The organism is Streptomyces sp. NRRL S-495, from assembly GCF_000966955.1.
Lineage (GTDB): Bacteria > Actinomycetota > Actinomycetes > Streptomycetales > Streptomycetaceae > Kitasatospora > Kitasatospora purpeofusca.
Map to the genome: position 1 here is coordinate 1 of NZ_JZWY01000017.1, position 53228 is coordinate 53228.

General features: G+C 70.4%; 64 protein-coding genes and 1 pseudogene (1 of these 65 running past the window's edge). 7 read left to right on the forward strand and 58 right to left on the reverse strand.

Annotated elements, in window-relative coordinates; genetic code table 11:
• Positions 1–246 (forward strand): hypothetical protein (locus VR45_RS01185; protein WP_045937793.1); only part of this gene is annotated, 246 nt, incomplete at its 5' end.
• Between the two features lie 56 nt (positions 247–302).
• On the opposite strand, the gene VR45_RS01190 is transcribed toward VR45_RS01185, so the two are convergent.
• From VR45_RS01190 to tsaB, 4 genes are read right to left on the reverse strand one after another with little or no spacing between them, the layout of a single operon-like run.
• Positions 303–569, reverse strand: coding sequence for a hypothetical protein (locus tag VR45_RS01190; protein WP_045937794.1), 267 nt, complete (start codon positions 567–569; stop codon positions 303–305).
• Positions 566–1657, reverse strand: a complete 1092-nt coding sequence (gene tsaD / locus VR45_RS01195; protein WP_030393331.1) for a tRNA (adenosine(37)-N6)-threonylcarbamoyltransferase complex transferase subunit TsaD — start codon at positions 1655–1657, stop codon at positions 566–568. Before tsaD ends, VR45_RS01190 begins: the two co-directional genes overlap by 4 nt.
• Entirely contained in the window at positions 1650–2210 is a 561-nt protein-coding gene (gene rimI, locus VR45_RS01200; protein WP_078896133.1) for a ribosomal protein S18-alanine N-acetyltransferase, read from the reverse strand. Before rimI ends, tsaD begins: the two co-directional genes overlap by 8 nt.
• 59 nt (positions 2211–2269) lie before the next feature.
• Positions 2270–2926 (reverse strand): tRNA (adenosine(37)-N6)-threonylcarbamoyltransferase complex dimerization subunit type 1 TsaB, encoded by a 657-nt coding sequence (tsaB, locus tag VR45_RS01205; protein ID WP_045937795.1) that lies wholly within the window; start codon positions 2924–2926, stop codon positions 2270–2272.
• A gap of 186 nt (positions 2927–3112) precedes the next feature.
• On the opposite strand from tsaB, the gene VR45_RS01210 reads away from it, so the two are divergent.
• Positions 3113–3730 carry a hypothetical protein gene (locus tag VR45_RS01210; protein ID WP_045937830.1) on the forward strand — a complete coding sequence of 206 codons (618 nt, stop codon included), beginning with the start codon at positions 3113–3115 and terminating at the stop codon, positions 3728–3730.
• A gap of 13 nt (positions 3731–3743) precedes the next feature.
• On the opposite strand, the gene VR45_RS01215 is transcribed toward VR45_RS01210, so the two are convergent.
• The 5 genes from VR45_RS01215 to VR45_RS01235 all read right to left on the reverse strand — a co-directional run bounded on the left by VR45_RS01215 (position 3744) and on the right by VR45_RS01235 (position 8797).
• On the reverse strand, positions 3744–3980 hold the full coding sequence (locus VR45_RS01215; RefSeq protein ID WP_045937796.1) for a hypothetical protein: 237 nt from the start codon (positions 3978–3980) through the stop codon (positions 3744–3746).
• A gap of 169 nt (positions 3981–4149) precedes the next feature.
• Positions 4150–4647: a tRNA (adenosine(37)-N6)-threonylcarbamoyltransferase complex ATPase subunit type 1 TsaE gene (gene tsaE, locus VR45_RS01220; protein ID WP_045937797.1), complete on the reverse strand. Its 498-nt coding sequence runs from the start codon at positions 4645–4647 to the stop codon at positions 4150–4152.
• Between the two features lie 132 nt (positions 4648–4779).
• On the reverse strand, positions 4780–6009 hold the full coding sequence (locus VR45_RS01225) for an alpha/beta hydrolase (protein ID WP_045937798.1): 1230 nt from the start codon (positions 6007–6009) through the stop codon (positions 4780–4782).
• Positions 6006–7202: an alanine racemase gene (gene alr / locus VR45_RS01230; RefSeq protein WP_045937799.1), complete on the reverse strand. Its 1197-nt coding sequence runs from the start codon at positions 7200–7202 to the stop codon at positions 6006–6008. Before alr ends, VR45_RS01225 begins: the two co-directional genes overlap by 4 nt.
• A 119-nt stretch (positions 7203–7321) precedes the next feature.
• The gene (locus VR45_RS01235) at positions 7322–8797 is read right to left on the reverse strand and encodes an NAD(P)H-hydrate epimerase (protein ID WP_045937800.1); all 1476 of its coding nucleotides are present in this window, start codon (positions 8795–8797) and stop codon (positions 7322–7324) included.
• 177 nt (positions 8798–8974) lie between these two features.
• Here VR45_RS01235 and VR45_RS01240 point away from each other — a divergent pair, with 177 nt between their 5' ends.
• Complete coding sequence (locus VR45_RS01240; RefSeq protein ID WP_353612651.1) at positions 8975–9532, forward strand: Uma2 family endonuclease; 558 nt, start codon at positions 8975–8977, stop codon at positions 9530–9532.
• 42 nt (positions 9533–9574) lie between these two features.
• Here VR45_RS01240 and glmS read toward each other — a convergent pair whose 3' ends face one another.
• Positions 9575–11431, reverse strand: a complete 1857-nt coding sequence (gene glmS, locus VR45_RS01245) for a glutamine--fructose-6-phosphate transaminase (isomerizing) (protein WP_078896134.1) — start codon at positions 11429–11431, stop codon at positions 9575–9577.
• Between the two features lie 99 nt (positions 11432–11530).
• Between glmS and coaA the strand changes: the two genes are divergently transcribed.
• Positions 11531–12526 (forward strand): type I pantothenate kinase, encoded by a 996-nt coding sequence (gene coaA / locus VR45_RS01250; RefSeq protein WP_045937803.1) that lies wholly within the window; start codon positions 11531–11533, stop codon positions 12524–12526.
• A 68-nt stretch (positions 12527–12594) separates the two neighbouring features.
• Here coaA and glmM read toward each other — a convergent pair whose 3' ends face one another.
• The 37 genes from glmM to VR45_RS01435 form a co-directional block, all read right to left on the reverse strand.
• Positions 12595–13959, reverse strand: coding sequence for a phosphoglucosamine mutase (gene glmM, locus VR45_RS01255; protein WP_045937804.1), 1365 nt, complete (start codon positions 13957–13959; stop codon positions 12595–12597).
• A 171-nt stretch (positions 13960–14130) separates the two neighbouring features.
• A complete protein-coding gene (rpsI, locus tag VR45_RS01260; RefSeq protein ID WP_030393318.1) occupies positions 14131–14631 on the reverse strand; it encodes a 30S ribosomal protein S9 in 501 nt (166 codons plus the stop codon).
• 46 nt (positions 14632–14677) lie between these two features.
• Positions 14678–15121 (reverse strand): 50S ribosomal protein L13, encoded by a 444-nt coding sequence (gene rplM, locus VR45_RS01265; protein ID WP_030393317.1) that lies wholly within the window; start codon positions 15119–15121, stop codon positions 14678–14680.
• A gap of 240 nt (positions 15122–15361) precedes the next feature.
• Positions 15362–17038: an ATP-binding cassette domain-containing protein gene (locus VR45_RS01270; protein ID WP_045937805.1), complete on the reverse strand. Its 1677-nt coding sequence runs from the start codon at positions 17036–17038 to the stop codon at positions 15362–15364.
• 41 nt (positions 17039–17079) lie between these two features.
• On the reverse strand, positions 17080–18009 hold the full coding sequence (truA, locus tag VR45_RS01275) for a tRNA pseudouridine(38-40) synthase TruA (protein ID WP_045937806.1): 930 nt from the start codon (positions 18007–18009) through the stop codon (positions 17080–17082).
• 82 nt (positions 18010–18091) lie between these two features.
• Positions 18092–18571 (reverse strand): 50S ribosomal protein L17, encoded by a 480-nt coding sequence (gene rplQ / locus VR45_RS01280; protein ID WP_045937807.1) that lies wholly within the window; start codon positions 18569–18571, stop codon positions 18092–18094.
• 127 nt (positions 18572–18698) lie between these two features.
• Positions 18699–19721 carry a DNA-directed RNA polymerase subunit alpha gene (locus VR45_RS01285; RefSeq protein WP_030393313.1) on the reverse strand — a complete coding sequence of 341 codons (1023 nt, stop codon included), beginning with the start codon at positions 19719–19721 and terminating at the stop codon, positions 18699–18701.
• A gap of 130 nt (positions 19722–19851) precedes the next feature.
• Positions 19852–20259 carry a 30S ribosomal protein S11 gene (gene rpsK, locus VR45_RS01290; protein WP_014136257.1) on the reverse strand — a complete coding sequence of 136 codons (408 nt, stop codon included), beginning with the start codon at positions 20257–20259 and terminating at the stop codon, positions 19852–19854.
• A 72-nt stretch (positions 20260–20331) separates the two neighbouring features.
• Positions 20332–20712 (reverse strand): 30S ribosomal protein S13, encoded by a 381-nt coding sequence (gene rpsM / locus VR45_RS01295; protein ID WP_030393312.1) that lies wholly within the window; start codon positions 20710–20712, stop codon positions 20332–20334.
• Positions 20713–20884: 172 nt separating this feature from the next.
• A complete protein-coding gene (gene rpmJ, locus VR45_RS01300) occupies positions 20885–20998 on the reverse strand; it encodes a 50S ribosomal protein L36 (RefSeq protein ID WP_003956441.1) in 114 nt (37 codons plus the stop codon).
• 33 nt (positions 20999–21031) lie between these two features.
• Positions 21032–21253 carry a translation initiation factor IF-1 gene (infA, locus tag VR45_RS01305; protein WP_003956442.1) on the reverse strand — a complete coding sequence of 74 codons (222 nt, stop codon included), beginning with the start codon at positions 21251–21253 and terminating at the stop codon, positions 21032–21034.
• 169 nt (positions 21254–21422) lie between these two features.
• Positions 21423–21866, reverse strand: coding sequence for a large conductance mechanosensitive channel protein MscL (gene mscL / locus VR45_RS01310; protein ID WP_078896130.1), 444 nt, complete (start codon positions 21864–21866; stop codon positions 21423–21425).
• A 114-nt stretch (positions 21867–21980) separates the two neighbouring features.
• On the reverse strand, positions 21981–22823 hold the full coding sequence (gene map / locus VR45_RS01315) for a type I methionyl aminopeptidase (RefSeq protein ID WP_045937832.1): 843 nt from the start codon (positions 22821–22823) through the stop codon (positions 21981–21983).
• Between the two features lie 131 nt (positions 22824–22954).
• Positions 22955–23608 carry an adenylate kinase gene (locus tag VR45_RS01320; protein ID WP_045937808.1) on the reverse strand — a complete coding sequence of 218 codons (654 nt, stop codon included), beginning with the start codon at positions 23606–23608 and terminating at the stop codon, positions 22955–22957.
• Complete coding sequence (secY, locus tag VR45_RS01325; protein ID WP_045937809.1) at positions 23608–24918, reverse strand: preprotein translocase subunit SecY; 1311 nt, start codon at positions 24916–24918, stop codon at positions 23608–23610. Before secY ends, VR45_RS01320 begins: the two co-directional genes overlap by 1 nt.
• Before the next feature lie 331 nt (positions 24919–25249).
• Positions 25250–25702, reverse strand: coding sequence for a 50S ribosomal protein L15 (gene rplO, locus VR45_RS01330; protein ID WP_030393307.1), 453 nt, complete (start codon positions 25700–25702; stop codon positions 25250–25252).
• Positions 25703–25704: 2 nt separating this feature from the next.
• Entirely contained in the window at positions 25705–25887 is a 183-nt protein-coding gene (gene rpmD, locus VR45_RS01335) for a 50S ribosomal protein L30 (RefSeq protein ID WP_030251557.1), read from the reverse strand.
• Entirely contained in the window at positions 25887–26507 is a 621-nt protein-coding gene (rpsE, locus tag VR45_RS01340; RefSeq protein WP_030393306.1) for a 30S ribosomal protein S5, read from the reverse strand. The genes rpmD and rpsE overlap by 1 nt, the downstream gene beginning before the upstream one ends.
• Positions 26508–26555: 48 nt before the next feature.
• The gene (rplR, locus tag VR45_RS01345) at positions 26556–26939 is read right to left on the reverse strand and encodes a 50S ribosomal protein L18 (protein ID WP_030393305.1); all 384 of its coding nucleotides are present in this window, start codon (positions 26937–26939) and stop codon (positions 26556–26558) included.
• Between the two features lie 3 nt (positions 26940–26942).
• Complete coding sequence (rplF, locus tag VR45_RS01350; protein WP_030393304.1) at positions 26943–27482, reverse strand: 50S ribosomal protein L6; 540 nt, start codon at positions 27480–27482, stop codon at positions 26943–26945.
• 22 nt (positions 27483–27504) lie between these two features.
• Positions 27505–27912, reverse strand: coding sequence for a 30S ribosomal protein S8 (gene rpsH / locus VR45_RS01355; protein ID WP_030055831.1), 408 nt, complete (start codon positions 27910–27912; stop codon positions 27505–27507).
• A gap of 287 nt (positions 27913–28199) precedes the next feature.
• Positions 28200–28385, reverse strand: a complete 186-nt coding sequence (locus VR45_RS01360) for a type Z 30S ribosomal protein S14 (RefSeq protein WP_030393303.1) — start codon at positions 28383–28385, stop codon at positions 28200–28202.
• A 4-nt stretch (positions 28386–28389) separates the two neighbouring features.
• Complete coding sequence (gene rplE / locus VR45_RS01365; protein ID WP_030393302.1) at positions 28390–28959, reverse strand: 50S ribosomal protein L5; 570 nt, start codon at positions 28957–28959, stop codon at positions 28390–28392.
• Positions 28959–29270 (reverse strand): 50S ribosomal protein L24, encoded by a 312-nt coding sequence (gene rplX, locus VR45_RS01370; protein WP_030055828.1) that lies wholly within the window; start codon positions 29268–29270, stop codon positions 28959–28961. The genes rplE and rplX overlap by 1 nt, the downstream gene beginning before the upstream one ends.
• Positions 29271–29285: 15 nt before the next feature.
• Entirely contained in the window at positions 29286–29657 is a 372-nt protein-coding gene (gene rplN, locus VR45_RS01375) for a 50S ribosomal protein L14 (RefSeq protein ID WP_030393301.1), read from the reverse strand.
• 102 nt (positions 29658–29759) lie between these two features.
• Entirely contained in the window at positions 29760–30032 is a 273-nt protein-coding gene (gene rpsQ / locus VR45_RS01380) for a 30S ribosomal protein S17 (RefSeq protein WP_030055826.1), read from the reverse strand.
• The gene (gene rpmC / locus VR45_RS01385; protein WP_030393300.1) at positions 30032–30256 is read right to left on the reverse strand and encodes a 50S ribosomal protein L29; all 225 of its coding nucleotides are present in this window, start codon (positions 30254–30256) and stop codon (positions 30032–30034) included. Before rpmC ends, rpsQ begins: the two co-directional genes overlap by 1 nt.
• Entirely contained in the window at positions 30256–30675 is a 420-nt protein-coding gene (gene rplP, locus VR45_RS01390) for a 50S ribosomal protein L16 (protein ID WP_030393299.1), read from the reverse strand. The genes rpmC and rplP overlap by 1 nt, the downstream gene beginning before the upstream one ends.
• 5 nt (positions 30676–30680) lie before the next feature.
• Complete coding sequence (gene rpsC / locus VR45_RS01395; RefSeq protein WP_030393298.1) at positions 30681–31505, reverse strand: 30S ribosomal protein S3; 825 nt, start codon at positions 31503–31505, stop codon at positions 30681–30683.
• A complete protein-coding gene (gene rplV / locus VR45_RS01400) occupies positions 31505–31852 on the reverse strand; it encodes a 50S ribosomal protein L22 (protein ID WP_030055822.1) in 348 nt (115 codons plus the stop codon). The genes rpsC and rplV overlap by 1 nt, the downstream gene beginning before the upstream one ends.
• Positions 31853–31909: 57 nt before the next feature.
• Positions 31910–32191, reverse strand: coding sequence for a 30S ribosomal protein S19 (gene rpsS / locus VR45_RS01405; protein WP_030055821.1), 282 nt, complete (start codon positions 32189–32191; stop codon positions 31910–31912).
• A gap of 11 nt (positions 32192–32202) precedes the next feature.
• Positions 32203–33039, reverse strand: a complete 837-nt coding sequence (gene rplB / locus VR45_RS01410) for a 50S ribosomal protein L2 (protein WP_030393297.1) — start codon at positions 33037–33039, stop codon at positions 32203–32205.
• A 36-nt stretch (positions 33040–33075) separates the two neighbouring features.
• Positions 33076–33399: a 50S ribosomal protein L23 gene (gene rplW / locus VR45_RS01415; RefSeq protein ID WP_093861719.1), complete on the reverse strand. Its 324-nt coding sequence runs from the start codon at positions 33397–33399 to the stop codon at positions 33076–33078.
• Entirely contained in the window at positions 33396–34073 is a 678-nt protein-coding gene (gene rplD / locus VR45_RS01420) for a 50S ribosomal protein L4 (RefSeq protein ID WP_045937810.1), read from the reverse strand. Before rplD ends, rplW begins: the two co-directional genes overlap by 4 nt.
• Positions 34074–34078: 5 nt before the next feature.
• Positions 34079–34726 carry a 50S ribosomal protein L3 gene (gene rplC, locus VR45_RS01425; RefSeq protein WP_030393294.1) on the reverse strand — a complete coding sequence of 216 codons (648 nt, stop codon included), beginning with the start codon at positions 34724–34726 and terminating at the stop codon, positions 34079–34081.
• 14 nt (positions 34727–34740) lie between these two features.
• Positions 34741–35049 carry a 30S ribosomal protein S10 gene (gene rpsJ / locus VR45_RS01430; RefSeq protein ID WP_012785157.1) on the reverse strand — a complete coding sequence of 103 codons (309 nt, stop codon included), beginning with the start codon at positions 35047–35049 and terminating at the stop codon, positions 34741–34743.
• 402 nt (positions 35050–35451) lie between these two features.
• Complete coding sequence (locus VR45_RS01435; protein WP_045937811.1) at positions 35452–37266, reverse strand: hypothetical protein; 1815 nt, start codon at positions 37264–37266, stop codon at positions 35452–35454.
• 512 nt (positions 37267–37778) lie between these two features.
• On the opposite strand from VR45_RS01435, the gene VR45_RS01440 reads away from it, so the two are divergent.
• Positions 37779–39491: a hypothetical protein gene (locus tag VR45_RS01440; protein ID WP_045937812.1), complete on the forward strand. Its 1713-nt coding sequence runs from the start codon at positions 37779–37781 to the stop codon at positions 39489–39491.
• Between the two features lie 117 nt (positions 39492–39608).
• Here VR45_RS01440 and VR45_RS01445 read toward each other — a convergent pair whose 3' ends face one another.
• The 6 genes and pseudogenes from VR45_RS01445 to rfbB all read right to left on the reverse strand — a co-directional run bounded on the left by VR45_RS01445 (position 39609) and on the right by rfbB (position 44885).
• A complete protein-coding gene (locus VR45_RS01445; RefSeq protein WP_045937813.1) occupies positions 39609–40517 on the reverse strand; it encodes a glycosyltransferase family 2 protein in 909 nt (302 codons plus the stop codon).
• 5 nt (positions 40518–40522) lie between these two features.
• A complete protein-coding gene (locus tag VR45_RS01450; RefSeq protein WP_030393290.1) occupies positions 40523–40921 on the reverse strand; it encodes a DUF2304 domain-containing protein in 399 nt (132 codons plus the stop codon).
• The gene (locus VR45_RS01455; protein WP_030393289.1) at positions 40918–41607 is read right to left on the reverse strand and encodes a glycosyltransferase family 2 protein; all 690 of its coding nucleotides are present in this window, start codon (positions 41605–41607) and stop codon (positions 40918–40920) included. Before VR45_RS01455 ends, VR45_RS01450 begins: the two co-directional genes overlap by 4 nt.
• Before the next feature lie 71 nt (positions 41608–41678).
• Positions 41679–43016: a hypothetical protein gene (locus VR45_RS01460; protein WP_199925881.1), complete on the reverse strand. Its 1338-nt coding sequence runs from the start codon at positions 43014–43016 to the stop codon at positions 41679–41681.
• Positions 43013–43857 (reverse strand): annotated as a pseudogene (gene rfbD, locus VR45_RS01465) (dTDP-4-dehydrorhamnose reductase). Before rfbD ends, VR45_RS01460 begins: the two are co-directional and overlap by 4 nt.
• Positions 43858–43907: 50 nt before the next feature.
• On the reverse strand, positions 43908–44885 hold the full coding sequence (gene rfbB / locus VR45_RS01470; protein WP_030393286.1) for a dTDP-glucose 4,6-dehydratase: 978 nt from the start codon (positions 44883–44885) through the stop codon (positions 43908–43910).
• A gap of 81 nt (positions 44886–44966) precedes the next feature.
• On the opposite strand from rfbB, the gene rfbA reads away from it, so the two are divergent.
• Together rfbA and rfbC are read left to right on the forward strand one after the other, a co-directional pair.
• Positions 44967–45842, forward strand: a complete 876-nt coding sequence (rfbA, locus tag VR45_RS01475; RefSeq protein ID WP_045937814.1) for a glucose-1-phosphate thymidylyltransferase RfbA — start codon at positions 44967–44969, stop codon at positions 45840–45842.
• The gene (rfbC, locus tag VR45_RS01480) at positions 45839–46447 is read left to right on the forward strand and encodes a dTDP-4-dehydrorhamnose 3,5-epimerase (RefSeq protein WP_045937815.1); all 609 of its coding nucleotides are present in this window, start codon (positions 45839–45841) and stop codon (positions 46445–46447) included. The genes rfbA and rfbC overlap by 4 nt, the downstream gene beginning before the upstream one ends.
• An 82-nt stretch (positions 46448–46529) precedes the next feature.
• Here the strand turns inward: rfbC and VR45_RS01485 are convergent, their stop codons facing one another.
• The 5 genes from VR45_RS01485 to fusA all read right to left on the reverse strand — a co-directional run.
• Positions 46530–46988 carry a GtrA family protein gene (locus VR45_RS01485; protein ID WP_078896131.1) on the reverse strand — a complete coding sequence of 153 codons (459 nt, stop codon included), beginning with the start codon at positions 46986–46988 and terminating at the stop codon, positions 46530–46532.
• Complete coding sequence (locus tag VR45_RS01490) at positions 46985–47944, reverse strand: glycosyltransferase family 2 protein (RefSeq protein ID WP_045937816.1); 960 nt, start codon at positions 47942–47944, stop codon at positions 46985–46987. The genes VR45_RS01485 and VR45_RS01490 overlap by 4 nt, the downstream gene beginning before the upstream one ends.
• A 145-nt stretch (positions 47945–48089) precedes the next feature.
• Positions 48090–50165: a hypothetical protein gene (locus tag VR45_RS01495; RefSeq protein ID WP_159394088.1), complete on the reverse strand. Its 2076-nt coding sequence runs from the start codon at positions 50163–50165 to the stop codon at positions 48090–48092.
• A gap of 170 nt (positions 50166–50335) precedes the next feature.
• On the reverse strand, positions 50336–51529 hold the full coding sequence (tuf, locus tag VR45_RS01500; protein WP_045937818.1) for an elongation factor Tu: 1194 nt from the start codon (positions 51527–51529) through the stop codon (positions 50336–50338).
• A gap of 195 nt (positions 51530–51724) precedes the next feature.
• A protein-coding gene (gene fusA / locus VR45_RS01505) for an elongation factor G (protein WP_045937819.1) crosses the window boundary here: on the reverse strand, positions 51725–53228 show its 3' portion. The gene runs 602 nt beyond the window's last position; only the last 1504 of its 2106 coding nucleotides appear in the window; its start codon lies off the right edge, out of view — the gene reads right to left on this strand; it ends in the stop codon at positions 51725–51727.

Below are 53228 nucleotides of genomic sequence, written 5' to 3' on the forward strand. Positions count from 1 at the left end.
CCCCCGGTCGGGGACGCGGTCGGCGACGGAGCGGCGGACCGCGACGGCGACGGCGCGGCCGTCACCGGGGAGCCGCTCGCCGGGACCAGCGCGGCCGAGGCCGCGCCGCTGCCGCCGTCGCTCGTGCACCCGGTGGCGGCGGCCAGCAGGGCCAGCGCCCCCGCCGCGTACACCGTCGTCCTGCTCCGTGCGTGCCTGTTCACCGCGCCGTGCTCCCCGCTCCCGTTCAGCGACCTCGATCGCTAGCACGGTAACGGTCCGGCGTTCGGTTCCCGATCAGGCGTGCGAACGGCTGGCGGCGGCTACTCCACGTGCTCGCTGGTGAAGGACCAGCGGTGCACCGGACGGCCCAGCAGGGCGGCGGGCGGCTCCGGCACCGGGACCGGCTCGCCGGACCACCAGGTGATCAGCAGCACCCGGTCCCCGGGGGCGGCGAGCAGCTCGGTCCGGAGCAGCCCGGCCGAACCGCGCAGCGCGGGCAGCGCCGTCCCCCGGACCCAGCCGGAGAGCTCGGCGCCCCGGCCGTCGGCGGCCCTGGCCTCCCACATCGCGGCGGTGGTGGCGCTCACTGCTGCTGCCCGGTCAGGGCCTGGTAGGCCTGCCCGTGGAAGTCGGTGTGCGGCACATGGACCTCGGTGACCGGCAGCGAGGAGTCCGCCGACAGGTCGAGCGAGGACGGCGCGCGGTCCCGCCAGACCATCTCGCTGCCGAGTGCGGCGACCATCGCGCCGTTGTCGGTGCACAGGCCCGGACGCGGCACCCGCAGCCGGATCCCGGCGCGGTCGCAGCGCTGCTGGGCCATCTCGCGGAGCCGGGAGTTGGCCGCGACACCGCCGCCGATCATCAGATGGTCGACGCCGTTGTCCTTGCAGGCCTTGACCGCCTTGCGGGTGAGCACATCGGTGACCGCCTCCTGGAAGGACGCCGCGACGTCCGCGATCGGCACCTCCTCGCCGGCCCGGCGCTTCGCCTCCACCCAGCGGGCGACGGCGGTCTTCAGGCCGGAGAAGGAGAAGTCGTACTCCGGGTCCTTGGGGCCGGTCAGGCCGCGCGGGAAGGCGATCGCCTTCGGGTCGCCCTCACGGGCCCTGCGGTCCACCACGGGGCCGCCGGGGAAGCCCAGGCCGAGCACCCGGGCCACCTTGTCGAAGGCCTCGCCGGCCGCGTCGTCGATGGTCGCGCCGAGCGGGCGGACGTCGGTGGTGATGTCCTCGCTCAGCAGCAGCGAGGAGTGCCCGCCGGAGACCAGCAGGGCCATCGTCGGCGAGGGCAGCCGGCCGTGCTCCAGCTGGTCCACGCAGATGTGCGAGGCGAGGTGGTTGACCCCGTACAGCGGCTTGTCGAGGGCCCACGCGTAGGCCTTGGCGGCGCTCACGCCGACCAGCAGCGCGCCGGCCAGGCCCGGTCCGGCGGTGACGGCGATGCCGTCCAGGTCGCTGGCCTTGACGCCCGCGGTGTCCAGGGCGCGCTGGATGGTCGGGACCATCGCCTCCAGGTGCGCGCGGCTGGCGATCTCGGGGACGACGCCGCCGAAGCGGGCGTGGTCGTTGACGCTGGAGGCCACCGCGTCGGCCAGCAGGGTGGTGCCGCGCACGATGCCGACGCCGGTCTCGTCGCAGGAGGTCTCGATGCCGAGGACGAGCGGTTCGTCAGCCATGGGGGGTGTCCTTCTTCACATCCGGTCGCGGGTGGCCCGCGGGTTCGTCGAGGTCTTCGGGGGCCGCGGCGGGGGCGGCAGGAGCGGCAGGAGCGACGTGGTCGGCGGGGGCGGCCGCGAGGTCGAGCCGCATCACCAGCGCGTCGATGCCGGCCGGCTGGTAGTAGCCGCGCCGAATGCCGACCGGCTCGAAACCGAAGCGCTCGTAGAGCCGCTGCGCGCGGGTGTTGTCCACCCGCACCTCCAGCAGCAGGTCCGCGCAGCCGCGCCGGGCGGCCTCCCGGACCAGGTCGGTGAGCAGCGCCGCGCCGAGCCCGGTGCCCTGGTGGCGTCCGTCGACGGCGATGGTCTGCACATCGCCGTCGCCGCCCACCGCCATCAGCCCGGCGTAGCCGACGACCGCGCCGTCCGGGGTGACGGCGACGGTGTAGTGCCGGGTGCCGCCGGGGTGGGCCTCGGCCAGCTCGGACCAGAACATGCCGGCGGACCAGGCGTCCTCCGGGAACAGCTCCAGCTCCAGCGCCAGCACCGGGGCTATGTGCCACCAGCGCATCGGCCGCAGCCGGGCGGCACCGGGGTCCGTGGTGCTCGGGCCGGCGGTGCTCGGGCCGGTCACGCCGGGAGCACCGCCTTGTAGCCGGCCGGCACCTGGGCGTCGGGGCGGCGCAGGTACAGCGGGGCGTTGGGCAGCAGGGCCCGGCCGGCGGCCAGCTCGGCGACGGCGAACGCGGCGAGCGCTCCGGCCGAGACGTGCTCGGGGCCGTGCGCGCCCGGGAAGGCGTCCGGGTAGAGCAGCGCACCGGCGCCGACCGACCGCGCCGGCGGGGTCAGCTCGCCCGGACGGTCCACCGACGGCCCCTCGGTCCGCCGGCCCTCGGCGTCGTACGCGGCCCAGTAGACCTCCTTGCGGCGGGCGTCGGTGGCCACCGTGAACGCCTCGCCGGCCAGCCCCTCGGCGCGGGCCGCGTGGGCGATCGCGTCCAGGGTGCAGACGCCGTGCACCGGAAGGCCGAGCGCGTGGCCCAGCGCGGCGGCGGTCACCAGGCCGACCCGCAGACCGGTGTACGGGCCGGGGCCCACGCCCACCGCGATGTCGGTCAGCCGGTGCCGGTCGACACCGGCCTCCCGGAGCACCCGGTCGATCGCGGGAATCAGGAGTTCGCCGTGGCGCCTGGCGTCGACCTGGTCGGTCTCGGCGAGGACGGCCGTGCCGTCGTGGACGGCGGCGGTGACGGCGGGGGTAGCGGTGTCGAACGCGAGCAGCAGCACGGGTCAAGGTTAGACCGGTCGGCCAGCACCCCGTCCGGGCCGGTCCCGCCGGGGCACGTGCTCCGCCCGATCGAAAACCGGACCGGCTCCGGAACACACGTCCGACACGATGCGGACCGGACGGGCGAACCTGGCACGATGGGGCCGACGGTTTTGGGACGGCGGTGGGAGCGGCACGTGGCGAAGATGGGTCCTGGAGTGGTGGTCACCGGGCTGACCCTGGGGGCCCTGGCGGTGGTGAGCCTGCTGGCCTTCCAGGCCAACGGCGCGCAGGACCGCGCGGTCGCCGCGAACCCGGTCACGAGCACGGCCGCCACCTCCAGCGGACCGGCCGCCTCGGCCACCCCGACCGCCACGCCCACGCCGGCCGCCCCGACGCTGCCCGCCGTGGGCACCGGCACCGGGCTGCGGGTCGTCTACTCGGTCAGCACCCACTACGTCTGGCTGATCGACCCGAAGAAGACCCCCCAGGTGGTGGCCACCTTCCCGGTGACCCCGGGCACGGTCGAGCCGGCCCCCGGCAGCTACCCCGTCTACAGCCGGACCCCGTCCGGGACCGGCACCGACGGCAAGCAGATCGAGCACGTGGTGCGCTTCGCGCAGCAGAACGGCGTGGTGTTCGGCTTCGGCGCGGCCGTCGACGGCGGCACCGGCGCTCCGCCCGCCGCCCCGGCGCCCACCTCGGCCGCGTCCTCCCCGGCCGCCTCGACGGGCAAGACCGGCGGCATCCGCAGCAGCCGCGCGGACGGCCAGCTGCTCTGGGACTTCGCGCCGAAGGACACCAAGGTCGTCGTGATCCACTGACCGGGGACGCGCCCTAGGCGGCGCGCCGGGTCTCGTGCGCGCCGCCGCTCGACGGCGACGGTCCGGACGTCCCGGGGCCCTCGCCCAGCGCGTGGGCGGCCGGACGGCGTTCGGGCGGGGTGGAGACCGCCTCCGCCGCCGCACAGGCGGCCAGCAGGGCCCGCATCGGCTCCCCCGCGGCACGGCGGGCGGGCTCCTCGGCCCCGGTCCCGCGCGGTGCGCGCTCCGGGGCGGGCGTGGTGCTCGGCATGGCGCCTCCTAGTTAGGCAGACCTAACCTCAAGAACCATCCCACCACGCCCGGGACCTCGATCGCAACATCTTCCCGACACCCTGTCGGCAAACCGTGACACGGCGGGGCCGCCCCGGCAGCGCGGCCGGGGCGCTCCGGTGCGGCGCGGCCGGCGCGGTCGGGCGCGGTCAGGCCAGCGCGGTCAGGTCCGTGCCGTCCCAGCGGGTGCCGATGCCGGTCAGCTCCACCCGGCGCGGGTCCAGGTCGTCCCCGGCCGCCTCGGCGCCGATCGCGCGTCCGATCCGGACCTCCAGACGGTTCTCCGAGAGCCGCTCGACCTTGCCCTCGCCCCACTCGACCACCACCACCGACTCGGGCAGCGAGACATCGAGGTCGAGGTCCTCCATCTCGTCGAGGTCGCCGCCCAGCCGGTACGCGTCGACGTGCACCAACGCCGGGCCGCCCACCAGTGAGGGGTGCACCCGGGCGATCACGAAGGTCGGGGAGGTGACCGCCCCGCGCACCTGGAGCCCCTCGCCGAGGCCCCGGGTCAGCGTGGTCTTGCCCGCTCCCAGCTCGCCGGAGAGCAGCACGAGGTCCCCCGGCCGCAGGAGCGCAGCCAGCTCCCGGCCGAGCCGGCCCATCCGGTCGGGGGTGGCGACGGTGAGAGAGGCGTGGGAGCCCATGCGCGAATCAAGCCCTTCGGTCCGTACGGCGGCGCACCGGTCCTCGGGCGCCCCCGCTACCGTGCCACATCCCCGGCACCGCCCGCGCCGGGCCCGCCCCGGGGACAGGACGGCCGGGGCGCGGGCCCCGGCCTACGCCGGTTCGCCGACCTGGGGCGGCAGCGGGGCCGCGCCGCGGAAGCGGGCGGCCCGGTCGAACAGGTCGGCCAGGTGGTGGTCGACCAGGTCGGGGCGCTCCAGCATCACCAGGTGCCCGGCGTCCTGGACCAGGACCAGCTCGGCCCCCGGCAGCTGCTCGGCCATCACCTCGCCGTGGCCGGGCGGGGTGAGGAGGTCCTTGGTGCCGGTCAGCACCAGGGTGGGGATGCCGCGCAGGACGGCCAGCGCCTCGGTCTTCTCGTGCGCCGAGAACACCGGGTAGAACTCGGCCACCACGTCGATCGGGGTGGCGTCCAGCATCTGCTCGGCGAACCGGACCACGCCCGGGTCGACGTCCTTCGCCCCGAAGGAGTACCGCCGGTAGAAGACGGCGCTGACGTCCGCACCGAGCCGACGGGTCGCCTCCACCAGGTCCACCTGGCGTCCGAGCAGCTTCATCATGCCCGGCGCGACCTTGCGGAACAGCTTGGCGCCGGCGACCGGCAGGCCGAAGGTGACGGCGTCCCAGTTCCCGGCCAGGGTGCCGATCAGCGCGACCCCGGCGACCCGCTCCCGGAACAGCTCCGGGTGCTGGTCGGCCAGCGCCATCATCGTCATGCCGCCCATCGAGTGGCCGACCAGGACCAGCGGGCCGGTCGGCGCGACGGCGTCGATCACGGCCTTGAGATCGCCGCCCAGCTGGTCGATGCCGGCGGGTTCGCCGGCCAGGAAGGAGCGGGAGCGCTCCGAGCGGCCGTGGCTGCGCTGGTCCCACAGGACCAGCCGGGCACCGGACCGGAAGGCGGCGCGCTGGAAGTGCCAGCTGTCCTGGTTGAGGCAGTAGCCGTGGCAGAAGACCACGGTCAGCGGCTCGGCCGCGCCGTCCCGCTCCCCGTCCGGGTTGTCGCGGCCCTCCGGGATGCCGAGGCCGTCAAGCTCGACGTACAGCTCGGTGCCGTCGGCGGCGGCCACCGTGCGGGGGCGGCCGCGCAGCGAGCCGTACGGGGCGTTGGCGTCCAGCTCGGCGCGGGCCCGGCGGCGGGTGCTCCGGCCGACCGTCAGCCGGTCGATCGCGACCCCGGCGGCGGCGCCGGCGGCGAGCACGCCGACCGAGATGCCGATCAGACCGGCCCGGCTCACCCCGGTGGCCGCCTCGGCCGCCTTGACGGCCCGGGCCGCCCGGCCGAGGGTCGCGACCGGGTCGGTGTCGCTCGGCCCGCTCATCCGAGCAGGCCCTCGTCCAGGCCGCCGACGTAGCGGCGCGGCACCCGGGAGCCGATCCGGGTCACGATCTCGTAGGAGATGGTGCCGCAGGCGCGGCCCCAGTCCTCGGCGGTCGGCTCACCGCGGTCGCCGCTGCCGAAGACCAGTACCTCGTCGCCGATCGGCGGGGTGTCGCCGCCGAGGTCCACCACGAACTGGTCCATCGCCACCCGGCCGGCCACCGTGCGCCACTTGCCGTCGACCTGCACCGGGCCGATGCCGCTGGCGTGCCGCGGGATGCCGTCGCCGTAGCCGACCGGGACAAGGCCCAGCGTGGTCGGCCCCGGGGTGGTGTAGTGGTGGCCGTAGCTGACCCCGTGGCCGCCGGGCACGTGCTTGACCAGGGCCAGCCGGGCGGTCAGCGACATCACCGGGCGCAGGCCGAAGTCGGACGGCGAGCCCACGTCGGGGACCGGCGACAGCCCGTACATGGCGAGGCCGGTGCGGACCATGTCGAAGTGCGACTGCGGCAGCAGCAGGGCGGCCGGCGAGTTGGCCAGGTGCCGCACCTCGGGGCGCAGCCCGGCCGCCTCGGCGGAGGCCAGGGCCGAGCGGAAGGCGTCCAGCTGCGCCTGGATCGAGGGGTGGCCGGGCTCGTCGGCGGCGGCGAAGTGCGACCAGACGCCGACCACGGTCAGCAGGCCGTCCAGCTCGGCGCGGCGTGCGGCGGCGACCAGCTCGGGCCAGTCGTGCGGCTGGCAACCGTTGCGGCCGAGGCCGGTGTCGGCCTTGAGGTGGACCCGGGCCGGTATGCCGGTGGCGCGGACGGCGGCGAGCAGCTCGGTGAGCGCCCACTCGCCGCTGATCGAGATGTCGAGGTCCGCGAAGAGCGCCTCCCGCCAGGGCCCGCCGGGGGTCCACAGCCAGCAGAGGATCCGCGCCTGTCCGGGACCCACCCCGCCGGCGCGCAGGGCGAGCGCCTCCTCCGGCGTCGCGGTGCCCAACCAGCCGACTCCCGCGGCGACCGCCTCCCGGGCACAGCGCAGCGCGCCGTGGCCGTAGGCGTCCGCCTTGACCGCAGCCATCACCGTGGCCCCGCCGATGCGCTCGCGCAGCGCGTCGAGGTTGCCGCGCAGGGCGGCGAGATCGATGGTCGCCTCGGCCCGTACGCCTTCGGTGAGGCCGGCCATCACGGGCGTCTTCGCAGTTGTCATCAGGGTCAGTCTCCCAGACGTCCCGGGGTCCTTGCCGAACGGCCCTTCGGGTCGCCGCCCCGGGCCGCCCGCGCCCGGGACCCCCCGCGACCCGCCACCCCCTTCCGGACGCCCACGAATCAGCGGCCGGTTCCACCCGCCCGCCGGGAACGCGGTTCCGGGGCGGCCCCGGTGCGGACGTCGTTCCAGACCGCCGGGAGCGCGGCCGCCACCTCCGAGGCGGTGACGGGGGCGCCGGGGACGGCTGCGGTGTGCCGGGCGGCGAGCCCGTGCAGATAGGCCGCCACCGCGGCGGCGTCCGGCGCGGACAGGCCCGCGGCGAGCAGTGAGCCGGCCAGCCCGGCCAGGACGTCCCCGCTGCCGGCCGTGGCCAGCCACGCGGTCCCGGTCGGGTTCACCCGCACGGCGCCCTGGGCGTACCCCCGGCCGGAGGCTGGGGGAGGATCGGCGGCGGGCGGGCGGGCCTGCTCCGAACGGGTGCCGCCGTCGCCCCCGGCCCCGGCGAGCAGCCGGGCCGCCTCCCCGGTGTGCGGGGTGAGCAGCGTCGGTGCCGTCCGCCCGGCGAGCGCGCCGGGGCCGAGCCGGGCCAGCTCGGTCAGCCCGTCCGCGTCGACCAGTACCGGCACGTCGGCCGCCAGCGCCTCGGCGAGCGCCCGGCCGGCGCCCTCGCCGCCGCCCGGTCCGACCACCCAGGCCTGCACCCGGCCGGCCCCGGCCGGACCGCCCTCGGTGACCAGCGTCTCCGGGAAGCACCGCACCACCTCCTCGGCCGCCGTCCCCACGTACCGCACCGCGCCCGCGCCGCCGCGCAGCGCGCCGGCGACCGCGAGCAGCGCCGCCCCCGGGTACCGCGCCGAACCGGCGGCGACCCCGACCACACCGCGCCGGTACTTGTCGCTCTCCGCGCCCGGCACCGGCAGCAGGGCGGCCACGTCGGCGTGCTGCAGGGCCACCACCCCGGCCGGCGGAAGTTCGAGTCCGATCCCCACCAGTTGCACCGCTCCGGCGTACGAGGCGCCCGGGTCGATCAGCAGCCCGGGCTTGTAGGTGCCGAAGCAGACCGTGACGTCCGCCCGCAGCGCCGCCCCGGCGACCTCGCCGGTGTCGGCGTCCACCCCGCTGGGCACGTCGACGGCCACCACCACCCCGGTCCGCGCGGCCCGGGCGTACGGCTCGGCCTCCGGGCGCAGTCCGCCCCGGCCGCCGATGCCGACGATGCCGTCCAGCACCAGGTCCGCGCACGAGAAGTCGGCCAGGCCGATCTCCTGCTCCACCACCACCCGCCCGTGCGCCGCCCGCAGCGCCGTCAGCCCGCCGCCGTGCGCCCGCCCGGGGGCGAGCAGCACCGCCGTCACCCGCGCCCCGCGCCGGGCCAGCTCCGCACCGGCGTACAGGGCGTCACCGCCGTTGTCGCCGCTGCCGGCCAGCACCACCACCCGGCTGCCGTACACCCGGCCGCGCCGGCGGGTCAGCAGCCGGGCGCAGGTCACGGCGAGCCCGGCGGCGGCCCGCCGCATCAGCGTGCCCTCCGGGAGCCGGGCCATCAGCTCCGCCTCGGCGGCACGGACCTGGTCGACGCGGTGGGCACAACGCATGACGGGCTCTCCCCCGGACTCGGCGGCAACTCCCGCCGACGCTACGCGAAGGAGCTCCCGACGGCGCCCCCGACCGTGCGGCACACTTTCGAGTGACACCAACTTCGATTCCCCACCGGTGTCGGTCCGGGTGCCTACGGTGTGGCTCGGCACGGACCCACAGGAGGGAGAAGGGCCATGGTCGCCATGCCGGCAGTCGAGCACCCGCTGAGCGAGGGCAGCCTCCTCCAGGCGTTTCTGGAGCTGGACACCCCGCTGGGAAGCAAGGCCGAATTCATCGAAGGGGAGATCGTCGTGACGCCGCCACCGGACGGACAGCACGAGGGCGCAGTCTCGAAGATCACCAAGCAGTTCTTCCGGAGCGCCGCGATCGATCTTGACATCGCAGGCGTCAAGGGCCTGATCACTCCCGGCGGCCGGTTCATCCCCGACGGCACGGTCGTCCCGGCCGACCGGTTCGACCATCTGGATCCCTGGGCCTCGGCGGAGGGTGTCCTGCTCGTCTTCGAGGTCACCTCGCTCAACCCGCACAAGGACCGCGAGCCCAAGCGCATGGGCTACGCCGCCGCTGGGATCCCCTGCTACTTGCTGGTCGACCGCGACGCCGGCACCGTCACCCTGTTCACCAACCCCGAGGACGGCGACTACATCACCACGACCAAGGTCGAGTTCGGCAAGCCCCTGGACCTGCCCGCCCCGTTCTCGTTCACGCTCGACACGGGGCCCCTGCGGTAGGACGCAGCCACCGCAGGGGCCCCGGGACGGAGCGGGGTCGGACTACTCGACGGTGACCGACTTCGCCAGGTTGCGGGGCTGGTCGACCTCGTGGCCCTTGGCCGTGGCCAGCTCGCAGGCGAAGACCTGCAGCGGCACGGTGGCGACCAGCGGCTGCAGCAGCACCGGCGTGACCGGGATGCGGATCAGGTGGTCCGCGTACGGGACGACCGCCTCGTCGCCCTCCTCCGCGATCACGATGGTCCGCGCACCGCGGGCCCGGATCTCCTGGATGTTGGAGACGATCTTGTCGTGCAGGATCGACCGGCCGCGCGGCGACGGCACGACCACCACCACCGGCAGACCCTCCTCGATCAGCGCGATCGGGCCGTGCTTCAGCTCACCGGCGGCGAAGCCCTCGGCGTGCATGTAGGCGAGCTCCTTGAGCTTGAGCGCGCCCTCCAGGGCGACCGGGAAGCCCACGTGCCGGCCGAGGAACAGCACCGACTTGGCGTCGGCGAGGGAGCGGGCCAGCTCGCGCACCGGCTCCATGGTCTCCAGGACCTGCTCGACCTGCTTCGGCGCGTCGCCGAGCTCCTTGATGACGGCGAGGATCTCGTCGCCCCACTTGGTGCCGCGCACCTGGCCCAGGTACAGCGCGACCAGGTAGCAGGCGACCAGCTGGGTCAGGAACGCCTTGGTCGAGGCGACCGCCACCTCGGGGCCGGCGTGGGTGTACAGCACCGCGTCCGACTCGCGCGGGATGGTCGAGCCGTTGGTGTTGCAGATCGCCAGCACCTTGGCGCCCTGCTCGCGCGCGTGGCGCAGCGCCATCAGGGTGTCCATGGTCTCGCCGGACTGCGAGATGGCGATGACCAGCGTGCCCGGGCCCATGATCGGGTCGCGGTAGCGGAACTCCGAGGCGACCTCGACCTCGCACGGGATCCGGGTCCAGTGCTCGATCGCGTACTTGGCGATCATGCCCGCGTGGAAGGCGGTGCCGCAGGCGACGATGACGACCTTGTCGACCGCGCGCAGGTCGGCGTCCGACATCCGCAGCTCGTCGAGGGTGAGCCGGCCGTCGGTGCCGATCCGGCCGAGGAGGGTGTCGGCGACGGCCTTCGGCTGCTCGGCGATCTCCTTGAGCATGAAGTAGTCGTAGCCGCCCTTCTCGGCGGCCGAGGCGTCCCAGTCGACGTGGTACTCGGTCACGTCGGCCGGGGTGCCGTCGAAGTTGGTCACCGTGACGCCCTCGCGGCGCAGCTCGACGACCTGGTCCTGGCCCAGCTCGATCGCCTCGCGGGTGTGCGCGATGAACGCGGACACGTCGGAGGCGAGGAAGTTCTCGCCCTCGCCGCGCCCGACCACCAGCGGCGAGTTGCGACGGGCGCCGACCACCACGTCCGGGGCGTCGGCGTGCACGGCGACGAGGGTGAAGGCGCCCTCCAGCCGGCGGCAGACGGCGCGCATGGCCTCCGCGAGGTCGCCCTCGTACAGCTCGCCGAGCAGGTGCGCGACGACCTCGGTGTCCGTCTCCGAACGCAGGGTGTGGCCGCGCTCGGCCAGCTCGGCCCGGAGCTGGGCGAAGTTCTCGATGATGCCGTTGTGGACCACCGCGACCTTGGCCGCGTCGTCCAGGTGGGGGTGGGCATTGGCGTCCGTCGGCCCGCCGTGGGTGGCCCAACGGGTGTGGCCGATGCCGGTGGTGCCGCCGGGAAGAGGGGTCTCGGCGAGCGACTTCTCCAGGTTCGCGAGCTTGCCGGCCCGCTTGTCGGTGGCGAGGCTCCACTGCCCGTCGGAGCCCTGCACCTGCACTGCGACACCGGCGGAGTCGTAACCCCGGTACTCCAGTCGCTGCAGGCCTGCGATTACAACATCAAGGGCGGGCTGGGAGCCCACGTATCCAACAATTCCGCACATGCGTGCCAGCATAAGGGCGCTTCGGACGCCCCATTCGCACGGTTCGCCCACAGGCCGTGACCGACACCACAGCCGCCACGAACGGCGCTACGGCCCACAATGGAGCATGTGCTGACCGAACTCTGTACGCGGGGCGACATCACGCCCGGCCCCTCGCCGTCCCCCTACGTGGACCTCAGCCGGGCCGAGTGGAGCGCCCTGCGCGAGCGTACGCCGCTGCCACTGACCGCGGAGGAGGTGGAACGGCTGCGGGGTCTCGGCACCGCACTCGACCTCGACGAGGTCCGGGACGTCTATCTGCCGCTGTCCCGGCTGCTGAACCTCTACATCCACGCCACGCACGACCTGCGCGGCGCACTGGGCACCTTCCTGGACACCCCGGACACCGAACGCACCCGCACCCCGTTCATCATCGGGGTGGCCGGCTCGGTCGCGGTCGGCAAGTCCACCACCGCCCGACTGCTCCAGGCGCTGCTGGCCCGCTGGCCGGAGCACCCCCGGGTCGAGCTGGTCACCACCGACGGCTTCCTGCTGCCCAACGCCGAGCTGCGCCGGCGCGGCCTGATGGCCCGCAAGGGCTTCCCCGAGTCGTACGACCGCCGGGCGCTGACCCGCTTCGTCGCGGATGTGAAGGCCGGCAAGGAGCGGGTCACCGCCCCGGTCTACTCGCACCTCGTGTACGACATCGTGCCGGACGAGCGGCTCACCGTGGAGCGCCCGGACATCCTCATCGTCGAGGGCCTGAACGTGCTCCAGCCGGCCCTGCCCGGCAGCGACGGCCGCACCCGCCTCGCGGTGGCCGACTACTTCGACTTCTCGATCTACGTCGACGCCCGCACCGACGACATCGAGAGCTGGTACCTGGACCGGTTCCGCAAGCTGCGGCAGACCGCCTTCCAGGACCCGAGCTCCTACTTCCGCCGCTTCACCGAGGTGCCGGAGGAGGAGGCGATGGAGTACGGCCGCCAGGTCTGGCGCACCATCAACCGTCCGAACCTGCTGGAGAACGTGCGGCCCACCCGCGGCCGGGCCACCCTGGTCCTGCAGAAGGGCTCGGACCACAAGGTCCGCCGGGCGCTGCTGCGCAAGCTCTGAGGGAAACGCCGAAGGCCCCCGCCGCGATCGTCCGCGGCGGGGGCCTTCTGGCGTGTTCTCCGGGGCCGTCAGCTCAGCGAGCTGCGCACCGCCTCGGCGAGCGTCTCGGCGACGGACTGCGCCTGCGCCTCGTCGGCGGCCTCGACCATCACCCGGACCAGCGGCTCGGTGCCCGACGGACGCAGCAGCACCCGGCCGGTGGCACCCAGCTCGGCCTCGGCCGCGGCCACCGCGGCGGCCAGCTCCTCGCTGGTCCCGACCCGGCTCTTGTCGACACCCTTGACGTTGATCAGCACCTGCGGCAGGCGGGTCATCACGGCGGCCAGGTCCGCCAGCGGCTGCTTGGTGGCGGCCAGCCGGGCGCCGAGCATCAGACCGGTCAGGGTCCCGTCGCCGGTGGTCGCGTGGTCCAGCAGGATGACGTGGCCGGACTGCTCGCCGCCCAGCGCGAAGCCGTGCTCCTTCATCGCCTCCAGCACGTACCGGTCGCCGACCGAGGTCTCGACCAGGTCGATGCCCTCGCGCTCCATCGCCAGCTTGAAGCCCAGGTTGGACATCACGGTGGCGACCGCGGTGTTGCGGCGCAGCGTGCCGGCCTCCTTCATGGCGACGGCCAGGATCGCGATGATCTGGTCGCCGTCGACCTCGTCGCCGGCCGCGTCGGCGGCCAGGCAGCGGTCGGCGTCGCCGTCCAGGGCGATCCCGAGGTCCGCCGAGTGCTCGCGCATGACGGTGCGCAGCCGGTCCAGGTGGGTGGAGCCGACACCGTCGTTGATGTTGAGGCCGGTGGGCTCGGCGCCCAGAGTGTGCACGACCTCGGCGCCGGCCCGGGCGAAGGCCTCGGGGGCGACGTACGCGGCCGCGCCGTGCGCGCCGTCGATGACGACCCGGATGCCGTCCAGGCGGTTGGGCAGCACGCCGATGAGGTGGGCGACGTACTTGTCGAAGCCCTCGGTGTACTCGCGGACCCGGCCGACGGCGGCGCCGGTCGGACGGTTCCAGTCCTCACCGCCCGCCGCGTGCTTGTGGAAGTGGGCCTCGATGGCGTCCTCGATGCGGTCGTCCAGCTTGTGGCCGCCGCGGGCGAGGAACTTGATGCCGTTGTCCGGCATGGCGTTGTGGCTGGCGGACAGCATCACGCCGAAGTCGGCGCCGAGCGCGCCGGTGAGGTAGGCCACCGCCGGGGTGGGGAGCACTCCGACCCGCAGTACGTCGACGCCGGCGCTCGCGAGGCCCGCGATGACCGCGGCCTCCAGGAACTCGCCCGAGGCACGCGGGTCACGGCCGACGACCGCGACCGGCCGGTGGCCGTCGAAGGCTCCCGCCTCGCCGAGCACGTGCGCCGCCGCGACCGACAGGCCGAGCGCCAGCTCAGCCGTCAGCCCCTGGTTGGCCACACCGCGCACACCGTCCGTACCGAAGAGTCGTCCCATTGTCCCGTCCTCACATCGCCGCAATGCCTTGCAGTGAATCCGATCGAATCCCCGGCCTCCGCACAATGGCCGGGGAGCACGACGCCCCGGAGTACACGGGGTACTCCGGGGCGTATGGAGCGCATCCGGGGGCGTGCACCACCAGGGCGGTACGCACCCCCGGGGGCGCAATTAGCGCTTGCTGTACTGCGGCGCCTTGCGGGCCTTCTTGAGACCGGCCTTCTTGCGCTCGACGGCACGCGCGTCACGCATCAGGAAGCCGGCCTTCTTCAGCGCGGCGCGGTTGTTGTCCACGTCGGCCTCGTTCAGGGCACGGGCGACGCCGAGGCGCAGCGCGTAGGCCTGACCGGAGACGCCGCCGCCGGAGATGCGGGCGACAACGTCGTAACGGCCGTCCAGCTCGAGGAGCTTGAAGGGCTCGTTCACGGTCTGCTGGTGCACCTTGTTGGGGAAGTAGTTCTCCAGGGTGCGACCGTTGATCTTCCACTGCCCGGTGCCCGGGACGATGCGCACGCGGGCGATCGCCTCCTTGCGACGGCCGAGGCCGGCGCCGGGGACGGCCTCGCCGAAGCGGCCGGCCAGGGACTCGGAGGTGTACTCCTCGGAGGTGAACTCGCCCTCGACGACAGTCTCGTCGAACTCGACCTCAAGGGTTTCGGTGGTCTCGGCCACGGTGTTCCTCAGCTCTTTTCAGTGATGGGGGGCTTGGTGGCCGGAATTACTGCGCGACCTGGGTGATCTCGAACGGCACCGGCTGCTGCGCAGCGTGCGGGTGCTGGTCGCCCGAGTAGACCTTCAGCTTGGAGAGCATCTGACGGCCCAGGGTGTTCTTGGGGATCATGCCCTTGATGGCCTTCTCGACGGCCTTCTCCGGGTTGTTCGCCAGCAGGTCGTCGTAGCGCACCGAACGCAGACCGCCCGGGAAGCCCGAGTGGCGGTAGGCCAGCTTCTGGGTCTTCTTGTTACCGGACAGGTGCACCTTGTCGGCGTTGATGATGATGACGAAGTCACCAGTGTCAACGTGCGGCGCGTAGATCGCCTTGTGCTTACCCCGGAGGAGGTTGGCGGCCTGGGAGGCCAGACGGCCGAGCACGACGTCGGTCGCGTCGATGACGTGCCACTGACGCTGGACGTCGCCGGGCTTGGGGCTGTACGTACGCACGGTCGTATGCCTTCGCTTTTCAGTGAGTGAGTCCTGACAGGAGCACCCGGAGGAGGGATCAGCCTGGCCGCCTTGGACGCAATTCAAGGGGGAGCCGCTGGTCGTCGACCTGGTGTCTCCGGCGTACCGACCTCTCACGTGAGATAGAGCGAGCCAATACGCACATCAAGCGCCCAGGCTACCGGGCCGGACGGGGACGGTCAAAATCCTCCCCGCCGGAACGGTCTCCCGGGCCCCTGATCAGCGGTCCCGCTCGACCCGGCTGACGTCCCAGACCGGCTCCGGGGACTCGTAGACCCGGCCGTCGGCGCCGAAAACCAGGAAACGGTCGAAGGTCCGGGCGAACCACCGGTCGTGGGTGACGCACAGCACAGTGCCGTCGAAGGCCTCCAGCCCGGCCTGCAGCGCCTCGGCGCTCTCCAGGTCCAGGTTGTCGGTCGGCTCGTCGAGCAGCAGCGCGGTGACGCCGGACAGCTCCAGCTTGAGGATCATCAGCCGGGCCTGCTGGCCGCCGGAGAGCGACTCGAACTTCTGCTCCTCCTGCCGGTCCAGCTCGTACCGGCGCAGCACGCCCATCGCGGCGCCGCGGCCGAGCGCGTGCTCCTCCTCGACGATCGAGCGGACGGTGCGGCCGAGCAGCTCGGGGTGCGCGTGGGTCTGCCGGAAGTGGCCGGGCACCACCCGGGCGCCGAGCTTCCAGGCCCCGGTGTGGGCCACCGTGGCGTCGCCCGCCAGCAGCCGCAGGAAGTGCGACTTGCCGGAGCCGTTGGACCCCAGCACCCCGACCCGCTCGCCGTAGAAGACCTCCAGGTCGAAGGGCTTCATCAGACCGGTGAGCTCCAGCTGCTCCATGGTGAAGGCGCGCACTCCGGTGCGCCCGCCCTTGACCCGCATGGTGATGCTCTGCTCACGCGGCGGGGCCTCGGGCGGGCCGGCGTCCTCGAACTTCTTCAGCCTGGTCTGCGCGGCCGAGTAGCGGGAGGCCATGTCGTGGCTGATCGAGGCGGCCTGGCGCAGGTTGACGACGAGCTTCTTGAGCTTGGCGTGCTCCTCGTCCCAGCGGCGGCGCAGCTCCTCGAAGCGCTCGAAGCGGGCCTTGCGGGCCTCGTGGAAGGAGTCGAACCCGCCGCCGTGCACCCAGACGCTGGAGCCGGCCGCGCCGGACTCGACGCTGATGATCTTCTCGGCGGTGCGGGACAGCAGCTCGCGGTCGTGGGAGATGAACAGCACGGTCTTCGGGGTGGCCCTGATGGCCTCCTCCAGCCAGCGCTTGCCCGGGACGTCCAGGTAGTTGTCCGGCTCGTCGAGCAGCAGGACCTCCTCCGGGCCGCGCAGCAGCGCCTCCAGGACGAGCCGCTTCTGCTCGCCGCCGGAGAGCGTGTTCAGGCCGCGCCACTGGGCCTTGTCGAAGGACACCCCGAGGGCCGCCGTGGTGCAGACGTCCCAGTCGGTCTCGTAGTCGTAGCCGCCGACGTCGGCCCAGTCGGAGAGCGCCTGGGCATAGGCCATCTGCGTCTTCTCGTCGTCCTGGGCGATCATCGCCAGCTCGGCGGCGTCGACCGCGCGGGCGGCCTTGGCGATCCGCGCGGGGGCGACGGAGACCAGCAGGTCGCGGACCGAGGCGTCGGCGGGCAGCGCGCCCGGACCCTCCTGCTCGTCACCGGCCTTCTTCTGCTCCTCGCGGCCGGTGGTGCCGACGAACTGGCGCATCACGCCGAGCCCGCCGCTGATCGTCACCGAGCCGCCGTGCGGCTGGAGGTCGCCCGCGATCATGCGCAGCAGCGTGGTCTTGCCCGCGCCGTTGGCGCCGACCAGCGCGACGGCCGCGCCCTCCCCCACCCGGAAGGACGCGTCGTCGAACAGCACCCGCCCGTCCGGCAGGTAGTACTCCAGGTGCGAAATCTCGACGTGTCCCATGGGGGAGATTGTCCCAAGCCGCCGCCCCGGACCCAAATGGATTAGGTGGCGTCGGGGCCTGACGGGGCGGTGGGGGTGCCGGGGAGGGTGCGCATCCGGCGGGCGGCTCGGTTGCGCTCGGCGAGCTGCTCGTCGGCCGGGTAGCCGACCTCCTCCAGGGTCAGTCCGTACGGCCGGATCACGTTGACGGCGGAGTTGCGCACACCGCCGGCCAGCACCTCGCCGGGGAACTCCACCGGCCGGTGGCCGTCGCCGACCAGCAGCATGGCGCCGACCAGGGCGCGCACCATGTTGTGGCAGAAGGCGTCGGCCCGCACGGTGGCGACCGCGAGCGAGCCCTCCTGGGACGCGTAGCCGTCCACCGGGACCCGGTCCCAGCGCAGCTCCAGCAGGGTGCGGATGGTGGTCGCGCCCTCGCGCCTCTTGCAGTACGCCGCGAAGTCGTGCTCGCCGAGCAGCAGCCGGGCGGCGGCGTTCATCCGGTCCAGGTCGAGCGGCCGGTCGTGCCAGAGCACATGGCCGCGCAGCAGCGGATCGACCCCGCCGGGGTGGTCGGCGACCCGGTAGGCGTAGCGGCGCCAGATCGCCGAGAAGCGGGCGTCGAAGCCGGCCGGGGCCTCGCCCACCCGGTAGATCCGGACGTCACCGGGCAGTCGCCCCGCCAGCCGGCGCATCAGCTTCTCCCGGTGCGCCTCCCACAGCTCGGCCGGCAGGTCGACGTGGGCGACCTGGCCCCGGGCGTGCACACCGGCGTCGGTGCGGCCGGCCACGGTGAGCGGGTGGAGCTCCTGGCTGCGGGTGACGATCTGCAGCGCGGTCTCGATCTCCTCCTGGACCGTCCGCCGGCCGCCCTTCTGCCGGGCCCAGCCGGAGAACTCGGCGCCGTGGTAGGCGAGGTCCAGCCGGACCCGGACGTACCCGTCGGCCGGCCCGTCCTTCACCGGCGGCCGCTCGGCGCAATCGTTGACCACTGCTCTCCACTCCCTGGACAAAGAGGAACGGGCCCGCTCCCCCACGGATGGGGAAGCGGGCCCGCAACACACCTGGTGGGTGTCAGGCCTGCTCGGCGGCCTCGGCCTCGTCGGCCTTGGGGGCCTCGACCTTGGCCTCGTCGGCCTCCTTGACGGCGCGCTTGGTGGCGGCCTCGGCCTCGCCGACGGCGTTCTGCGCGACGGTCAGCGCCTCGACCAGCTCGATCACGGCCATCGGGGCGTTGTCGCCACGACGGGGACCGATCTTGGTGATACGGGTGTAGCCACCCGGGCGGTTCTCGTAGCGCGGCGCGATCTCGGTGAAGAGGGTGTGCAGCACCGAGATGTCGGTGATGGTCTTGCGCACCAGGCGACGGTTGTGGATGTCGCCCTTCTTCGCCTTGGTGATCAGCTTCTCCGCCAGCGGGCGCATCCGACGGGCCTTGGCCTCGGTCGTGGTGATGCGGCCGTACTGGAACAGCTCACGGCACAGACCGGCGAGCAGCAGCGGCTCGTGGTGCGGGCCGCCGCCGAGGCGGGCACCCTTGGTGGGACGCGGCATGGAATTACTCCTCGAATCTCCGACTGCGGCCGTACCAGGTACCGCAGCGGGCGTACGGACACTGTGCCCGCACGACTTTCACGACGACGGGGGCGGTTCCGGGGAACCGCCCCCGCGGTCAAGTCTCTCAGTACTGCTCGGTCTCCGCGTAACCCGCGTCGTCCAGGTCGTCGGCGCCGAAGGCGTCGGCGGCGGCGGTCGGGTCGAACCCGGGCGGGCTGTCCTTGAGCGCCAGGCCCATGCCGGCCAGCTTCGCCTTGACCTCGTCGATCGACTTCGCGCCGAAGTTGCGGATGTCGAGCAGGTCGGCCTCGGAGCGGGCGACGAGCTCACCCACGGTGTGGATGCCCTCGCGCTTGAGGCAGTTGTACGACCGAACGGTGAGCTCCAGCTCCTCGATCGGCAGCGCCAGGTCGGCGGCCAGGGCGGCGTCCGTCGGGGACGGGCCCATGTCGATGCCCTCGGCGTCGATGTTCAGCTCGCGGGCGAGACCGAACAGCTCCACCAGGGTCTTGCCGGCCGAGGCCATGGCGTCGCGCGGACGCATGGCGGGCTTGGTCTCGACGTCGACGATCAGCTTGTCGAAGTCGGTCCGCTGCTCGACACGGGTCGCCTCGACCTTGTAGGTGACCTTCAGCACGGGGCTGTAGATCGAGTCGACCGGGATGCGGCCGATCTCCTGGCCGGAGGCCTTGTTCTGGACGGCGGAGACGTAGCCGCGACCGCGCTCGACGGTCAGCTCCATCTCCAGCTTGCCCTTGCCGTTCAGGGTGGCGAGGATCAGCTCGGGGTTGTGCACCTCGACACCGGCCGGCGGGGCGATGTCGGCGGCGGTGACGACACCCGGGCCCTGCTTGCGCAGGTACATCACGACCGGCTCGTCGTGCTCCGAGGAGACGACCAGCTGCTTGATGTTGAGGATGAGGTCGGTGACGTCCTCCTTGACGCCCGGCACGGTGGTGAACTCGTGCAGGACACCGTCGACGCGGATGCTGGTGACAGCGGCACCCGGGATCGAGGAGAGGAGCGTGCGGCGCAGGGAGTTGCCGAGGGTGTAGCCGAAGCCCGGCTCGAGCGGCTCGATCACGAACCGCGAGCGGAACTCGTCGACGACCTCTTCGGTCAGCGAGGGGCGCTGAGCGATCAGCATGGTGTCAGATCCTCCATTGATCTTCGGCACCCACTATTTGATGCCGAACAGAACCAGCGTACGGGGTCCCGTCGGAAACGGGACCCCGTACGAGGTTTGAAACAGGTACTGCGAGCCCGAAGGCGCTGCGTCAGACGCGGCGGCGCTTCGGCGGGCGGCAGCCGTTGTGCGGGGTGGGGGTGACGTCCTGGATCGAGCCGACCTCCAGGCCGGTGGCCTGGAGCGAACGGATCGCGGTCTCGCGGCCGGAGCCCGGACCCTTCACGAAGACGTCAACCTTGCGCATGCCGTGCTCCTGCGCGCGACGGGCAGCGGCCTCGGCGGCCATCTGCGCGGCGAACGGGGTGGACTTGCGCGAGCCCTTGAAGCCGACGTGGCCGGCGGAGGCCCAGGAGATCACGTTGCCCGACGGGTCGGTGATCGAAACGATGGTGTTGTTGAACGTGCTCTTGATGTGCGCGTGGCCGTGAGCGACGTTCTTCTTTTCCTTGCGGCGGATCTTCTTCGCGCCGGCAGCCTGACGACCCTTGGGGGGCATAAGTCTGTTCTCCTACTGAGGTGGTCGGTCCGCTGACCCGCGGGCCGGAGGGATGTCCGGTTACGGGACGGACTACTTCTTGCCCGGCTTCTTCTTACCGGCGATCGCGCGACGCGGGCCCTTGCGGGTACGCGCGTTGGTGTGGGTGCGCTGACCGCGGACCGGCAGGCCGCGGCGGTGACGCAGACCCTCGTAGCAGCCGATCTCGACCTTGCGGCGGATGTCGGCGGCCACCTCGCGGCGGAGGTCACCCTCGACCGTGAAGTTGGCGTCGATGTACTGGCTCAGCTTGACCAGGTCGTCCTCGGCGATGTCGCGAACGCGGACATCGGGGCTGACACCGGTCTCGGCGAGGGTCTGCTGGGCGCGGGTACGGCCGATGCCGTACACGTACGTAAGGGCGATCTCGATCCGCTTCTCACGGGGGAGATCAACGCCGGCGAGGCGTGCCATTCAAGGCTCCTGTGTTTCTTCAGAGGTCTGGCGAGCCACCTACTCCGACACCTCACGGTGAGGGAGCCCCGGCCTCTGACCGGGGGCGGCAGTCCGTCCTGGACGGATCGGGTGGCCCGCTTATGACGTTTTTCGCGTCGCGCGAAGTACTACGAGAAATGCGGGAAAGAGATCAGCCCTGGCGCTGCTTGTGGCGCAGGTTGTCGCAGATCACCATGACCCGGCCGTGACGGCGGATCACCTTGCACTTGTCGCAGATCTTCTTGACGCTCGGCTTGACCTTCATGCTTCAGGTTCTCCGGGTCTAGATCTGGCGTTCTTACTTGTAGCGGTAGACGATCCGGCCACGCGTCAGGTCGTAGGGGCTGAGCTCCACCACGACCCGGTCGTCCGGCAGGATGCGGATGTAGTGCATGCGCATCTTGCCACTGATGTGCGCGAGGACCTTGTGACCGTTCTGCAGCTCGACCTTGAACATCGCGTTCGGAAGAGACTCGATCACGGTGCCCTCGATCTCAATGGCGCCTTGCTTCTTAGCCATGAACTGCGAGATCCACCTTCCGGGACCGGCTACCGTATGCGGCACGCTCGTGCGAACCTGGGTCCACCCCGACCCCGACGAGGGGGAAGAGGGCGTGCTGGAGCACGCTACGAGTGAGCCGACGGTCCATCCTACGCCAGCACGAGGGATGCACCAAAACGGGGCCCGGTCAGCGGCCGGTCGCGGCGACCGGAACGACCGGGACGGCCAGCGGCTTGACGTGGGCGGTGCAGGCGGAGCAGCGGCGGGCGGCCTCGGGGATCTCGGTCAGGCACTCCGGGCAGGGGCGCTTCGGGGTCTTCGGCTTCTTCGGCATGTACCGGGCGGTCGCCTTGGTCACCGGCAGGACCACGCAGAAGTAGAGCACCGCGGCGGTCATGAAGAACGCGATCAGCACATTGAGGAACTGCCCGTACGGGAAGGTCACCCCGGCGATGGTGGCCTTGTACGAGCCGAAGTCGCCGGCGGCGCCGACCACCACACCCACCAGCGGGGTGAGGAACGCGGACACGAAGCCGGTCACCACCCCGGTGAACGCGGCACCGATGACCACACCGACCGCCATGTCGACGACGTTGCCGCGCATCATGAAGTCGCGGAATCCCTTGAACACTGCACTCTCCTCGCTCGAACCCACTGCCAGCGCATAAAAATAGGACAAAAGCCCTGGAGGTCCAAACCTCCAGGGCTTCGCATCCTTCGCCGGGCCGGTGGCCGGCCCGGTCGGCTACGCGCCGAGCGGGTCCGGAGCGGCCGTGACACCCAGCCTGGCCAGCATCTCCTTGCCGCCGTCGAAGGCGGTGAGCACCAGCGGGCCCTCCTCGGTGACCGCCACCGAGTGCTCCCAGTGCGAGGCCCAGGTGCCGTCGTTGGTGACCACGGTCCAGTCGTCCTCCAGCACCGAGGTGTGCGGGGTGCCCAGCGAGACCATCGGCTCGATCGCCAGCACGGTGCCGGGGACCAGCTTCATGCCCTTGCCCCGGCCGCGCTCGACGTAGTTCAGCACGTGCGGCTCCATGTGCATCGCGGTGCCGATGCCGTGGCCGCCGTAGCCCTCGGTGATGCCCCACTTGCCCTTGGGCGGCAGCGGCTGGCGGCGGATGAAGCCCTCGATCGCCTTGGAGACGTCGACCAGGCGGTTGCCCTTGCGCATCTGGGCGATGCCCGCCCACATCGACCCCTCGGTGACCCGGCTCAGCATCTCCACCTCGGGGCTCACCTCGCCGACCGCGACCGAGATCGCCGCGTCACCGTGCCAGCCGTCCAGGATCGCGCCGCAGTCGATCGAGATGAGGTCGCCCTCCTGGAGCACCCGGTCGCCGGGGATGCCGTGCACGACCTCGTTGTTCACCGAGGCGCAGATGACGCCCGGGAACCACAGGCCGCCGTGGTCCGCCCGGAAGTTCGAGGTCGCACCGTGGTCGGTGATGACCTTGTCCGCGATGTCGTTGAGCTCCTGGGTGGTGATTCCCGGGGCGACCGCCTCGCGGCACGCCTTGAGCGCCTCGGCGACGACCAGCCCGGCCGCTCGCATCTTCGCGATCTGGTCGGGGGTCTTGATCTCCACCATCTGGGTCACGCCTTCCTTGGGTTCCCGCGCGGTCCTTGCCGGCGGCCGTGCACTCGTTCCACCGTACGACGCCGTACGGCCGCGCTGCCCATGGGCGGGCAGCGCGGCCGTACGTACGTCGCTGAAAAAACTCAGCTGTTCTGCTTCAACGCCTCGATCGCGCGGGCGGTGACCTCGTCCACCTTGCCGAGCGCGGGGATCGTGGCGATCAGACCCTGCTGGCGGTAGTAGTCGATGATCGGCTCGGTCTCCGTGTGGTAGACCTCCAGCCGGGTCCGCACCGCTTCCTCGGTGTCGTCCGAACGCTGGTACAGCTCGCCGCCGCACTCGTCGCAGACGCCCTCGGTCTTCGGCGGGTTGTAGACCGCGTGGAAGACGTGGCCGCCGTCGTTGCGGCACAGCCGGCGGCCGGCGATCCGGCGGACGACCTCGTCCTCGGGGACCTCCAGGTCCAGCACGCCGTCCAGCGCGATGCCCTGCTCGGCGAGGAAGACGTCCAGCGCCTCCGCCTGGCCCAGGTTGCGCGGGAAACCGTCCAGCAGGAAGCCGTTGGCGGCGTCCTCCTGGAGCATGCGGTCCTTGGCCATCCCGATGGTGACCTCGTCGGGCACCAGGCGGCCCGCGTCCATGTAGCTCTTGGCCTCGACACCCAGCGGGGTGCCCTGGCCGATGTTCGCGCGGAACAGGTCGCCGGTCGAGATGTGGGGAATGGACAGGGTCTTGGCGAGCAGGTGCGCCTGAGTACCCTTCCCGGCCCCGGGGGGTCCGACGAGGACGATACGCATCAGCGGAGGAACCCTTCGTAATTGCGCTGCTGGAGCTGGCTCTCGATCTGCTTCACAGTTTCGAGTCCGACGCCGACGACGATGAGCACGCTGGTGCCGCCGAACGGGAAGTTGGTCTGCTGTCCGAAGGCGACCAGGGCGATCATCGGGATCAACGCGATCAGGCCCAGGTAGAGCGAACCCGGCCACGTGATGCGGGTGAGCACGTAGTTCAGGTACTCGGCCGTCGGGCGGCCGGCCCGGATACCCGGGATGAACCCACCATACTTCTTCATGTTGTCGGCAACTTCTTCGGGGTTGAAGGAGATGGCGACGTAGAAGAAGGCGAAGAAGACGATCAGCAGGAAGTACGTGGCCATGTAGACCGGGTGGTCGCCGCGGACGAAGTGCTTGGTGACCCAGACCGCCCAGCTCGACTGGCTGTTGGTCAGCTGGACCACCAGGGCGGGGATGTACAGCAGCGACGAGGCGAAGATGACCGGGATGACACCGGCCTGGTTCACCTTGAGCGGGATGTAGGTCGATGTTCCGCCGAAGGCCCGACGGCCGATCATCCGCTTCGCGTACTGGACCGGGATCCGGCGCTGCGCCTGCTCGACGAAGATGACGAGCATCACAACGATGACGCCGATCGCGATGACCGAGAGGAACTCGACCCAGCCGCCGCCGATGGTGCCGGACTGCTTGATCGCCCACATCGAGGTGGGGAACTGCGCGGCGATCGAGGTGAAGATCAGCAGCGACATGCCGTTGCCGATGCCCCGGTCGGTGATGAGCTCACCGAGCCACATGATCACCGTGGTGCCGGCGGTCATGGTCAGGACCATCACGGCGATCCGGAAGACCCCGGTGTCCGGGACGATCTGGTTGGCGTAGACGCACCCGGAGAAGAGGGCGCCGCTGGACGCGGTCGCCACGATCCCGGTGCCCTGGAGCACCGCCAGCGCGATGGTGAGGTAGCGGGTGTACTGGGTGATCTTCGCCTGGCCGGCCTGCCCCTCCTTCTTCAGCGCCTCGAGTCGTGGGATCACGACGGTGAGGAGCTGGAGGATGATGCTCGCCGTGATGTACGGCATGATGCCGAGGGCGAAGATCGTCAACTGGAGCAGAGCGCCGCCGGAGAACAGGTTCACCAGGCCGAAGAGCCCGTTGTTCTTGGTCTCCTTGATGCAGGCGTGAACCGCCTCGAAGTCGACCCCGGGTACGGGAACGTGCGAGCCCAGCCGGAACAGCACCATGATGCCCAGCGTGAACAGCAGCTTCTTGCGCAGGTCGGGCGTCTGGAACGCCCGCGCGAACGCACTGAGCACGGTGCCTCCTGCGCCTCCCGCACGTCGTCGGCGGGAGGGTCGGTCCTGGAATGGGGAGTTTGCGGTTCGGGCCCCGTACAGACGGCACAGGCGAGCCTGCGCGCAGCCTACAAGGGAACTCCACGGACTCTAACAGTGCGCGGCCACTCGAAAGAAGCGCGTACGGCCTCTCCCCCACTCATGGGGTACGGGATGCCCGGTTTTGCCACACAAAAGAACGACAGCCCGTTCACCGCGATCCGGACCGCGCCCGGGGCGGGGAAAGTCCGGAAAAGGCGTGAGCCCCGCGCCTCCCGGAACGGGAGGCGCGGGGCTCACGAAGTCAGCGGGCTCAGACGAGCTCGGTGACGGTGCCGCCGGCGGCGACGATCTTCTCGGTGGCGGAGCCGGAGACGGCGTCGACCGTCACCTGCAGGGCAACCGAGATCTCGCCGGTGCCGAGCACCTTGACGAGGGAGTTCTTGCGAACCGCGCCCTTGGCGACCAGGTCCTCGACCGTGACCGAACCACCCTGCGGGTAGAGCTCGGCCAGCTTGTCGAGGTTGACGACCTGGAACGTGATCTTGAACGGGTTCTTGAAGCCCTTCAGCTTCGGCAGGCGCATGTGGAGCGGCATCTGGCCACCCTCGAAGCGCTGCGGAACCTGGTAGCGGGCCTTGGTGCCCTTGGTACCACGACCAGCGGTCTTACCCTTGGACGCCTCGCCACGACCCACACGGATCTTGTCGGTCTTGGCACCCGGGGCGGGACGCAGGTTGTGGATCTTGATTGGGTTCTCGCCCATGATCAGTCCACCTCCTCAACCGTCACGAGGTGACGAACGGTCTGGGCCATCCCACGGATCTCGGGACGGTCCTCCTTCACCACGACGTCGTGCATGCGCTTGAGACCAAGCGAACGCAGGGTGTCACGGTGATTCTGCTTGCTGCCGATGTACGACTTGGTCTGCGTGATCTTGAGGCGAGCCATCAGGCGCTCACCCCAGCAGCACGCGCCCGCAGCAGAGCGGCGGGGGCCACGTCCTCCAGCGGCAGACCACGACGGGCCGCGATCTCCTCGGGGCGCACGAGGCCCTTCAGAGCGGCCACGGTGGCGTGCACGATGTTGATCGCGTTGTCCGAGCCGAGCGACTTCGACAGGATGTCGTGGATGCCGGCGCACTCCAGGACGGCGCGCACCGGACCACCGGCGATAACACCGGTACCCGGGGCGGCGGGCTTCAGGAGCACGACGCCGGCGGCCTTCTCACCCTGGATCGGGTGGGGGATGGTGCCCTGGATACGGGGGACCTTGAAGAAGTTCTTCTTGGCCTCCTCAACACCCTTGGCGATGGCGGCCGGAACCTCCTTCGCCTTCCCGTAACCGACACCCACGGTGCCATCGCCATCGCCCACCACGACCAGCGCGGTGAAGGAGAAACGACGACCACCCTTGACAACCTTGGCGACACGGTTGATCGCGACGACGCGCTCGACGTAAGCGGTCTTCTCGACGGCGGGGGCGTTGCCCCGGTCGTCACGCTTACGGTCGCGCCGCTCGCCACCGGTGCCGCCGCCGGCGCCGCTACCGCGGCGCTGGGGTCCAGCCATTGGAATTACCTCTCTCGATTACGTCCGCCGACAGAGTCGACGAGCGGCTTAGAAGTCGAGCCCGGCCTCGCGGGCCGCGTCCGCCAGGGCGGCGATGCGGCCGGCGTACCGGTTGCCCGCGCGGTCGAAGACGACCGACTCGATGCCGGCAGCCTTGGCGCGCTCGGCGACCAGGCTCCCGACCTTCTTGGCCAGCTCGGTCTTGTCGCCCTCGGCGCCCTTGATGGACACGTCGAGGGTGGACGCCGACGCCAGGGTGTGACCCTTGGCGTCGTCGATGACCTGGGCGACCATGTGACGGTTCGAGCGCGTCACGACGAGGCGCGGACGCACCTCGTTGCCGACGACGCGCTTGCGAACGCGGATCGCGCGGCGCTTGCGAGCGGCGCTCTTGTAGGCGTTGCCCTTGCCGATCTTGACAGAGACACTCATCGCTTACTTACCACTCTTTCCGACCTTGCGGCGGATAACCTCGCCCGCGTACTTGACACCCTTGGCCTTGTACGGGTCGGGCTTGCGCAGCTTGCGGATCTTCGCGGCGACCTCGCCGACCTTCTGCTTGTCGATGCCGTCCACGTGGAACTTGGTGGCCGACTCGACGACGAAGGAGATGCCCTCGGGGGCCTCGACGAGGATCGGGTGGCTGTAGCCCAGCTGGAACTCCATGTCGGAGCCCTTCGCCAGGACTCGGTAGCCGACACCGCTGATCTCCAGCGACTTGCGGTAGCCCGCGGTCACACCGGTGATCATGTTCGCCACCAGCGTGCGGGTCAGGCCGTGCAGGGCCTTCGACTGACGCTCGTCGTTGGGGCGGGTGACAGCCAGAATGCCGTCCTCGCCCTTGCCGATCTCGATCGGCGCGGCGACGACGTGGGTGAGGGAGCCCTTCGGACCCTTCACCGAGACCGTCTGGCCATCGATGGTGACGTCCACGCCAGCGGGGACCTGGATGGGCAGCCGTCCAATGCGCGACATTGCTGTACCTCCGTTTCCCGAATTACCAGACGTAGGCGAGAACTTCTCCGCCTACGCCCTTCTTGGCGGCCTGCTTGTCGGTCAGGAGGCCGGAGGACGTGGAGATGATCGCCACGCCCAGGCCGCCGAGAACCTTCGGCAGGTTGGTGGACTTTGCGTAAACGCGCAGACCCGGCTTGCTGATGCGCTTGATGCCGGCAATGGAGCGCTCACGGTTGGGGCCGAACTTGAGCTCGATGGTCAGCTTCTTGCCGACCTCGCCCTCAACCGGCTCCTCAACCTTGTAGGAGGAGATGTACCCCTCCTGCTGCAGGATCTCGGCGACGTGCGCCTTGATCTTGCTGGCCGGCATCGCCACGGAGTCGTGGTACGCCGAGTTCGCGTTACGCAGACGCGTGAGCATGTCTGCGATGGGGTCGGTCATGGTCATGATGGCCTCAGGCCTCTCTCGCCGCGGTTTCTCCGCGCCAGGTCCCCCTGCCGGACTCTTCCGAGTTCGTCAAGGGCACAAGCGCAGGGGACCTGCGACGTCGTAAGACTGGGTGCGAGCCCTCTCGCAAGAGGGCCACGGACATCCATGGGGAAGCCGTGGCAGGGGGCCCGACCCCACTACCTTACGGGACTCCGTACGGCAGGCCCAAAACGGGCCGGTGTGGGATCGGGCACCTCTGCTTCGCTGGGTGCCTAGGGCACCTGGCTGACCTCTGCGGGAGAGGACTACCAGGAGCTCTTGGTCACGCCCGGCAGCTCGCCGCGGTGCGCCATCTCACGGAGGCAGACACGGCAGAGGCCGAACTTGCGGTACACCGAGTGCGGACGACCGCAGCGCTGGCACCGGGTGTAGGCCCGGACGCCGAACTTCGGCTTCCGCTCGGCCTTCGCGATGAGGGACTTCTTCGCCATTGGCTCACGCCTCCTTGAACGGGAAGCCCAGAGCACGCAGGAGCGCCCGGCCCTCGTCGTCGGTCTGAGCGGTGGTCACGACGGTGATGTCCATACCGCGCTGACGGTCGACCTTGTCCTGGTCGATCTCGTGGAACATAACCTGCTCGGTCAGACCGAAGGTGTAGTTGCCACGGCCGTCGAACTGCTTCGGCGAGAGGCCGCGGAAGTCACGGATTCGCGGCAGGGCCAGCGAAACCAGACGGTCCAGGAACTCCCACATGCGGTCACCACGGAGGGTGACGTGGGTGCCGATCGGCTGGCCCTCACGCAGCTTGAACTGCGCGATGGACTTGCGAGCCTTGGTCACAGCCGGCTTCTGGCCGGTGATCGCGGTGAGGTCGCGGATCGCGCCCTCGATCAGCTTGCTGTCACGGGCGGCCTCGCCGACACCCATGTTGACGACGACCTTGACCAGGCCGGGCGTCAGCATGACGTTCTCGTACGAGAACTGCTCCTGCAGCTGACCCTTGATCTCGGAGTTGTAACGCTCCTTGAGACGGGGGGTCACCTTCTCAACAGTCGTCTCAGACATCAGATGTCCTCACCGGTTCGCTTGGCAACGCGGATCTTGTTGCCCTCGTCGTCGAAGCGGTAGCCAACGCGGGTGACGACCTTCTTGCCGTCCTTCTCCACGACCAGCTGGACGTTGGAGACGTGCACCGGGGCCTCGACGGTGACGATGCCACCCTGAGTGCCCGGGCCCGGCTTGGTGTGCTTCTTGACCCGGTTGACACCCTCGACCAGGACCTTGTTCTCGGCGGGCATGGCCTGAATGACCTTGCCCTGCTTGCCGCGGTCCTTGCCGGTGATGACCTGGACCAGGTCACCCTTCTTGATCTTCATGCTGTTCGCCATGAGTTAGAGCACCTCCGGCGCAAGCGAGATGATCTTCATGAACTTCTTGTCACGCAGCTCGCGGCCCACCGGGCCGAAGATGCGGGTACCGCGGGGGTCGCCATCGGTGTTCTTGAGGACGACAGCGGCGTTCTCGTCGAACCGGATGTACGAACCGTCGGGACGACGGCGCGACTTCACGGTGCGGACGACGACGCACTTGACGACGTCACCCTTCTTGACCGAACCGCCGGGGATCGCGTCCTTGACGGTCGCGACGATGACGTCCCCGATGCCGGCGTAGCGGCGACCGGAACCACCGAGAACGCGGATGCAAAGGATTTCCTTCGCGCCCGTGTTGTCGGCGACTCGCAGTCGCGACTCCTGCTGGATCACAGCTTTCTCCTGATCGTCAACGAGAGCTGACGGGCCGGCCGCTGCTCACACCAGCGCCCGCGAGGGACCTGGTGCACATACGGCCGTACCGCATCAACTTCGTTACTTGGCCTTCTCGAGGATCTCGACGACGCGCCAGCGCTTCGTCGCGGACAGCGGGCGGGTCTCCGCGAGGAGGACCCGGTCGCCGATGCCGCAGGCGTTCGCCTCGTCGTGCGCCTTCAGCTTGTTCGTACGGCGGATGACCTTGCCGTACAGAGCGTGCTTGACGCGGTCCTCGACGGCGACGACGACGGTCTTGTCCATCTTGTCGCTGACGACGAGACCCTCACGGGTCTTGCGGAAACCGCGCGTCTCGTTGGTGTTCTCAGTCATCAGGCGCTCTCCACCGTCTCGATGCCCAGCTCGCGCTCGCGCATCAGGGTGTAGATCCGCGCGATGTCCTTACGGACGAGCTTGAGCCGTCCGTGGTTGTCGAGCTGCCCGGTCGCCGCCTGGAAGCGGAGGTTGAACAGCTCCTCCTTGGCCTCACGGAGCTTGGCAACGAGACCCTCGTTGTCCAGCTCGCGAAGCTCAGCAGCCTTGGTGCCGGCCGACATCAGCTCTCACCTGCCTCGCGCCGGATGATCCGGCACTTCATCGGGAGCTTGTGAGCTGCGCGGGTCAGCGCCTCACGAGCCACCTTCTCGTTGGGGTACGACAGCTCGAACATGACCCGACCCGGGTGCACGTTCGCGATCCACCACTCGGGCGAACCCTTACCGGAACCCATGCGGGTCTCGGCCGGCTTCTTGGTGAGCGGACGGTCCGGGTAGATGTTGATCCAGACCTTGCCGCCACGCTTGATGTGACGGGTGACGGCGATACGAGCGGACTCGATCTGCCGGTTCGTCACGTAGGCCGGGGTGACGGCCTGGATGCCGTACTCGCCGAACGCGAGCTCGGTGCCACCCTTCGAAGCGCCGCGGCGCTTCGGGTGGTGCTGCTTACGGTGCTTGACCCGACGGGGGATCAGCATGACGGTCAGGCCTCCGTTCCGGTGTTCTCGGCAGCCGGAGCCTCGGCGACCGGGGCCGCGGGGGCCTCGGAAGCGGCGGGGCGACGGCCGCGGCCACCACGCTCGCCACCACGGCGCTCGCCACCGCGGGCGGGACGACCACCCTCGGGACGGGCCGGGCGGTTGCCCGAGCGGGCAGCGGCGTTCTCAGCGCGGACCTCGGCGATGTTCTTGACGTCGCCCTTGTAGATCCAGACCTTCACGCCGATGCGGCCGAAGGTGGTCTTGGCCTCGAAGAAGCCGTAGTCGACGTTCGCACGAAGGGTGTGCAGCGGCACACGACCCTCGCGGTAGAACTCCGAACGGCTCATCTCGGCGCCGCCGAGACGACCGGAGCACTGGACCTTGATGCCCTTGGCGCCGGACTTCATGGTGCCCTGCATCGACTTGCGCATGGCACGACGGAAGGAGACGCGGGAGGACAGCTGCTCCGCGACGCCCTGAGCCACGAGCTGGGCGTCCAGCTCGGGGTTCTTGACCTCGAGGATGTTCAGCTGGACCTGCTTGCCGGTCAGCTTCTCGAGGTCGCCGCGGATGCGGTCGGCCTCGGTGCCACGGCGACCGATGACGATGCCGGGGCGGGCGGTGTGGATGTCGACGCGGACGCGGTCGCGGGTGCGCTCGATCTCGACCTTGGAGATGCCGGCGCGCTCCATGCCCTTCGTCATCATGCGACGAATGGCAACGTCTTCCTTGACGTAGTCCTTGTACAGCTTGTCGGCGTACCAGCGGGACTTGAAGTCCGTGCTGATGCCGAGGCGGAACCCGTGCGGGTTAACCTTCTGGCCCATTACCGGGTCCCTTCCTTGCTGCTGACGACCACGGTGATGTGGCTGGTCCGCTTGCGGATCCGGTAGGCGCGGCCCTGGGCACGCGGACGGAACCGCTTCAGGGTCGGACCCTCGTCAACGTACGCCTCGCTGATGACGAGGTCGTCCACGTTGGAGTGGTTGTAGTTGTGCGCGGCGTTGGCAATGGCGCTGTCGAGCACCTTGCCCACCGGCACGGTGGCGGCCTGCGGAGCGAAACGCAGGACGGCCTGGGCCTCCGTGGCCGGCAGGCCACGGATGAGGTCCACCACGCGGCGGGCCTTCATGGGCGTGACGCGGATGTACCGCGCCTGGGCCCTGGCTTCCATGGTTGTCCCCTTAATGGAGTAAGTCATTGAGTCGGTCTGGCGGTGAAGCTCAGGCGACTAGCGACGCTTCGACTTGCGGTCGTCCTTGACGTGGCCGCGGAACGTGCGGGTCGGAGCGAACTCGCCCAGCTTGTGGCCGACCATCGACTCGGTGACGAACACCGGGACGTGCTTGCGACCATCGTGAACCGCGATCGTGTGGCCGAGCATGGCCGGGAAGATCACGGAGCGACGGGACCAGGTCTTGATGACGTTCTGGGTACCCGCCTCGTTCTGCGCGTCCACCTTCTTGAGAAGGTGGCCGTCGATGAAGGGGCCCTTCTTGAGACTGCGCGGCATCTGACCTGCTCCTAGCGCTTCTTGTTGGTCTTGCGGCGGCGCACGATGAGAGCGTCCGACGCCTTCTTCGGGCGACGGGTACGACCCTCCTTCTGGCCCCACGGCGAGACCGGGTGGCGACCACCGGAGGTCTTACCCTCACCACCACCGTGCGGGTGGTCGATCGGGTTCATGGCCACACCACGCACGGTCGGGCGAACGCCCTTCCAGCGCATACGGCCGGCCTTGCCCCAGTTGATGTTCGACTGCTCGGCGTTGCCGACCTCGCCGACGGTCGCGCGGCAGCGCGCGTCCACCAGGCGGATCTCACCGGAGGGCATGCGCAGGTGCGCCATCTTGCCCTCACGCGCCAGCAGCTGGATGCCGGAGCCGGCGGAGCGGGCCAGCTTGGCACCGCCACCGGGACGCAGCTCCACCGCGTGGATGGTGGTACCGACCGGGATGTTGCGCAGCGGCAGGTTGTTGCCCGGCTTGATGTCGGCGCCAGCGCCGTTCTCGATCCGGTCGCCCTGCGTGATGCCGCGCGGCGCGATGATGTAGCGCTTCTCGCCGTCCGCGTAGTGCAGGAGCGCGATGCGCGCGGTGCGGTTCGGGTCGTACTCGATGTGCGCGACCTTGGCCGGCACGCCGTCCTTGTCGTGACGACGGAAGTCGATCACACGGTAGGCGCGCTTGTGTCCGCCACCCTGGTGGCGAACGGTGATCCGACCGGCGTTGTTACGGCCGCCCTTGCTGTGCAGGGGGCGAACCAGCGACTTCTCCGGCGTGGACCGCGTGATTTCGACGAAGTCGGCCACGCTCGAGCCACGACGGCCCGGCGTAGTCGGCTTGTACTTGCGGATACCCATTTTCGTCCTCGTCTTGATCGACGATCACGGCCTCCGTCAGGAGGTCGGACCACCGAAGATGTCGATGCGGTTGCCCTCAGCCAGCGTCACAATGGCGCGCTTGGTGTCCTTGCGCTTGCCAAAACCCGTCTTGGAGCGCTTGCGCTTGCCCTGACGGTTGAGCGTGTTGACGGACTCGACCTTGACCGAGAAGACCGCCTCGACGGCCTGCTTGATCTGGGTCTTGTTGGCACCGGGCGACACGACGAACGTGTACTTGTTCTCATCGAGAAGCGAGTAGCTCTTCTCGGAGATGACCGGCTTCACCAGGACATCACGGGGGTCCGTGAACGTCTTGCTCGTGATCTCTGCAGCCATCAGGCGGCGCTCCCTTCGAGCTCGCCCTCAGCAGCAACGGCCTTGGCGGACGCGGCGGGACCCGCCACGAAACGCTCGAAGGCGGCCTGGGTGAAGACCACATCGTCGGAGACGAGCACGTCGTAGGTGTTCAGCTGACCGGCGTCCAGGATGTGCACGTGCGGCAGGTTCCGGGCGCTCTTCAGACCCAGCTCGTCGGCACGCTCGACGACGAGGAGGATGTTCTTGCGCTCGGTGATCTTGCCGAACAGGCCCTTGGCGGCCTTGGTCGACGGCACCTCGGCCGCGATCACGTCGGTGACGACGTGGATGCGGTTGTGGCGGGCCCGGTCGGTGAGCGCGCCACGCAGAGCGGCGGCGATCATCTTCTTCGGGGTCCGCTGCGAGTAGTCGCGCGGCACGGGACCGTGCACAACGCCACCGCCGGCGAACTGCGGCGCACGGGTCGAGCCCTGACGGGCGCGGCCGGTGCCCTTCTGGCGGTACGGCTTCTTGCCGCCACCGCGGACCTCGCCACGAGTCTTGGTCTTGTGGGTGCCCTGACGGGCCGCAGCGAGCTGCGCCACGACGACCTGGTGCATCAGCGGAACGCTGACCTTCGCGTCGAAGATCTCGGCCGGCAGCTCGAGGCTGCCGGTCTTGTCACCCGAGGGCGACAGGATGTCAATGGTGCTCATATCCTTCACAGCCCCTTCGCCGCGGTGCGGACGAGGACGAGGCCGCCGTTCGGGCCCGGGATCGCACCCTTGATGAGGAGCAGACCCTTCTCCGCGTCAACCGCGTGCACGGTCAGGTTCTGGGTGGTCACGCGCTCGTGACCCATCCGGCCGGCCATCTTCAGGCCCTTGAACACGCGGCCCGGGGTGGCGCAGCCACCGATGGAACCGGGCGAACGGTGCTTGCGCTGCACGCCGTGACCAGCGCCGAGACCACGGAAGTTGTGGCGCTTCATGACACCGGCGAAGCCCTTGCCCTTGGAGGTGCCGGTCACGTCGACCTTGACACCCGCCTCGAACAGCTCGGCGGTGATCTCCTGGCCCAGGGTGTACTCGGACGCGTCCGCGGTACGGAGCTCGACCAGGTGGCGGCGCGGGGTGACGCCGGCCTTGGCGAAGTGACCCGCGAGGGGCTTGTTCACCTTGCGGGGGTCGATCTCGCCGAAGCCGATCTGGACGGCGTCGTAGCCGGCCGGGCTGTCGGCGGTGTGGACCTGGGTCACGACATTGGGCCCAGCCTTGACGACGGTCACCGGAACGACCCGGTTGTTCTCGTCCCAGACCTGGGTCATGCCGAGCTTCTCGCCCAGGATGCCCTTAATCTGCTTAGCCATCTTCGGTGCGCCTCTCAGAGCTTGATCTCGATGTCGACGCCAGCCGGCAGGTCGAGACGCATGAGCGAGTCAACCGTCTTCGGCGTGGGGTCGAGGATGTCGATCAGACGCTTGTGAGTGCGCATCTCGAAGTGCTCGCGCGAGTCCTTGTACTTGTGCGGCGAGCGGATGACGCAGTACACGTTCTTCTCAGTGGGCAGCGGCACCGGGCCCGCGACCTGCGCACCAGTACGGATCACCGTCTCGACGATCTTCTTCGCCGAAGAGTCGATGACCTCGTGGTCGTAGGCCTTGAGCCGGATGCGGATCTTCTGTCCCGCCATGGCTACCTTGTAGTCCTTCTGTCCAGTCGCTGCACGACTCCTCCTCCGACCCCCGCGCTCGGGCGTGTCGCTCTCGCGCTTGCAAAAAACCGGCGATTGACTCGTCGGTTTCAAACTTTCGGGAAAGGGGGAAAAGCCGGGCTGAGACCCCGCACACGCTTCCCGGAAGATTCCCGTACTTTCGCCCCGCAGCTGCCGTGGCGTAACACACACGCTTGACGGCCATCACGGGAACGACGAGTAGATGGGACTCGCTTCCGGTCCTCCCGGCGGGAGGCGCGCAGCATCGGCACTCAACCGAGCAACTTGGACATACTGCCACAGGTGGGAGCCGGAAAGCCAATCGGGGCCGGTGAGGCAGGCCTCACCGGCCCCGGTCGGGGGCGCACCCTCAGGGGCGGACTACTTCTGGGTCACCCAGGGAGCGATCCTGCCGCAGACCACGGGCCAGTCCTCGGTCGACACCCCGGCGCAGTGGAGCGACTTCTTGTCCGGCTCCGCCTCCCAGTCCTTGACGATCGGGTCGGCGCAGGGCCGCTGCGGCGTCTCCGACTTCACCGGGGCGAACTTCGGGCAACTGCCGTCCTGCTTCTTGATGTTGTGCGCCCGCCAGGCGTCGATGCCCATCGTGTTGGTCTTCTCGTCCTGCGGCATGTAGCGGTCCACCGACCAGGACGCGCCCATGGTGGCGAACAGCGCCAGGGCGCAGACCAGTCCGGCGGCGAGCTGCCTGGTGCCGCGGAGCGGGACGACCGGGCCCGCCGCCTCGCTGCGGCCGACCGAGCGGAACGCCCGCTCGGCCCAGCCCCGGCCCCGGTCGGTGGCGGCCATCAGACCGGTCACCGCCAGGATGATCAGGCAGTACATGATGATCCAGGTCGTCCGCGGGTAGAGCTGGACCATCTGGTCGTGCGCCATGTGCGAGGCGTAGTAGAAGCGCATCAGCCAGGCGCCGACGAGCACCGCCGCCGCCACCCGGACCACCAGGCTGCGCAGCCCCACCCCGATGCCGATGCCGACCGCGGCGACCAGCAGCAGCGCGAAGCCGGTCTGGCCGGCCATCTCGCCCGCCTGCGGCCAGGTGTGGTACGTCTCCTGGCCGGAGCGGTCCGACAGCCAGCCGAGCACATAGGCCGGGTCGACGTAGTTGACGATGTAGGCGTACCGGTCCGGGGTCGTCGCCCCTTCCTTGGCGATCTGGTACAGCAGCGGCGAGCCGATGGCGCCCGCGAGGCCCACCGTGGTGCCCACGAACAGCAGCGTCCGCCGCACGGCGCGGCCGCCGCCGCGCCAGGGGAACAGGAACAGGGTCAGTACGAAGATGCCCGGCGCCGACCAGAGGTACCAGCCCGAGTAGTAGAGGAAGAGCACGCCGAAGACCGCGCCGAAGCCCGCGCCGCGCAGCAGCACCGAGCGGGTGGACAGCTCGCCGGCCCGGCGCAGCTCGCGCAGGCAGGCCGCCAGCAGCGGCACCAGGATGATCATCGTGACGTGGCTGTAGGGCCGGATCGGGTCCAGGAAGACCAGCACCGAGGGCACCGCCACGGCCAGCGCCCAGAACGGCCGCAGCATGAGCCGCCAGGCCAGGTAGCTCATCGGCCCGGCCACGGCGGTGAAGAAGATCTGCAGATCGTGCAGGGCGTAGCCCTCGCCGCCGATCCCGCCGTAGTTGAGCTTCGCCCAGAGCGCGATCAGCCCGGGGAACAGCGGCGGGTAGACGCCGGGCAGCCCCTTGTCGTCGAGGATCGACGTGGCCATGTGGATCAGCTGGCTGGGGTCGCCCTCCTGGCCGCCGAGCGGCCACGGGGTGCCGCGCAGCGCGACCACCACTCCCCCGGCGACCACGCCGGTCGCCAGGCCCGCGACCGCCGCGCAGACCAGCCGCTGGACCAGCCGGTGCCGGAGCGCCGCGCCCCGGTAGGCGGTGTAGACCAGTACCGCGAGCACGGGCAGACCGAGGAACGCCGCGTACAGCTGGATCTTCGCCAGGCCGCTGACCTGGCCGATCCGGTTCAGCGGGTTCACGGAGATGCGCGTGCACAGCAGGGTGAGGAGGAGTGCGGCCGCGACGCTGACCACGACCTCGGCGGCGATCTGGACCGAGCGCCGCTCCAGCAGGGCGGGAAGGCCCGCTCTCGCGCCCGCCTCCGGCGGCGGTGCGCCGTCGCGATCGGTGCTCGCGGCGTTGTCGACCGCTTCGGGGGCCAGGTTCGTCATCTCAGTCCATTCCGTCGGGCGGCCGCGCGGGACCGCCGGAACTCGGAGGAGCACCTCGTGGCTCCCGTGCGGTGGACGGGCCGTCGACCACGGATCCGTGCGGCTCTCCGCCGGCGCGCCGCTCCCGGGGCGTCCGATCCGACCGGGGCGGGTGGCGCGTCGGTCCACCAGAACCCTCCGGATCGCACCGGGAAGTCTGCCACGCGGCCCTGGGCCAGGCCAATGTGTCCAACGGGGTGACGCCGGCGCCGCCCGGCCCCGTTGCGCCCCGCCACCGGGTCGACCCCTTCGGGCAGTCGAGCACCCGGCGCGGACGAGTGTTCATCTGCCGGGCGCAACCCTTTTCCTGCCGGGGTGGTCTACACAGGTGGCGTTCGAACGACTCCCGTGCGCCTGGCAGAATCGAGGCGCGGCCGCACGGCCCCACGGCCATGGCACACCACCGGTCGGCCCCCGCGGTCGTCCACGTCGGCCCCGCACCCTGATCACTACCCCTGAAGGACTCTCGGACAGTGACGAGCGCACCGACAGCCGCCCCCGACCTGACCAGGCAGCCCCCGGCGTCCCGAGGCCGCCGCAGCACCCGGGGCCTCCAGGGCCGGCCGACCTTCTCCCTGGTCGCGGAAGGCCTGACGGCCGTCGCCGCGGCGCTGCTCATGACCGCGGCCGCGTCGACCGTCGAACTGAACCCGATGATGCGCATAGGCCAGGTCAGCGGGCTGGCGGGACTCCAGCTCCGGTTGCTGCTGCTGCTCGGCTGCGTGCTGGTGGCCTGCGCCTTCCTGATGCGCCGCCGACCGCTCGCCACGGTCCGCTTCGCCGCCGCCGCGGTCTCCGGCCTCGCCTCCGGCGTCACGGCCGCCGGGGTGTCGCTCGCGCTGCGCGACACCACCTGGCCGCTGAACGCCCAGGGCGGCGACGCCGGGAACCTCCAGGCCTGGGCCACCGCCCTGATGGAGGGCAAGTCGCTCGACGGCGGCTACCCGCCGGTCTACCCGCACCTGGTCGCCTGGACCGCCGAGTACATCACCGACGGACAGCCGGGGTACGCCCTCAAGCTGGTCGGCCTGCTGTTCGTCGCCCTGCTCGGGCCCGCCGCCTACCTGTCCTGGCGGCTGCTGCTGCCCCCGCTCTGGGCCCTGGGCATCGGCGTCACCGCGGCGCTGCCGATGATGCAGCCGTACAAGCCCTACACCAACATCGTGCTGGTGGCCTTCGTGCCGGTGCTGGCCAAGCTGCTCCAGACCGTCCAGCGCGCGCCCCGGCTGCCGCGCCGGAAGGCCGCCGTCACCGGCGGCCTCCTCGGCCTGCTGCTCGGCCTGATGTTCCTCGTCTACTCGGGCTGGTTCGTCTGGTCCGCCGCGGGCGCCGTGGTCCTCACCGCCGTGCTGCTGGTCCGGCTCCGGCGGACCGCCGGAGCCGACGCCCTGGTCACCGCCGGGTACACGCTCGGCGCCGCCGCCGCCGGCTTCCTCGCCCTGGCCGGGATCAGCCTGTTCCGGCTGCTCTCCTCGGCCGGTGCCACGGTCGACCGCTACTGCTACTTCGACACCTACACCGAGCCCACCTACTTCGCGATGTGGCGCGACGACCTGCCCGGGACGGACGCGCTGAACACCTGGCCGCTGCCCGGCGAGCTCGGCGGCGTGGGCCTGTTCACGATCGTCCTGCTGGTGGGACTCGCGGTCGCCCTGGCCCTCGGCAGCGACCGGGCCTCGGTGCTCGTCCCCGCCGCCTGCGCCGCGAGCGCCCTGCTGATGCGCTACTGGTACGCCTCGCACATGGAGAGCAACCAGGCGGTCATGCTCTACCCGCGGACCAGCGCTCAGCTGCTCCACTGCCTGCTGCTGCTCACCGGCCTCGCCTGCTTCCTGGTGGCCCGCCGCGGCACCGACACCGGGGCCGTCCTGGGTGTGGTGCGGCTCTCCCGGCGCCCCGGACCGCGCGCGGTGGCCGTCGGCACGCTCTGCGCCCTGGGCCTGCTGTTCGGCATGGCCGGCTCGGCCACCGCCGACAAGTACATGCCGAAGCAGGACGGCGGCACCGGCAACCTCGCCTGGGAGGCCCAGGTCACCGCCGACCAGCGCGGCCACTGCTCCGCGTACGCACCGGGCGGCACCTGCCGGCAGCCCGGCGACCCGGCCACGGTCGGGCAGCCCGAGCCGGACCTGGGGATCCTGACCTGCCTGCACCTCGGCCCCTTCCCGAACACCCGGAAGCCCTGACCGGGAGGACCCGACCCGGCGCCCCGCCCGGGAAGCCGGAACGGCCGTGGGGCCGGTGGACCTTCCGGTCCACCGGCCCCACGGCCGTTCTGTTCGCCGTCGCCGGCGCTGGACGCCTCAGGCGTCGTGCCGCTGCCCCGAGGTCAGGGCGTGGCGGACGAGCACCTTGGCCCCGCCGCTCTTCCCGCGGCGCAGCGCGCCCGGCAGCATCGTCAGCGCGTGCAGCCGCGAGGCGCTGCGGAACCGGGCCGCCCGGGCGGCCTTCGGCCAGCCGCGGGCGTCCATCCGCTCCGCCACCGCGTTGAAGTACTTCTCCGCCTCGGCGAAGCGGGTGCCCGAGAACGCCTGCACGGAGGACTCGCTCACCGCGTGCCGGCGGTACTGGAAGACGACGGTGGTGTTGTCCACCATCATCGTCTCGCCGCGCTCCAGCAGGTCCACGACCAGCGCCAGGTCCTGGATGACCGAGTACTCGTCGCGGAAGTTCACCTGCCGCAGCACCTCGCCGCGCCAGCAGATCGACGGGAAGTACAGCCAGTTGCCGCGCAGCACGCTGGCCGCCAGCTCCTCGCCGCCCATCAGCCGTCGGCCCTTGACGCTCGGCGAGTAGAGCTTGTCCTTGACGTTGTCGGCCAGGCCGCTGGTGACGACACCGGCACCGTCGATCACCTCGACGCCCGGCTGCACCATGCCCAGGTCGGGGTTGTCCTTGAGGACCGCCCGGACGGTCTCCAGGTAGTGCGGGTGCAGCAGGTCGTCGCAGCCCATGATGACCACGTGGTCCGCCGTGGAGAGCTCCACGCACTTCTGGAAGTTCTTGGTGATACCGAGGTTCTGCTCGTTGCGCAGGTACCGGACCCGGTCGTCGCCGAGCCCGGCGAACCAGCCCGGGACCTCGGGCTCCTTGCCGTCGTCGACGACGGTCAGCCGGAAGTCCGGGTCGCTCTGGTTGAGGATGCTGCGCACGGCGGCCTGCATCAGGGCCACGTCGCCGTAGTACGGCAGCATGAACTCGAAGGTGGCCATGGAGGTCAGGCTCCGCTGCTGTTCACCGGGGCGGAGACCGGGAGGTCCAGGTCGAAGCGCTCCTCGTTCAGCCGGGCACCCTCGTTGATGGCCACGGTCCGGGCGAGGTCGGTGAGCTTCTTCTCCAGCGAGCGGAAGCGCAGGAAGGTGTTCAGGGTCAGGAAGCCCATGGCCAGGACCATCACGTACAGCACCAGGTCGGTGCCGCGGCCGACGCCCATCTTGTGGGCGAACCAGGTGACGTCGCTGGGGCGCAGGATCGCGTAGATGTTCGCGACCACGAAGACCGAGAACGCGATGCGCTTCCAGGCGCGGGTGTTCGCGGCGTCCCAGCGCCGGATGAACATGAACGCGAGGATGACCGCGCCAGCGATCAGGACCAACTGGATCCAGAAGTAGTTCATCGGCGGCCACGCTCCCGAAGCGAGATGTCGAAGATGATGTTGACGCCGTTGATCAGGGACTGACCCTTGGCGCGTGAGTAGTCGGTGTACAGGATGTCGACCGGGAGTTCGGCGACCCGCAGGTCTGCGCCGGCCAGGAAGCTGACGATCTCCGAGGCGTGGGCCATGCCGTTCATGGTGATCCGCAGCCGGCCGGCCGCCTCACGGTTGAGCACGCGCAGGCCGTTGTGCGAGTCGGTCAGCTTGAGCTTGCGGGCGGTGGGGCTGACCGTCGCGGCGGTCCGCAGGACCACGCGCTTGATCCACGGCACCTGGCCGTTCTGCTCGATGAAGCGCGAACCGAGGACCACGTCGGCCTCACCGGTGCGCAGCAGCGCGACCATCTTCTCGACGTCGGCGGTCTGGTGCTGGCCGTCCGCGTCGAAGGTGGCGAAGTACTTGGCGCCCTGCTGGGCCAGGGCGTAGGCCAGCCCGGTCTGCAGTGCGGCGCCCTGGCCGAGGTTGACCGGGTGCCGCACCAGGTGCGCGCCGGTGCTCATAATGTGCTTGGCGGAGTCGTCGGCGCTGCCGTCGTCGACCACAACGATGTTCGGGAACGTCTTGCGCGCTCCCTCCACAACGTCAGCGATCACCTGGCCTTCGTTGTAGGCCGGGATCACCAGCCAGACATCGTCGTACTGGGACATGGGGGCTCCATGTTCGTGGTGTCTCCCGCGCTCGTGCGCGGCAAAAATCCGTATGTCGGGGGGCGAGACGGTCATTCGCCGCTCACCCGGGCACTCATGGTGGGCACAGCCTGCTCCGACGTACTCGGCGCGGGACCGGCCTGGTTCGCCGTCGAACCGGGGAAGCTGCGCCTGAGAGCGGCAAGCATACCGAGCACGGTCGCCACCGATCCGGCGGTGTACGCCACCACCACCCGGGTGGCGACCTCGCCGGGCATGAAGGTGATGCCGGCGAGCACGCCGGTGCCGAGCGCCCAGCAGAGCAGCTGCAGGTTGTGCCGCTTGAATACCATCAGCGCCTGACCCAGCACCATCGCGAACATGTACGCCACGGTACCGGCGGACATCCAGAAGAAGTCGAGGTGGCCGAGCACCGGCTCGGCCCCGAACAGCACCTGGATCAGCCGGGGTCCGAGGAGCACCGCCGGGATTCCGCCGAGCAGACCGAGACCGCCGACCACGACGCCGATCCGGCGAAGCATACCGGTGAAGGCCGCGCGGTCGCCCACCGCGATCGCCGCGGAGAGGCCGCTGAGCAGCGAGGCCTGGAGCGAGCCGAAAACGAAGAGCGGGACCCGGGCCAGCACGAGCGCGTTGAGCAGCGCCGCGATCAGGGCCGACTCCTCCGGGGCGAGCAGCTTGGTGCTCACCACCGCGGCGTTCACCACGACCTGCGACAGCAGGGTCGAGCAGATCAGCAGGCCGAGGCCGGAGCAGAGCTCGGACCAGGGGATCCGCGGGCCGGGCCGGACCGCCTTGAACAGCGGCGGCAGCGTCAGCACGGTGGCCGCGACCGGCGCCAGGGCGAGGATCAGGCTGAACGCCAGCGCGGAGTGCACCCCGGCCAGGCCGGCGCCGAAGGCCAGTCCGATCCGCAGGCCGCCGTCGATGCCGAGCTGGGTGCCGTAGGCACCGAACCGGCCGAGGCCGGCCAGCACACCGCGGGTGAGGTAGCAGACGGCCATGCCGGCGAACGCGCCGCCGAGGGCCAGCACCAGCGAGCGGTCGCCGTGGAACATCACATCGGCGATCTTCCGCGAGCCGATGCCGAGCGCCAGCAGGACGACACCGAGGATCCCGCCGGTCAGCAGCGTGGCACGGCGCAGCACCGGTGCCGCGCCGTGGCCGAGCGCGGCGCGGGCCGCGACGATCCGGGTGAGTTCCTGCTCGATCGGGAAGAACACACCGATCCCGACGGACATCACGATCGTCCACAGCAGGGAGACGTTCGCCATGTCGTCGACGGACAGGCTGTGGCCGGCCACCCCGAGGTGGATGTACGAGGCGGCCCCGAGCACCACGGTGCCGCCGGCCACCGCCAGGGTTCCCGGCGGCAGCGCGGCGGCGACCTTGGTCAGCGGATTCTTCACTGAGACCTGTCACTCTCGGTCGACCGGGCCACCGAGCCCAGCTCGGCGAAGACCGGCGTACCGAGCGCCTCGGCCAGCTGCTCCCGCCAGTCCGGCAGCGGGCTCAGCCCGGCGTCGGCCCAGCGGTCGTGGCCGAGCACGCTGAACGCGGGCCGGACGGCCGGCGTGACGTACGCGGCGGAGGTGGTCGGGCGGATCCGCTCCGGGTCCAGCCCGCTCAGCCGGTACGCCTCCCGGGCCAGGCCGTACCAGGTGGTCCGGCCGCTGCCGGTGCCGTGGTAGACACCGGCCGGCGCCTGCCCGGCGAGCGCGGCCAGGCCGAGCGCGACGAGCTGCCGGGCCAGCGCCAGCGACCAGGTCGGCTGGCCCTGCTGGTCCTCCACCACGTCGAGGCTGTCGCGCTGGGCGGCGAGCCGGAGCATGGTGGCCACGAAGTTCTTGCCGTGCTCGCCGTACAGCCACGCGGTGCGGACCACGTAGCCGTGCTCGGGAAGGAGCTCGGCCACGGCCTGCTCCCCCACCAGCTTGCCCCGGCCGTAGGCGTTGACCGGGCCGGTCGGCGCGGTCTCGGCGTACGGCTCGGTGGCGTCTCCGGGCAGCACGTAGTCGGTCGACACCTGGAGCAGCCGGGCGCCGGGCCGTTGACGGCGGTGGCGGCCTCCTCGGCCGTCTCGGCGCCGTCGACGTTCGTCCAGGCCGCGCAGTTGACGACGATGTGGTGGCCCTCGACGGCGGCCAGCACGGCCGCCGCGTCGGTGATGTCGAGGTCGGCCCGCCCGAGGGCGGTCACCTCGGCCGCCGGGTCGCCGGCCAGGACCGTCAGCAGGTCCTGGCCGAGCATCCCGGCCGCGCCGGTGACCAGCCAGCGGACCGGACCCGAGGAGGTCCCGGTCACTTCTCCAGAGCCGCCTTCGTCTTCAGCGGCTCCCACCAGGCGCGGTTCTCGCGGTACCAGGTGATGGTCTCGGCGAGGCCGTCCTCGAAGCGGACCTGCGGCTCGTAGCCGAGCTCCTCGCGGATCTTGCTGATGTCGATCGAGTAGCGCAGGTCGTGGCCCTTGCGGTCGGCGACGTGCTCGACCATGTCCCAGCCCGCCCCGGCGGCCTCCAGCAGCAGCCCGGTGAGCTCCTTGTTGGTGGCCTCGGTGCCGCCGCCGATGTTGTAGACCTCGCCGGCGCGGCCCTTGCGCATGGCCAGCTCGATGCCGCGGCAGTGGTCCGACACGTGCAGCCAGTCGCGGACGTTGCCGCCGTCGCCGTACAGCGGCACCTTCTTGCCGTCGATCAGGTTGGTGGTGAACAGCGGGATGACCTTCTCCGGGAACTGGTAGTGCCCGTAGTTGTTGGAGCAGCGGGTCACCACGACGTCCATGCCGTGCGTGCGGTGGTAGGCCAGCGCCAGCAGGTCCGAGGAGGCCTTGGAGGCCGAGTACGGGGAGTTCGGCACCAGCGGCCACTCCTCCGTCCAGGAGCCCTCGCTGATCGAGCCGTACACCTCGTCGGTGGAGATGTGCACGAAGCGGCCGACGCCGTGCTTGCGCGCGGCGTCCAGCAGGACCTGGGTGCCGACGACGTTGGTCAGCACGAACGGGCCCGCGCCCGCGATGGAGCGGTCCACGTGCGACTCGGCCGCGAAGTGGACGACGACGTCATGCCCGGGCATGACGTCGTCGACAGCCGCGGCGTCGCAGATGTCGCCGCGGACGAAGGTGTAGCCACTGTGCCCCGCGACGGAAGCCAGGTTGGCCTCGACACCGGAGTAGGTGAGCTTGTCGAAGACGGTGATCCGAGCCTCGGCGTCGGCTCCGAGGAGCTGACGGACGAACTCCGACCCGATGAACCCGGCGCCGCCGGTCACAAGGATGCGCATAATGCGCGCAGTCTATCGCCGTCCCGCACCTGCCAAGGACCCCGGCCGTACCCCCCGCCCGTTCTCGCATAAGGTGCACGCATGCGTGGAATCCTTCTGGCCGGCGGCACCGGCTCCCGGCTGTGGCCGCTGACTCGAGCGGTGTCGAAGCAGCTCCTCCCGGTCTTCGACAAGCCGATGATCTACTACCCCCTCTCGACCCTCGTGATGGCCGGGATCAGCGAGATCCTGATCATCACGACCCCGAACGACCGCGACCAGTTCGAGCGCCTGCTCGGCGACGGCTCCCAGTTCGGCCTCCGCCTGGAGTACGCCGTCCAGGAGAAGCCCGAGGGCATCGCCCAGGCCTTCGTCCTGGGTGCCGACTTCATCGGCGACGAGTCCGTCGCGCTGATCCTCGGCGACAACATCTTCCACGGCAGCGGTCTCGGCACCCGGCTCTCCGAGCACACCGGTGCCAAGGGCGGCCGGGTCTTCGCCTACCCGGTGGCCGACCCGACCGCCTACGGCGTGGTCGAGTTCGACGAGGACGGCCAGGCCATCTCCATCGAGGAGAAGCCGACCGAGCCCAAGTCCCGGTACGCCGTCCCCGGCCTGTACTTCTACGACAACCGCGTGGTCGAGATCGCCCGCGGCCTGAAGCCGAGTGCCCGCGGCGAGCTGGAGATCACCGCGGTCAACGAGGCGTACCTCCAGGCCGGCGACCTGCACGTGACGATCCTCGACCGGGGCACCGCCTGGCTGGACACCGGCACGTTCGTCTCGATGGTGCAGGCCTCGGAGTTCGTCCGGGTCATCGAGGAGCGCCAGGGCTTCAAGATCGGCTGCATCGAGGAGGCGGCCTGGCGGGCCGGCCTGATCGACGACGCCCAGCTGCGCGAGCTGGCCGAGCCGCTGCTGAAGAGCGGCTACGGCCAGTACCTGGTGGCGCTGCTGGACGAGGAGGGCACCCGATGAAGATTCGCGAGCTGTCCATCGAGGGCGCCTGGGAGCTCACCCCCCAGGTGCACGGTGACGCGCGTGGCCACTTCACCGAGTGGTACCGCTTCGACCGGCTCGCCGAGGTGGTGGGCCACCCGCTGCGGCTGGCGCAGGCCAACCTGTCGCTGTCCAGCCGGGGCGTCGTCCGCGGCATCCACTTCGCCGACGTCCCGCCCGGCCAGGCCAAGTACGTCACCTGCGTGCGCGGCGCCGTCCTGGACGTCATCGTCGACCTGCGGGTCGGCTCGCCGACCTTCGGCACCTGGGAGGGTGTGCGGCTCGACGAGACCGAGCGCAAGGCGGTGTACATCTCCGAGGGCCTCGGCCACGGGTTCTGCGCGCTGAGCGACGACGCGACGCTGACCTACCTCTGCTCGGAGACCTACAACCCGACCGGCGAGCACGGCGTGCACCCGCTGGACCCGGACCTGGGCATCGAGTGGCCGGCCGACGTGCCGCAGCTGTCCGCCAAGGACACCGAGGCCCCCTCGCTGGCCGAGGCGCTGGCGAGCGGCCTGCTGCCCGACTACAAGGCGGTCAAGGCGTTCACCGCCGAGCTGGGCAAGGCCCACCGGGCCTGATCCGGAAACGCTCCGAACGGGAAGGGCCCGGCCGCGTCGAACGCGGCCGGGCCCTTCCCGTCGTCCCGGGCACCGACCGGCCTCAGCGGCCCCGGAACACCCAGACCTTCAGCAGCAGGAAGCGGACCACCGTGGCGAGCCCGTTCGCCAGCACCAGCCCGGCCACCTCGACCGGGCGGGAGGCGGTCGGCGCCAGCCGGTCGAGCAGCTCCAGCGCGCCGATGCTCAGGCCGAGCGCGATCAGGAAGGCCACCGCCCCCTGGGCCTGGTGGCGCAGCGCGCCCTCGCTGCCGGTCACCCCGAAGGTGAAGCGCCGGTTGGCGGCCGTGTTGGCGACCGCGCTCACGGCCAGCGCGACCAGGTTGGCCACCTGTTTCGAGGACACCTGGCGCAGCCCCACGTACAGCGCCAGGTAGAACAGGGTGCTCAGCGCGCCGATCACCAGGAAGGACGGCAGCTGCCGCCGGGGACCCCGGCCGGGCGGTGCCGGTGGCGGTGCGGGTGGTGGCGTCGAAGGCGCCGGATCGCCGGTGAATGTCATCGAGAATTGTCCCGGCGTTCATCGTCGACCGAGTCGTAGCCGACGAAATAGGCCGGTCTGGCCTGCACCGCCGAGTAGATGCGCGCGGTGTACTCCCCCAGCAGGCCGACGCAGATCAGCTGCACCGCGCCGAGGAACAGCATCCCCATGAAGAGCGAGGACCAGCCGGGGACGGTGACCCCGATGGCGAACGCGACGGCGGTGTAGACGCTCATGACCAGGCACACCGCGAAGCTCAGCAGGCCGAGCCAGGTGGCCAGCCGCAGCGGGGCGGCCGAGAAGTTGACGATGCTGTCCAGCGCGAGCCGGACCATCTTCCCCAGCGGGTAGTGGGTGGTGCCGGCCACCCGCTCCTCGCGGACGTAGACGACCTCCCCGCTGGGGAAGCCCAGCCACGGCACCAGCAGCCGGTAGACCGGCTGGTGCTCGGGCAGGGCCTTGAGCGCGTCCACCGCGGCCCGGCTGAGCAGCCGGTAGTCGCCGGCCTGGCTGGGCATCCGCTTCCCGACCAGCTTGCGCATCAGCCAGTAGTAGGCACCGGCCGAGCGCCGCTTGAACGAGCTGTCCGTGGTGCGGTCGCCGCGCACCCCGTAGACGATGTCGAGGTTCTGCTCGCGGGCCAGCGCGAACATCTCCGGGATCTTCTCCGGCGGGTCCTGGAGGTCGGCGTCGAGGCTCACCACGTAGTCGCCGAGGGCGCGGTCGAGGCCGGCCTTCAGGGCGGCCTGGTGGCCGGAGTTGCGGGCCAGCCTGATGATCCGGAACTCCGGCCAGTCCTGGCGGATCTTCTGCATCAGTACGGGGGTCGCGTCGGTACTGCCGTCGTCGATGCCGACCACCTCGTAGCCCACCCCGAGCGCGTCGAGGATCGGCCGCAGCCGCTCGACGGTCCTCGGCAGCGCCTCCTGCTCGTTGTAGATCGGCATGACGACCGACAACTGCGGCGCTGTCGACATGAGTTGGTCCCGCTTTCGGCCGGGGCTGCTGGATCGTGGCCGACCCTAGCAGCCGGTGCTGAGCCCGGAATGAGACCGGATGAGCAGTGCATGAGAGCCGTCCCCGCCGGTCGCGGCGGGAACGGCTCCGGGTGCCGGTCGGGGGTCAGACCCCGGGGAAGCTCCGCTCCCACGGGTGGACCCAGTTGTTGCCCGGCTTGACCACGACCGTGATCTGCGGTTGGAAGCCCACGAGCTCACGGCGCATCCGGTCGCCGGTCGCCTGGTCGGCCACCACCACGGTCATCGGCTCGCCCAGCCTCTCGGCGGCCTTCCTGACGTGCTCCATCGCCGCCCTGTGCTCCGGCTCGGCGCGCTCGGCGGCGCCGATGTTCACCCAGTGCGTCTCGTAGAGCGGCAGCATGTCGCCGCCGCGCGAACGCAGCAGCGCGGCGAGCCAGGTGGACTTGAGGTTCTTGTAGTCGTCGTTCGAGTAGAGCACCATCATCGGGCCCCGGATGCCGTCCAGGTCGCCCATCACGGTGGCGCCCTCCCGGGGGCCGATGTCGCTCCAGGCGTCGCCGCGGCTCCAGGCCATCAGCGGGTTGTTGCGCCAGACCGAGGGCATCCCCTTGAACGAGTCCATGCCCCACTGGACGCCGGCGAACAGGCTGAGCGCCGTCGCCACCGCGAGCACCGAGAGCACGGCGTCGCTGATCCGGCGCCGCAGCACCGGGACCCGGGCGGGCGAGACGGTGCGCAGCAGCGGGCCGACCGCGCCGATCGAGATCAGCGCGATCACGATCCCGGTGCCGGCCAGCTTCTCGAAGTAGTAGGAGAGCTGCCCGATGGTGCGGATCTGCCACCAGGCGAAGCCGCCGACCGCGACCCCGGTGGCGAGCACCACCACGAACAGGGCCTGCCCGGTCGCGGTCCGCCGCAGGCTCGGCGACAGGGCGGCCAGCGCGCCCAGCAGCAGACCGCCGATCATGATGGCCCGGTCCGCGCCGACGCTGGGGCCGCCGAGGTTGGAGGTGCTGGCGACATCGAGCTTGGAGAGCACGGACACCAGGCTGGGCAGGCCCGCGACGCCGAGCGCGACCGCGGCGGCCAGGGCGTAGCGCAGCCAGTGCGCGCGCCGGAACCGGCGGCGGTGGACCACCAGGGCGCCGACCACGGCGAGGCCGGCCACGGCGCCGAAGAGGTTGTAGACGTAGGTGACGGTGATCAGGCCGAGCGCCGCGACGAGCAGGAACTCGACCGTCCCCATCGCGGGCCGCACCATGAAGGCCGCGAGCAGGGCCACCATCAGCAGGCCGACGACGGTGGAGTCGAAGCCGTGGATGACCAGATCGGTGTAGTTGCTGGAGAACACCAGCGCGGCGACCGTGCCGCACACCGCCGCCGTCCGCCAGCCCCGCAGGCGCGGGCCGCCGATCCAGCGGGCCGCCCAGACCAGGGCCGTGCCCAGCAGCGCGTACGCGGCCAGCACGTAGAGCAGGTAGCGGTTCATGGTGTCGAGCGGCGCGCCGAGGTCCGCGGCGGACCGCACCAGCGAGTCGACCCAGGCGAGCAGGAAGTGGGTGCCCTGCGGGTAGACCGCTTCGGAGGGCGACATCATGTACGCCTTGGCGGCCTCCTGGTGCAGGAAGTTGTAGCCGCCGACGTGCTGGATGCCCACGAAGTACGAGAAGTGGTTGAGCCGGTCCTCGGCGGTGGTCAGGAACTCCAGGCGCCAGCCCGGCCCCTTGCCGATCAGCGGCTTGTACAGGTAGTGCCACATCACGTACGTGGTGCCGACCACCATCAGGTCGGAGGGCCGGAACCGCAGCGGCAGCCGCGGGACCCGGCGGCCGAGCCAGCCGGTGAGGACCACGACGGTGAAGAGTCCGCCCGAGGTCGGGATCGGGTCGATGCCCCAGGGCCAGAGCGAGAACAGCAGCCCGAGCACGAGCACGCCGCCGGCCACGACCAGGGCCGCGGCCACCAGCCGGTCGAGCAGCACGCCGCCGATCCGGAGCAGCGAGGCGACCGCCAGGACCAGCAGCGGCAGGACCAGGATCCCGAGGCCGAGCGAGATCAGTGCGGCGGGCAGCACCCAGCCGGCGGCCAGGGCACCGGCCAGGACCGGAAGGCTGCGGGCCGGCCTGCGGGCCGGGGGGCGGGAGCCGGCCGCCGGGTCCTCGGGAGTGTCCTCCTCGACCGAGGAACGCGCGGCCATCATGGTGCGGAGTCTTTCCATCGAGACCCTGAATCCCATCCCCTGCGTCGGACAGTCCGTACGGCCGATGTCCCGCCGGTACGGAGCGATCCTAGTTGACCAAATGTTTTGCCAATGACAGAGGGCTTGACGAGGACCCAGGGGTCCTCGTCAAGCCCTCCTCGACCGGGGTCGACAGGTCAGAGCATCAATTACTTGATGATCTTGGTGACCTGGCCGGCGCCGACGGTCCGGCCACCCTCACGGATGGCGAACTTCAGGCCCTCCTCCATGGCGATCGGCTGGATCAGCGCGACCGTCATGCCGGTGTTGTCGCCCGGCATGACCATCTCGGTGCCCTCGGGGAGGGTCACGACGCCGGTCACGTCCGTGGTACGGAAGTAGAACTGCGGGCGGTAGTTGTTGAAGAACGGGGTGTGACGGCCACCCTCGTCCTTCGACAGGATGTAGGACTGGGCCTCGAAGTCGGTGTGCGGCGTGACCGAACCCGGCTTGATGATGACCTGGCCGCGCTCGACGTCCTCGCGCTTGATGCCGCGGAGCAGCAGACCGACGTTCTCACCGGCCTGGCCCTCGTCGAGCAGCTTGCGGAACATCTCGATGCCGGTGACCGTGGTGGTGGTCTTCTCGGTCTTGATGCCGATGATGTCGACGGTCTCGTTGACCTTGAGGATGCCACGCTCGATACGACCGGTGACGACGGTGCCACGACCGGTGATCGTGAAGACGTCCTCGATCGGCATCAGGAACGGCTGGTCCACGGCGCGGGCCGGGGTGGGGATGTTCTCGTCGACGGCGTGCATCAGGCCGAGGAGCTTCTCGCCCCACTCGGCGTCGCCCTCGAGGGCCTTCAGCGCGGAGACGCGGACGACCGGCAGGTCGTCGCCCGGGAACTCGTACTCGGAGAGCAGCTCGCGGACCTCGAGCTCGACGAGCTCCAGGATCTCCTCGTCGTCCACCATGTCGGCCTTGTTCAGGGCGACAACGATGTAGGGGACGCCGACCTGGCGGGCCAGGAGGACGTGCTCCTTGGTCTGCGGCATCGGGCCGTCGGTGGCGGCGACCACCAGGATGGCGCCGTCCATCTGGGCGGCACCGGTGATCATGTTCTTGATGTAGTCCGCGTGACCCGGGCAGTCGACGTGGGCGTAGTGACGCGCCTCGGTCTGGTACTCGACGTGCGCGATGGAGATGGTGATACCGCGCTGCCGCTCCTCCGGCGCCTTGTCGATCTGGTCGAACGGCGTGAAGGGGTTGATGTCCGGGTACGCGTCGTGCAGCACCTTGGTAATGGCCGCGGTCAGCGTGGTCTTACCGTGGTCGATGTGACCGATGGTGCCGATGTTGACGTGGGGCTTCGTCCGCTCGAACTTCGCCTTCGCCACTGAGTCCTCCTGAGGACAGTTCTGTACGCCGTGGTGACGTCAGTTGGTCTTTGATGTTTTGTGTGGGCTGTCCGGAGGACACCCCGTGCCGTCCCACTGGGTGGGGGGCCGGAGGCCCCGGGAGGATCCGACCGGATCCTCCCGGGTTGCCTCCCAATAGCCTAAGGGGTGGCTGTTGTCCCGAAAGTCGGGACGTTACTCGCCCTTGGCCTTCGCGATGATGTCGTCCGCGACGTTCCTCGGAACCTCGGCGTACGAGTCGAACTGCATCGAGTAGCTCGCGCGACCAGAGGTCTTGCTGCGCAGGTCACCGACGTAGCCGAACATCTCGGAGAGGGGCACCAGCGCCGTGACGACGCGGGCACCGTGACGCTCATCCATGGACCGGATCTGGCCACGGCGAGAGTTGATGTCGCCGATCACGTCGCCCATGTAGTCCTCGGGCGTGGTGACCTCGACGGCCATCATCGGCTCCAGGAGGACCGGCTTGGCCTTCCGGGCGCCTTCCTTGAAGGCCATCGAGCCGGCGATCTTGAACGCGAGCTCGGACGAGTCGACGTCGTGCGCCGCACCGTCGAGCAGCTTCACGCGAACGCCCTGGAGCGGGTAGCCGGCGAGGATACCGAACTCCATGGCCTCCTGGCAGCCGGCGTCGACCGACGGGATGTACTCCCGCGGCACGCGGCCACCGGTGACCAGGTTGACGAACTCGTAGCCCTCGGCCTGCTCGAGCGGCTCGATCGCGATCTGCACCTTGGCGAACTGACCGGAGCCACCGGTCTGCTTCTTGTGGGTGTAGTCGATGCGCTCGACGGCCTGACGGATCGTCTCGCGGTACGCGACCTGCGGCTTGCCGACGTTGGCCTCGACCTTGAACTCACGGCGCATACGGTCGACGAGCACCTCGAGGTGCAGCTCGCCCATACCCGCGATGATGGTCTGGCCGGTCTCCTCGTCCGTGTTGACCTGGAAGGACGGGTCCTCCTCGGCGAGACGCTGGATGGCAACACCCAGCTTCTCCTGGTCACCCTTGGACTTGGGCTCGATCGCGACGCGGATGACCGGGGCCGGGAAGTCCATGGACTCCAGGATGACCGGGTTCTTCTCGTCGGACAGCGTCTCACCGGTGGTGGTCTGCTTCAGGCCCATGACGGCGATGATGTCGCCGGCGCCCACCGAGTCGATCTCCTCACGCTTGTTCGCGTGCATGCGGTAGATCTTGCCGATGCGCTCCTTCTTGCCCTTGACGGCGTTCAGCACCGAGGTGCCGGACTCCAGGCGGCCCGAGTAGACCCGGACGAAGGTGAGCTTGCCGAGGTGCGGGTCCGACATGATCTTGAACGCGAGCGCGGCGAGCGGCTCGTCGTCCGAGGCCTTGCGGGAGATCTTGACGGTGTCGTCGCCCGGCTTGGTGCCCTCGATGGACTCGATGTCCAGCGGGGACGGCAGGTACTTGACGACGGCGTCGAGCAGGGGCTGAACGCCCTTGTTCTTGAACGCGGTACCACAGAAGATCGGGGTGAAGTCCGAGTTCAGGGTGCCCTTGCGGATCGCGTCCTGCAGCAGCTCGACCGGGATGTCCTCGCCCTCGAGGGCGAGCTCCATGATCTCGTCGCTGACGTTCGAGACGGTGTCGATCAGCTGCTCGCGGTACTCGTCCGCCTGCTCCTGCAGCTCGGCCGGGATGTCGACGATGTCG

What these genes read in the sequence shown, in the direction of transcription:
- tsaD (WP_030393331.1), bottom strand. Translation starts at nt 1,657, where the DNA reads ATGGCTGACGAACCGCTCGTCCTCGGCATCGAGACCTCCTGCGACGAG.
- rimI (WP_078896133.1), bottom strand. Translation starts at nt 2,210, where the DNA reads ATGCGCTGGTGGCACATAGCCCCGGTGCTGGCGCTGGAGCTGGAGCTG.
- VR45_RS01210 (WP_045937830.1), top strand. Translation starts at nt 3,113, where the DNA reads ATGGGTCCTGGAGTGGTGGTCACCGGGCTGACCCTGGGGGCCCTGGCG.
- VR45_RS01215 (WP_045937796.1), bottom strand. Translation starts at nt 3,980, where the DNA reads ATGCCGAGCACCACGCCCGCCCCGGAGCGCGCACCGCGCGGGACCGGG.
- tsaE (WP_045937797.1), bottom strand. Translation starts at nt 4,647, where the DNA reads ATGGGCTCCCACGCCTCTCTCACCGTCGCCACCCCCGACCGGATGGGC.
- VR45_RS01225 (WP_045937798.1), bottom strand. Translation starts at nt 6,009, where the DNA reads ATGAGCGGGCCGAGCGACACCGACCCGGTCGCGACCCTCGGCCGGGCG.
- alr (WP_045937799.1), bottom strand. Translation starts at nt 7,202, where the DNA reads ATGACAACTGCGAAGACGCCCGTGATGGCCGGCCTCACCGAAGGCGTA.
- VR45_RS01235 (WP_045937800.1), bottom strand. Translation starts at nt 8,797, where the DNA reads ATGCGTTGTGCCCACCGCGTCGACCAGGTCCGTGCCGCCGAGGCGGAG.
- VR45_RS01240 (WP_353612651.1), top strand. Translation starts at nt 8,975, where the DNA reads ATGGTCGCCATGCCGGCAGTCGAGCACCCGCTGAGCGAGGGCAGCCTC.
- glmS (WP_078896134.1), bottom strand. Translation starts at nt 11,431, where the DNA reads ATGTGCGGAATTGTTGGATACGTGGGCTCCCAGCCCGCCCTTGATGTT.
- coaA (WP_045937803.1), top strand. Translation starts at nt 11,531, where the DNA reads ATGGAGCATGTGCTGACCGAACTCTGTACGCGGGGCGACATCACGCCC.
- glmM (WP_045937804.1), bottom strand. Translation starts at nt 13,959, where the DNA reads ATGGGACGACTCTTCGGTACGGACGGTGTGCGCGGTGTGGCCAACCAG.
- VR45_RS01270 (WP_045937805.1), bottom strand. Translation starts at nt 17,038, where the DNA reads ATGGGACACGTCGAGATTTCGCACCTGGAGTACTACCTGCCGGACGGG.
- rplQ (WP_045937807.1), bottom strand. Translation starts at nt 18,571, where the DNA reads ATGCCGCGTCCCACCAAGGGTGCCCGCCTCGGCGGCGGCCCGCACCAC.
- VR45_RS01285 (WP_030393313.1), bottom strand. Translation starts at nt 19,721, where the DNA reads ATGCTGATCGCTCAGCGCCCCTCGCTGACCGAAGAGGTCGTCGACGAG.
- rpsK (WP_014136257.1), bottom strand. Translation starts at nt 20,259, where the DNA reads ATGCCCCCCAAGGGTCGTCAGGCTGCCGGCGCGAAGAAGATCCGCCGC.
- rpsM (WP_030393312.1), bottom strand. Translation starts at nt 20,712, where the DNA reads ATGGCACGCCTCGCCGGCGTTGATCTCCCCCGTGAGAAGCGGATCGAG.
- rpmJ (WP_003956441.1), bottom strand. Translation starts at nt 20,998, where the DNA reads ATGAAGGTCAAGCCGAGCGTCAAGAAGATCTGCGACAAGTGCAAGGTG.
- infA (WP_003956442.1), bottom strand. Translation starts at nt 21,253, where the DNA reads ATGGCTAAGAAGCAAGGCGCCATTGAGATCGAGGGCACCGTGATCGAG.
- map (WP_045937832.1), bottom strand. Translation starts at nt 22,823, where the DNA reads ATGGTGGAGATCAAGACCCCCGACCAGATCGCGAAGATGCGAGCGGCC.
- VR45_RS01320 (WP_045937808.1), bottom strand. Translation starts at nt 23,608, where the DNA reads ATGCGTATCGTCCTCGTCGGACCCCCCGGGGCCGGGAAGGGTACTCAG.
- rplO (WP_030393307.1), bottom strand. Translation starts at nt 25,702, where the DNA reads ATGGGCGAGAACCCAATCAAGATCCACAACCTGCGTCCCGCCCCGGGT.
- rpmD (WP_030251557.1), bottom strand. Translation starts at nt 25,887, where the DNA reads ATGGCTCGCCTCAAGATCACGCAGACCAAGTCGTACATCGGCAGCAAG.
- rpsE (WP_030393306.1), bottom strand. Translation starts at nt 26,507, where the DNA reads ATGGCTGGACCCCAGCGCCGCGGTAGCGGCGCCGGCGGCGGCACCGGT.
- rplR (WP_030393305.1), bottom strand. Translation starts at nt 26,939, where the DNA reads ATGAGTGTCTCTGTCAAGATCGGCAAGGGCAACGCCTACAAGAGCGCC.
- rplF (WP_030393304.1), bottom strand. Translation starts at nt 27,482, where the DNA reads ATGTCGCGCATTGGACGGCTGCCCATCCAGGTCCCCGCTGGCGTGGAC.
- rpsH (WP_030055831.1), bottom strand. Translation starts at nt 27,912, where the DNA reads ATGACCATGACCGACCCCATCGCAGACATGCTCACGCGTCTGCGTAAC.
- VR45_RS01360 (WP_030393303.1), bottom strand. Translation starts at nt 28,385, where the DNA reads ATGGCGAAGAAGTCCCTCATCGCGAAGGCCGAGCGGAAGCCGAAGTTC.
- rplE (WP_030393302.1), bottom strand. Translation starts at nt 28,959, where the DNA reads ATGTCTGAGACGACTGTTGAGAAGGTGACCCCCCGTCTCAAGGAGCGT.
- rplX (WP_030055828.1), bottom strand. Translation starts at nt 29,270, where the DNA reads ATGAAGATCAAGAAGGGTGACCTGGTCCAGGTCATCACCGGCAAGGAC.
- rpsQ (WP_030055826.1), bottom strand. Translation starts at nt 30,032, where the DNA reads ATGACTGAGAACACCAACGAGACGCGCGGTTTCCGCAAGACCCGTGAG.
- rpmC (WP_030393300.1), bottom strand. Translation starts at nt 30,256, where the DNA reads ATGTCGGCCGGCACCAAGGCTGCTGAGCTTCGCGAGCTGGACAACGAG.
- rplP (WP_030393299.1), bottom strand. Translation starts at nt 30,675, where the DNA reads ATGCTGATCCCCCGTCGGGTCAAGCACCGTAAGCAGCACCACCCGAAG.
- rpsC (WP_030393298.1), bottom strand. Translation starts at nt 31,505, where the DNA reads ATGGGCCAGAAGGTTAACCCGCACGGGTTCCGCCTCGGCATCAGCACG.
- rplV (WP_030055822.1), bottom strand. Translation starts at nt 31,852, where the DNA reads ATGGAAGCCAGGGCCCAGGCGCGGTACATCCGCGTCACGCCCATGAAG.
- rpsS (WP_030055821.1), bottom strand. Translation starts at nt 32,191, where the DNA reads ATGCCGCGCAGTCTCAAGAAGGGCCCCTTCATCGACGGCCACCTTCTC.
- rplB (WP_030393297.1), bottom strand. Translation starts at nt 33,039, where the DNA reads ATGGGTATCCGCAAGTACAAGCCGACTACGCCGGGCCGTCGTGGCTCG.
- rplD (WP_045937810.1), bottom strand. Translation starts at nt 34,073, where the DNA reads ATGAGCACCATTGACATCCTGTCGCCCTCGGGTGACAAGACCGGCAGC.
- rplC (WP_030393294.1), bottom strand. Translation starts at nt 34,726, where the DNA reads ATGGCTAAGCAGATTAAGGGCATCCTGGGCGAGAAGCTCGGCATGACC.
- rpsJ (WP_012785157.1), bottom strand. Translation starts at nt 35,049, where the DNA reads ATGGCGGGACAGAAGATCCGCATCCGGCTCAAGGCCTACGACCACGAG.
- VR45_RS01435 (WP_045937811.1), bottom strand. Translation starts at nt 37,266, where the DNA reads ATGACGAACCTGGCCCCCGAAGCGGTCGACAACGCCGCGAGCACCGAT.
- VR45_RS01445 (WP_045937813.1), bottom strand. Translation starts at nt 40,517, where the DNA reads ATGGCCACCTTCGAGTTCATGCTGCCGTACTACGGCGACGTGGCCCTG.
- VR45_RS01450 (WP_030393290.1), bottom strand. Translation starts at nt 40,921, where the DNA reads ATGAACTACTTCTGGATCCAGTTGGTCCTGATCGCTGGCGCGGTCATC.
- VR45_RS01455 (WP_030393289.1), bottom strand. Translation starts at nt 41,607, where the DNA reads ATGTCCCAGTACGACGATGTCTGGCTGGTGATCCCGGCCTACAACGAA.
- rfbB (WP_030393286.1), bottom strand. Translation starts at nt 44,885, where the DNA reads ATGCGCATCCTTGTGACCGGCGGCGCCGGGTTCATCGGGTCGGAGTTC.
- rfbA (WP_045937814.1), top strand. Translation starts at nt 44,967, where the DNA reads ATGCGTGGAATCCTTCTGGCCGGCGGCACCGGCTCCCGGCTGTGGCCG.
- rfbC (WP_045937815.1), top strand. Translation starts at nt 45,839, where the DNA reads ATGAAGATTCGCGAGCTGTCCATCGAGGGCGCCTGGGAGCTCACCCCC.
- VR45_RS01485 (WP_078896131.1), bottom strand. Translation starts at nt 46,988, where the DNA reads ATGACATTCACCGGCGATCCGGCGCCTTCGACGCCACCACCCGCACCG.
- VR45_RS01490 (WP_045937816.1), bottom strand. Translation starts at nt 47,944, where the DNA reads ATGTCGACAGCGCCGCAGTTGTCGGTCGTCATGCCGATCTACAACGAG.
- VR45_RS01495 (WP_159394088.1), bottom strand. Translation starts at nt 50,165, where the DNA reads ATGGAAAGACTCCGCACCATGATGGCCGCGCGTTCCTCGGTCGAGGAG.